A 52044-nucleotide genomic window follows, 5' to 3' on the forward strand; every position below is an offset into this window, starting at 1 on the left:
TTTTCCGTGAGTTGCCCAACGCCGTGACTCAACTGCCCTACCCCGGCTGGACGCCCGGGCACTATCAAATCATTCCCGCCCCCCTGACCCGGCAAGTGGATGAAGGTGACGTGATTGACCTGGGAGATCGGCAACTGCACGTGCTGCATTTACCCGGCCACTCCCACGGCTCCATCGCCCTGCTGGAGCAGGAGCACGGCATTCTGTTCAGCGGCGACGTGATCTATCGCGGCGGGCTGGTGGATGACCTGCCGTGCTCGGACAAGGTGATTTATCGCCGGTCCATGGAGCGCCTGTTGAACCTGGAAATCCGCGTGGGCCATGGCGGGCACGGGCCGAGTATGGATCAGGCGCAGATGCACGAAATTGCCCGGGGGTATCTGCAGGGTTCAGTGGCCATGGCGACCGCCGGGTAGGTCGCGACGCCGTTGGAGCCGGGCTTGCCCGCGAATGGCTCGACGCGGTATGCCTGTTGCCGCGTGGTGTCCGGTTCGCGGGCCAGCCTCGCCCCAACGAAGACTTATGGCGTTATATCTGCAAAAACCCAGACGCCCGTTTCCACCACGGCCGATGCCGTTCCAGGCTCTGACGGGTCTCATGCAGCAGCACATTGGGCATATCGCGCAAGCGAATCCAGGGTTCGTTCTGCCAGTGCAGCAGGCTCAGGGAGGCGCCGGCCCAGTCCAGCAGGCCCTGGGTCGGGCGCTCGCTATGGCCCAGGTGGTTAGCGTCGCGCAGGGTGGGCGCGACGTTCTGAGTCAGCCATTCGCGCACCTGCCGGGTATGGACACCGGCGTGATAGACCAGCAGCGCATAGGCGCCGGACTCGCTGACCATCAGGGTATCGCCCAGCTTGTCCAGGGGCAGGACGCGGTGCTGGTCCGGGTCGAGCTTGCGCAGTCCGCGCTCGTCCAGGGAATAGCCCATCAATCGGCCCAGATCATAGGCGCGCAGCCAGACTTCGTTTTCCAGCAAGAGCGCGTAAAGGCGGCGGTGGTTGTGGGTGAATACGGTGGGCGTATGGCAAGGATCGTCAATGAATCCGGTCGTTATTGTCTTGTTCATGAATGAAACCGATAAAATTGAAATCAGCCACTCACTTGTCGCCAAACAAATAGGGTGGCAGCTATGCGCAGGTTGGCGAACCGGTACCAGTCAACCCGGTAGACCCGAAGGTCTCCCGCGCATAGCCACCATAAACCGGGTAATACATAATTATGCACCCGTTACGATGGTAAGTTGACTGGTCCGGATCGCCAAATCCAGAGCTGAATATTCAGCAGGCCGGGAGGTTAATTGTCGATTTTTCATGAGGCAAGCGGGGAAATGTAACCTCGTGACACTGATGGATTGGCTGGGGCCGGCTCCTACAGGGGGAACGCATTCCAACTCACGCCGTTGCGTCGTATACCGGCACATCCCCAAGAATCGTCGCCCGATGCATCACCCGACGCTGCGGCCGATAGTCATCCACCGCATAGTGCTGGGTAATGCGGTTATCCCAGAACGCCACATCGTTGGTCTGCCACTGCCAGCGGACGGTGAATTCAGGGCGACTGATATGGTTGAACAGCAGCGCCAGGATCGTCTCGCTTTCCCGTGGGCTCAGTTCGTTAATGCGGGTAGTGAAACCCTCGTTGACGAACAGCCCCTTGCGCCCGCTGACCGGGTGGGTGCGGATCACCGGATGGGACAGCGGCGGATGATCGGCCTTGGCCTTTTCATAGCGCAGCACCTCTTCCGGGGTGCTGGCAAAGCGGTCGATGGGGAACGACTTGACCAGTTCATGGGTCGCCGTCAGCCCTTGCAGCAGACTCTGCATGGCCGGGGACAGCGCCTCGAAAGCCGCCGAACTGCTCGACCACAAGGTATCGCCACCATAGGCCGGGACGACTTTCGCCGCCAGGATGCTGCCCATGGCCGGGGCCGCGAGGAAGGTCACGTCAGTGTGCCAGATGGCGTTGTCGCGCAGGTCGGTCAGGGCAGTGTCGATCAGCAGCAGATCCGGCGCCTGCTCGACACTCGGGTAGATCGGATGCCGGTGCAGGCCACCGAAGCACGAAGCGAAGCCCACGTGCTCGGCGGGGGTCAGGTTCTGATTACGGAAGAACAGCACCTGATGGGCCAGCAAGGCCTGTTCGATCGTCTGCTGATCGTGATCGCTCAAGGGCTGGGTCAAGTCGATGCCAGTAATCTGGGCACCGAGCGCCGGGCTGACCGGCAGGACGCTTACAGTCATGCTTACTCCCCGATGAACTTGTCGCTGACGTAGGACGAATAGTCCGGCAGTACGCTTTCGATCTTGCCCTGTTCCTTGAGGAATTCTGAGGTATTGGCAATGGCCGTAACCGTACCGCCGCCCAAGAGCGCTGGGGATTTCTGCTCGGCTGCGGTAGGAAAATGCGAACCGTCCAGCAGCTCAGGGACATCGGCGGCGTTGGCACCGGTAAAGCGCGCGATGGTTTTCACTGGTGCGGAATCTGCGGTCCATTCACTGCGGTGGGCGGTGTAGTCGGCGATAGCGGCGAGGCTGACCTTGGCGAACCTGGCCACTACTTCAGGGTGTTTCTCGGCGAAGTCCTTGCGCGCGACCCACACTTCGAACGTCGGCGAACCCCAGTCGGACACCTGCCCGGCGTCGGTCAGAATCTTGCCGCTCTTGCGAATTTCGCCCAGGGCGGGCGACCAGGTGAAGGCGCCGTCGATATCACCACGCTTCCAGGCGGCGGTGATCTGCAGCGGCGTCAGGTTGACGATATTGACCTTGCGCGGGTCGATATTCCAATGCTTGAGCGCGCCGAGCAGGCTGTAGTGAGAGGTGGAAACAAAAGGCACGGCGATCTTCTTGCCGATCAGGTCCTGAGGATTGACGATGCCGCTGCCATCACGCACCACCAGGGCTTCGGAACTACGGATCTGCGAGGTGACGATAAAGGCCACCAAGGGCATCTTGCGCGACGCCGCTGCCGCCAGGGGGCTGGAACCGAGGTTGCCGATCTGCACATCACCCGATGCCATGGCCGCCAGGACCGCCGGACCTGCATCGAACTGACGCCAGTCGATTTTCGTACCAATGGCCTTTTCGTACTCGCCATCGGCAATAGCGCGTTTGACCGGGTCGATACCGGTGATATAGCCGATAGTCAAATCGGCGGCCTGCCCGACCAGGGAAAAAGCAATAAAACCCAATGCGACGCTAACCTGTGCAATCCAGTTCTTTTTAGTCATTTTCAAGAGATGCCTTGGCAGTCAATACACGGCGAATCGAAGTCGAGCCACGCCGGAAAGCCAAGCATAAAGTTCTATTAATTCGATTTTAAATACCGTTTAGGAATTAGCTTAGGCTGCGCCGCACACTAGTCACCGGCCATCGGAGTGGGCGATGATAGCCACCCTTTTGCGCCTGAATGGTCGGGTGGGCAATCGTCAATCGGCAGACAGGCCGAACTCAAAGCATCCCCCCGCGGTCCAGGATCCATAGAGCAGACAACGAGGTTCACCCCATGAGCAACGCCCCCTATGTCCCGCCCAAGGTCTGGAAGAACGAGGCGCCGTCCGGAGGTTCCTTCGCCAGTATCAACCGCCCGGTCGCCGGTCCTACCCATGACAAGGTCCTGCCGGTCGGCAAGCAGCCCTTTCAGCTGTACTCCCTGGCCACGCCCAACGGCATCAAGGTCACCATTTTGCTGGAAGAACTGCTGGCACTGGGTCACAGCGCAGCCGAGTACGATGCCTGGCTGATCCGCATCGGTGAGGGCGATCAATTCTCCAGCGGCTTTGTCGAGATCAACCCCAACTCGAAGATCCCGGCCTTGCTGGACCGCAGCGTAGAGCCACCGGTGCGTGTATTCGAATCCGGTTCGATCCTGCTGTACCTCGCGGAAAAATTCGGCGAATTCCTGCCCGCCGACCCGGCCGGGCGCACCGAGACCCTGAACTGGCTGTTCTGGCAGATGGGCGCGGCACCTTATCTGGGCGGTGGCTTCGGGCATTTCTATGCCTATGCGCCGGAAAAGATCGAGTACGCGATCAACCGTTTTGCCATGGAAGCCAAGCGCCAACTGGACGTGTTGGAGCGTCGCCTTGGTGAAAGCAAGTACCTGGCTGGCGACAGCTACACCATCGCGGATATAGCGGTCTGGTCGTGGTATGGCCAACTGGCCCTGGGCACCCTGTACTCGGCGGCCGAGTTCCTCGCTGTCGACGAATACACCCACGTGCAGCGCTGGGCGAAAGACATCGCCGAGCGTCCGGCAGTGATTCGCGGCAAGCGGGTCAACCGGACCTGGGGTGATGAAGCAACCCAGGTACCGGAGCGGCATTCGGCGGCTGATCTGGACTGAAGCTCTCCAGCTGAGCAGGGTCTCGTGGGAGCGAATTCATTCGCGAAAGCGGTAGTTCAGACGATAAAAATGCGTTGGATGTACTGGCCTATTCGCGAATGAATTCGCTCCCACAGATCCACCTCCCAGTCTGATGATTGCTTTGCACCGAATCTCAATGCGAATCCCCATCCCACCACCAGCCCCAGAAGCCCGGTAACTCCACGGCCTGGGCGCTGTTCTGTACCGTTCGTGCCATGGCCGCGCGCAGCAGCGCGTCAGTGTCGTCGTAAAACGGTTTGTCGGCGGTCTTGACCCCGGTCTCACGGGCACTGTCCATGAGGATCTGCAGATACTCCTGCATATGCCGGGCACTGTAGCGATTGAGATCGTGAAAGGTCACCACCACCGGAATCACGCCATCGACCACCGGCATCTCCCCCGCCGCTATTCGCTCGCGAACTTCAGCCAGGTGCTTGAGCAGATTGGCCCGTCGTTGCGGGCTGCCGTTAAAGCCCCAGATCTTGCCGTCATTGGCGCTCAGGTCGGTCAACAGCACATGCATGCCATGACGCTGGTACGCCGCGAACGTGGCCTTGTCGTAGTTCCAGAACGGCGGACGCAACAGCACCGGCAGCGCCCCGGTGATGGCCGCAATATCGCCGCTGCCATCAACCAGCGACTGCTCCAGCACTTCAGGGCTCAGGGAGCGGTGATTGGTGTGCCAGGGCGTAGCGGTATGGAAGCCGAGGATGTGGCCTTCGGCATGCTCACGACGCATGACCCCGCGACCAATATCGCTATCTCCGGCCCTGGGCGCACGGGTCTGCACGAAGAATACTGCCTTGATCCCCGGTTCTATCGGGTTGTGGGCCAGGTCATCAAGCACCGACAGCGACGGGTTCCAGAAGCTGGAAGCACTGGGACCATCGTCAAAGGTCAGCAGAAAGCGAATCGGCGGCTGCGTCTGCAAGCGTTGCGCAGTCTGCGGCGTCAGCGCCAGCGGTGGCCCGATACAACCGCTCAGGCTCGCGGCAAGGGCGAGTCCGGATAAAAAAGTCAGGATGGCTTTCAAGGGTCTGGATAAGTCTGAAGGGGCAAAACAGGACCAAGATGAATTCATGTCGCCGGGCAGCAGGCAGGCATTGAGTCAGCATCTCATCAATGGAGTGGCACTTGCTCCTTGCCCCTGCCGTTCAGCCGGGGACCACTGCGGCGGGGAATGTAACAGAAAATTTCAATGAATTCCCCCGCTTGCACAGCAGCTGCCGATGGCTGTGCAAGCGCTGTATCCGTCGGCCCCATCGGCAACGCCTGCAAACCTCGGGCAATTTGAAAAACCACGTTAATTCGGAGGAGGCTTGGTGTTAAATACACGCCTCAGACGACAAGACCAGGCTCTGTCGCATCATTGCCGTGCAACGAGAATTGCCATGAACCGCCATCTCAACAACAGTGACGCCCTCCTCTGGCTCAAAGGGGCAAACGCATGATCGAAGTCACCGAGGTATCCATTGCCCAACTGCGGGCCGCACTGGAATCCGGCCAGGCCACGGCGGTCGAGCTGGTGCAGGCCTATCAGGCGCGGATCGCCGCCTACGATGGCGCAGACAGCACTACAGCGCTGAATGCGCTGGTCGTGCACAATCCCGAGGCCTTGAACGAAGCCCGCGCCTCCGATGCCCGCCGGGCAAAAGGCGAAACGCTGGGCCCCCTCGATGGCATTCCCTATACGGCCAAGGACAGTTATCTGGTCAAGGGCCTGACCGCCGCCTCGGGCAGCCCGGCCTTTGCCAACCTGATCGCTTATCGCGATGCTTTCACTATCGAGCGCCTGCGCGCTGCCGGAGCCATCTGCCTGGGCAAGACCAATATGCCGCCCATGGCCAACGGCGGCATGCAGCGCGGGGTCTATGGTCGCGCCGAAAGCCCGTATAACGCCGATTACCTCACCGCGCCTTTCGCTTCGGGTTCGTCCAATGGTGCGGGCACGGCGACAGCGGCCAGTTTCGCCGCCTTCGGCCTGGCCGAGGAAACCTGGTCCAGCGGCCGCGGCCCCGCGTCGAACAACGGCCTGTGCGCCTACACTCCCTCGCGCGGGGTGATCTCGGTGCGTGGGAACTGGCCCCTGACCCCGACCATGGACGTGGTGGTGCCCTTTGCCCGGACCATGGCCGACCTGCTGGAAGTGCTCGATATTGTCGTTGCCGAAGACCCGGACACCCGTGGCGATCTGTGGCGCATGCAGCCCTGGGTGCCCATCCCGAGCGTCGCCTCGGTGCGCCCGGAGTCCTATGCAGCCCTTGCGTCGGGCGCAGGGTCATTGGCTGGCAAACGCCTGGGCGTGCCACGCATGTATATCAATGCCGACCCTGATGCGGGCACCTCCGACAGCCCCGGCATTGGCGGCCCGACCGGTCAGCGCATCAATACCCGGCCATCGGTGATCGAGCTCTGGAAAGCCGCGCGCCAGGCCCTGGAAGCTGCCGGTGCCGAAGTGATTGAAGTGGACTTCCCCCTGGTCTCCAACTGCGAAGGCGATCGCCCTGGCGCGCCGACGGTGTTCAATCGCGGCCTGGTGTCCAAGGAGTTCCTGCACCATGAGCTGTGGGACCTGACCGCCTGGGCCTTTGATGATTTCCTTCAGGCCAATGGCGACCCGGCCTTGAATCGCCTGGTCGACGTCGACGGCCCGCTGATCTTCCCCCACGACCCCGGCACCCTGCCCAACCGCGAGGGTGATCTGGCGGCGGGTATGGACGAATACGTACGCATGGCCGAGCGCGGCATTACCCCTTGGGATCAGATCAGCACAGTGCCCGACGGCCTGCGCGGCCTGGAGCAGACCCGGCGTCTCGATCTGGAAGAGTGGATGGACAGGCTGGGGCTCGACGCGGTGCTGTTCCCTACCGTCGCCGACGTCGGACCGGCCAATGCCGATATCGACCCGCAGTCGGCGGATATCGCCTGGAGCAACGGTGTCTGGGTGGCCAACGGCAACCTTGCCATCCGTCATCTGGGTGTGCCCACCGTCACCGTGCCCATGGGCGTGATGGCCGATATCGGCATGCCGGTGGGCCTGACCTTTGCCGGTCGCGCCTACGACGACTCGACGTTGCTGCGCCTGGCTTCAGCCTTCGAAGCGACCGGATCCAGGCGCATGATTCCGCCGCGTACCCCGCCGTTGGTGTAACGCAGAACTTTTTCGACCACAATGACCTGAATTGAAATGATTTTCTGTAGGAGCTGCCGAAGGCTGCGATAGCGGTGTAACAGGTAGAACCATTCGCAGCCTTCGGCAGCTCCTACAGGATCGTATTCCAATCCAGACAATCAGGTTGCTTAACCGCGCTTAAGCCAACGCATCCAGCTCAGCCAACAACGCCGGCGCAATCACCAACTCGCTGGCACTGAGGTTCTCCTGCAAATGCGCCACAGAAGACGTCCCCGGAATCAGCAGGATATTGGGTGCCCGCTGCAGCAGCCAGGCCAGCGCCACACGTAGCGGTGAAGCGCCCAGGCGCGCTGCGACACTGGACAGCACGTCCGATTGCAATGGCGTAAATCCACCCAACGGAAAGAACGGTACATAAGCGATGCCCTGCCGCCCAAGGTCGGCGATCAGCGCTTCGTCAACCCGATGGGACAGGTTGTAGTGGTTCTGCACGCAGACAATCTCAGCGATGCCCTGGGCTTCCTTGACCTGGGCGGCGGTGACGTTACTCACCCCCAGATGCCGGATCAGACCCTGGCGCTGCAATTCGGCCAGGTGGCTGAAAGGCGCTTCGATGGACTCTTCGCCCGGCGAATGCATATTGCCCCACGCCCGGAAATTCACCACTTCCAGCACATCCAGGCCGAGATTGCGAAGGTTGTCGTGTACGGCGGCGGTCAGCTCGGCCTGGCTTAGTGCCGGGCTCCACGAAGCGTCGGCGCCGCGTTTGGCGCCGATCTTGGTCACAATCAGCAAATCGTCGCTGTAAGGATGCAGGGCTTCACGGATCAACTGATTGGTGACATGGGGGCCGTAAAAGTCGGACGTGTCGATATGATTGACGCCATTGGCCACCGCCTCACGCAGTACGGCAAGGGCAGCCTTGGGGTCTTTCGGCGGCCCGAATACGCCGGGGCCAGCCAGCTGCATGGCACCGTAGCCCATGCGGTTGACGCTGCGCTCGCCCAGTTGAAAAGTACCTGCCTGACTGGCATTGCTCATCTCGTATCCCTCATCAAATATGTGTGGACCCACTATAGGTCTTGACCATTGCCTTGATAATCAAGTGCAATCGGCACAGGTCGTACGGGATAGCGAACAATGGCGACAGATATTCAGGATTTGCTGGCCTTCGTGGCCGTGGTCAATGCCGGTGGTTTTCGCGAAGGCTCACGGGTGAGCGGCAAATCGGCATCCAGTCTCAGTGACGCCGTGCGGCGCATGGAAGCGCGCCTGGGCGTACGGCTGCTTAACCGCACCACCCGCAGCGTTGCTCCGACGCAAGCCGGGGCGCGGCTGATGGAGCGTATCGTGCCGGCCTTGGGTGAAGTCGAGGCTGCACTGGATGTGGTCAACGACTTTCGGGATCGGCCCTCGGGCACCCTGAGGCTGAATGTGCCGGTCAGCGCCGCACGCCTGGTACTGCCATCGATCATCACACCGTTCCTTAACACCTACCCTGATATCCGCCTGGAAATTGTTACCGAGGAGAGCTTCGTCGATATGCTCGCCGCCGGTTGCGATGCCGGTATCCGTTACGACGAACGCCTTGAGCAGGACATGATTGCCGTCCCTATAGGCCCGAGAACGCAACGCTTTACCACCGCCGCCTCCCCCGCCTACCTCAACGCCCGGGGTCGCCCCGAGCATCCTCGCGATCTGCTCCAGCACGCCTGCCTGCGCGGCAAGTTTCCCAGCGGTTCCACCCCGTTGTGGGAATATGAGCGTGACGGCGAGACGGTCAAGGTCGACCCGGGCGGCCCCCTGACCGTGCGCATCGGTGGAGCCATGGACCTGGCGGTGCAGGCGGCAGTGGATGGCCTGGGGATTGTCTTTCTGTTCGAAGACTGGTTGCAGCCATACCTGGACAGCGGCGCCCTGGAAGCCGTGCTGCAACCCTGGCAACTGAGCTTCAGCGGGCCGTTTCTCTACTATCCGGGCCGCCGCTACCTGCCATCGCCGTTGCGGGCGTTTATTGATTTCATCAAGGCCAATGAGAACAATACTCCCTCTGAATGACTCTGTTTTGTGGAAGATTCTATGTTTGCTGTAAAGCCAGAGCAGCCCCTTCGCGGATGAATTCGCTCCCAAGCCATTCAGGTGGTGCTTCACCATCAGGCATGCCCAGGCTCGACAACCGGCCCATGCACCGCCATCAACCCGGCGATCCACTCAATAAACACCCGCAGCTTGAGGCTGATATGCCGATTGGGCGGGAACGCCACGTACAGCGGCATCGACTCCAGCTGCCAATCCTCGAACAACGCCACCAACTCACCCCGTGCCAGATGCTCCCGGGCCATGTAGTCCGGCAGCCAAAGCACGCCCATCCCGGCCAGCCCTGCCGCCAGATAGGCATTACCATCGTCCACCGCCAGTATGTGCCGCCCATGAATATTCAGGCTTTCGCCGTTGCGCTGCATGGCATAGGGCAGCGCCTTGCCGGTGCGGGCCCAGAGGTAGCCGACGATGCGGTGATGGGAGTCTTCCAGCTCGCGCGGATGCAGCGGCGTACCGGCCCGTTGCAGATAAGCGGGCGCTGCGTACACCCTCAGTTGCAGGTCACCGATACGCCGGGCCATCAGTGACTGATCGGTGATTTCACCGCCACGCACCACGCAATCGACGTTCTCGCCGATCAGATCGACCATGCGGTCGCTGACGCCCATATCCAGCTGGATATCCGGGTAGCGGGCATGAAACTCCGGCAACGCCGGCATCAGAATCATCCGCGCCAGGGGGCTGGGCACGTCTACCCGCAAACGGCCCCGGGGCAGTGCTGCGGCAGCGGACAGGCTGGTCTCGGCATCGTCCAGATCCGCCATCAAGCGCACCACACGCTCGTAGTAGACGGCACCATCGGCGGTGACATTGACCTTGCGTGTAGTGCGATTGAGCAGGCGCACCCGCAGGCGCGCTTCCAGTTGCTGGACCAGTTGCGTCACCGTGGTCTTGCTCATGTGCAGGGTGTCGGCGGCCTTGGTGAAACTGCCGGTTTCGACAACCCGGGCAAAGGCCTGCATTGCATCAAAACGATCCATTCCCGCCTCGATTGTTTGGGATTTACAAACAGTGATGGCTACAGTTGCTCGTTTATCCCGCCCAGGCAAGCCCCTACAGTCTCTCTATCGTTAATTGCGGGCCGCAACCGGCCTGCCAATGGAGGCAGCACATGACTCATCGCGACGTGGTTTTTCCACCGGGGCGCCAGGCCTTGTACGAGCGCAATCGCTATTCACCAGCCATCCGCAGCAATGGTTTTCTGTTTGTGTCCGGGCAAGTGGGCAGCCGCGAGGACGGCTCGCCGGAGCCGGACCTTGTGCAGCAGGTGCGCCGGGCATTTACCAATCTCAGCGCCATCCTCATCGAGGCTGACTGCACCTTCGACAACGTCATCGATGTCACGGTGTTTATTGTCGACCCACAGACCCGGTTCGAGCAGATCTGGAGCGTGGTGCAGGAATTCTGGGGCGAGGCACCACACCCCACCGTGACGGCGGTGGGCGTGACCTGGCTGTACGGCTTTGACTTCGAAATCAAGGTCATCGCCAAGCTGCCCGAGGCAGAGAAAGGCTGATCATCAGGGGCTGGCGAGAAACCGGCCCAGAGACTGCGCCAAAGCATCGAACACCAACGCGATACGTCGCACGCGGCGCACGTCCTGGTGCATGGCGATCCACACATCCACGGCAAAATCGACCTGGTCCGGCAACACCCGGACCAGACCGTGCTGCTGCGCCAACTGCCTGGAACATACGCCAATCCCCAGCCCTGCCCGCAGTGCGGCGAACTGGGCCAGGTGATCGTCGGTGCGGATCAGCGTCTGTGGTGACGCACAGGCGAAACCCTGCTGGCCAAGAAACTCTATCTCCTTGAGATTGCGGTCGGGTCCGATCAATGGATATCGGCGCAGGTCCTCGGCCCCGCTCGGCGCGCCAAATTGCTCAAGCAAATCCCCGCTGGCGTACAGGCCCACCTGCAAATCGCCAACGTGACGCGTCACCACGGCGGCTTCGGTGGGTCGACGAATGCGTATCGCCACATCAGCCTCCTGCAACGCCAGCGCCTCAAGACGATTTGAAACACTGAGTTCAAGGGCCAGTTGTGGGTGCTGGCTGCGGATCCCGCGCAACATCGACGGCAACACTTCGATCCCCATCAAGCGGCCGCAGGTGATGCGCACGGTGCCTGCCGACAATCCGGACTCGGCGGATGCCGCACGGGTAAAAGCCTCGGCGGCCAGGGCCATGGACTCGACATGGCCGATCAATTCCCGGGCCATATCAGTGGGCAGCAAGCCGGCTGGCGAACGAATGAACAGACTGACCCCGACACTCTGCTCCAGCGCCTCGATACGCCTGCGGGCCGTGGCCTGGGCAATACCGAGCAGGCGCGCCGCTCCGGAAAGGCTGCCAGTACGCAGTACGGCGAGGAAAGCCCGCTGGGTCTCCCATTGCAATTGAGGGGGGTTCATACATTTCCTATGAGCCGGTGGGTTGTTTCAGGCAATTTTAATCCAACCGAAACTGTCCCATGCTTTGCCGCACTTGCACAGCCATCCAGGAACCCTCGCCATGACATTGACCGGCAAATGCCGTTGCGCCGCCATCACCTACAGCCTGGCCAGCGACGTCCCCATCGCGGTATATGCCTGCCACTGCCGCGACTGCCAGACCTGGAGCGGCAGCAGTTTCGCCCTGCACAGCCTGCTGCCCGAGGGCGCCCTGTATCTCAGCGGCCCGCTGGTTGAATATGCCTACGAAGAGAATGGCCAGCATGCCCGTCACTTCCTGTGCGGCACCTGCCATACGCGGATCTACAACACCACCTCGGCAGCGCCGGGTCTGTGGGTGGTGCGTGCAGCAACTCTGGACAACAGCCCGCAGCTGACGCCCATTGCGCATATCTGGACCCGGCACAAACAACCCTGGCTGGACCTGCCCCAAGGCGTACCCATCTGGCCCGAAAGCCCGACGCCCGAGGCATTCATGCAGGCCTTGGCCGCCGCTCGTTGAAATGAGGTGTTTATGAACAACGTATTTACCACGCAAGGGGCCTGCCGCTGCGGTCAGGTGACCTTCGCCCTCAACGCCCGGCCGGTGGTTACCATGGCCTGTCATTGCGTCGGCTGCCAGAAAATGTCCGCCAGCGCCTTCTCCCTGAGTGCGCTCTTCCCGGCCGAGAGCTTCAGGGTGACCCAAGGTGATCCGGTGGTCGGCGGCCTGCAGGGTGAGACCCGTCACTATTTCTGCCGGCACTGCATGAGCTGGCTGTTTACCCGGCCCGCTGGTGTCGATGCCTTCGTCAATGTGCGCAGCACCCTGCTGGATAATCCCGAACAGTACTCACCGCTGATGGAGACCTGGACCGTAGAGAAGCTGTCTTGGGTGACGACCGGAGCGACCCGCAGCTATCAACGCTTGCCTGATCCGCAGGATTATCCGGCGTTGATGGAGGAGTTTGCGCGGCGCTGCTGAAGCCAGGTATCGCGACGCAACTCCCAGGTTTCCTTGTCGAAGCGTCCGCCGACAAAATCACCAGCAGACGTGCCGATCAAGCGCATACCTTCGCGCTCTGAAATTCGTCGTGAGGCGCTGTTGCCCACCGCCTTGGGCACCTGCATGACGTCACGATCCAGGGTCACAAACCAGTAATGATTGATCACCTCGCACGCTTCTCGCATGTAACCCTGTCCCTGCCACTGCGGGGCCAGCCAGAAGCCGCGATGGTTGCCGGGCTGGTCGTACAGACAGATGCTGCCGATGCGCTGCTCGGGCACGGACGCCAGACTGATCATCCAGTGCCACTCCTTGCCTTGTGCTATGGCTGGCAGGGCCTGATCCCGCAAATAACGCATCGCACCATCTTCCGGATAGGGCCAGGGCACACGACTGTCGAGATAGCGCACGATGTCCCATTGAGGAAAGAGCTTCTGGATTGCGGGCGCATCCGACGCCTCCAACGGAGTGAGCAACAGGCGCGCAGTGGTGAAGGCAGGGATGCCGGTTGCCGTTTCAGCATCGGACAGGCGCTGCCTGCTGAATAGCTGCTCCAGTTGCGCCCGCTCCCACACGCTCAGAAAGCTGACCGGATCGGTGCCAAAACGCGGCCAGGCATCTATCTGGGTTGCCACTCGCCCGTCCTCGGCCCGGCATTTGGTGCAGTGATCGAGGCCCTGACCATCAAGCCCCAGCAGCAACTGCCAGCCATCGATATCGACGCTCAATGCACCGTCGACAGTTGTGCTGACAGCTCGCAGCTGGCGTACGCCCAGGGCGAGGTCCTTGAGTAACTGATAGACCTCGCGGGCGGTCAGATCCGGTTGTGGTTGAGTCATGGGGAGCGGCTTTCCTGTGGGACCGGCTTCAGCCGGGAAGACAATATGCCAGGCGATGGAAATACATCGATCATACATGAGCCTTCCGGGCTAAAACCGGTCCCGCAACAGGCAGAGATCACCCCAACTTCACATTCATGGTAATCCGCGCCGTAAATATCTTAACCCCGCCCTCATCGAAGATATCCACCGGCACCAGCTTGTCGCCACCGCTGGCCCAGTCAATCGCACTACCGTCGGCCACGGCGCGGATGCTGCTCTTGGCCTTGGCCAGATATTCCACGGTCATGCCCTTGGGAATCCATTTGCCCCCGGCCGGGATCGACACGTCGGTCATCACTCCGCCCGCCAGCTCGGCCGCGTTACACAGGGCAATCGCATGGACCGATGCCAGATGGTTGGTGATTTCCTTGCGAAACGGCACGAGCACTACCGCATGCCCGGGGGTCAGCTCGCTGACCTCGGGGTTGATGGTGCTGAAATACGGCGCCACCTGGCAGGCCATCTTGCTGAATGCTGTGGGACCGACGCTATTGAACAGCTCAAGAAACTGACTCATGGGAATGTCCTTTTGTGTGGGTTGGCCGAATACAGAATATTATTCTGTAACGGAACAATATTCTTTATTTGAAAAAACTGTCAAGCTGCCCTGCCAAGGTTTTTCCTCAACCGGTAAGCTTTCCATTTTTTGGCCAACGCCCATGCCCTCGTCCGACCTGCTTGAACGTACCTACCCTGGAAGACGCAGCGAGCTCAAACGCAGCATCCTGCGCACCGCACTGTCCTGCTTCAATGCAGTCGGCATCGAAGCGACGACCATTGAGGCGATTCGCGCCGAATGCGAAACCAGCGTAGGTGCTATCTATCACCACTTCGGCAACAAGGAAGGCCTGGTCGCTGCCTTGTTCTTCGCGGCGCTGGACGATCAGGCCGCGCTGCGCGACAGCTACCTGGAGCAGGCCACCACCGCCGAAACCGGGGTGCTGGCCCTGGTGCATAGCTATGTCGATTGGGTTGACGGGCAACCAGAATGGGCACGGTTTGTCCTGCAGGGACGTTTCGCCGTCGCCAGCGGGCCGTTCAAGGAAGAACTGAGTGAACGCAACAAACAGCGCAACAAGACACTGTTCGACTGGATGCGGGCAGAGGGGCGCAGCGAACAGTTCAGCCATATTCCTGCCGAACTGCTGCTGTCGCTGATCATTGGCCAAGCGGAAAACTACTCGCGGGCGTGGCTCTCCCAGCGGGTCAGGAACAGCCCTGCGCACTATCGGGAGATGTTGGGTAATGCAGCGTGGCGTTCGGTCAGCATGGCATGAGGGCACTTATCAAACCCAACATGACCAGCCGAATAAATGACAGGTTTGTGGGAGCGAACTGATTCGCGAAAACAGTATTTCAATCGATACACATGCGTCGGATGTACCGGTCTGTTCGCGAATGAATTCACTCCCGCAATGAGTTCCCATCCCGCCAAGGGTTAACTGCGCGCCAACTCTGAGTTTCGCCAGTAACCTTTACGCCTTACATCAACGGAATTGTATAGCTCACAATCAGGCGATTCTGGTCCTGGTCGCGGGCGATATCACTTCGCGACATCCCGTTGCGCCAGCCAAAACCGACGTTCTTCAACGCACCGCTCTGGATCACATAGTCCAGCGAGATATCGCGCTCCCATTCGCCTGCGTCCTTGCCGCTGGCAGTCTTGATATTGTCGCCCTTGAGGTACATCACCGAGGCCTTCAAGCCTGGAACACCCAGGGCCGCGAAATCGTAGGCATACTGCGCGAATGCGGTCCGCTCACCCGCCTGGATGAAGGTCTGAATGGTACGGTCGGTGTAAAGATAGAGACTGGCACCCGCCTCGCCTTTGCCGACCAGCCCACCCTGATTGAGTTGCGCAAAGTTGCTGTCATCGGAAACGCTTTGATAACCAGCGGTAATGGCATGACCGCCCAGCGAATAAATGAACGCAGCGCTCCAGGTATCGTTGTCGATTTCACCACTACCGCCTTTGGTGTACCCGCCGAACTTGTAACCATCGGCGCGACCGGCGGCACTGCTGTTCTTGCCATCGGACGTGGTCTTGAAATAACGCAGATCGGTTTTCAACGAACCGTATTCAGCGAGCGGCAACACATGCAGCAAACCGGCGAAGTGCTGCTGATAATAGTCTTCGAGATTGGCGTAGTAATACTGAACGGTCAGGTCCTTGGTCAGTTTGTAATCGCCACCGGCAAAGGTAAATTTATTGCTTTCCCGAGTGCCGCCCGCAACGGCCAGACCTGCGCTATCGGTGGAAGCACGTCCGGTAGCATGTTCAAGCTGGCCGCCAGTGATGGTCAGGTTATCGATTTCATTACTGGTGACTTGCCCGCCCTCGAAAGTTTGAGGTAACAGACGACCATCATTGGAGATCAGAATCGGCAACTTCGGTTGTAAGGTCCCATAACGCAGCTCTGTCTTCGAAAAGCGCATCTTGGCAGTCGCCCCCACACGAGCCGATTGGTCCGCAGCCTTGTCACCGTCATTGGGGAACATCGAACTGCCGACATGACGACCCGCGCCGCTGTCGAGCTTCAAACCCAGCAGGCCAATAGCATCCAGGCCGAATCCTACGGTGCCGTCGGTAAACCCGGATTGATAATTGAGCATAAAGGCCTGCCCCCACTCTTCGGTCTTCGAAGGCGCGGCAGCCCCATCACGGTTATCATTATTGAAGTAGAAGTTGCGCAAATTCAAATTGGCTTTGCTGTCATTAAGGAAATCAGCAGAGGCCAATGGACTCATGGCAATACTCAGACTACCGGTCAAAAAACTTAATGCGTTAAACGTGGCTTTCATCAGGACGAACTCCAGCGCGGAACCTATGTTCCGGGCACATGAAAAAGGCAGCAGGAAGCACTCGGCCAATCAGACGATTGACCAAGGCATTAACGAATATTCAATAAAACCTTCAACGCTATGCAGAGAATGCTATGGGTTAAAACCTCCGAAGTACTTCGTCAAACGTCTCGAAAAGTCCCTGTGCCGTCAGTCGATCAAGCCATGAGCATCGTAAAACGGATAGGGTCCGGGATACTCGCCAAACACGGCGTTATGGGTCACCATCCCCTGCTGCACTTGCCAGCGATGCAGCAGATACCCGGCCGGTTCCAGATTGAAATGCGCCGGGGCGGTTTGTTGCAGATCCAGCACGATTTGATGAGAGGTACCGGGGCAGACGCAACTCAAGCTGCCGCCGAAACGGCGCTGCATCGGTCGGTGCAAATGCCCGCACAGCAAGCGTTCCACCTGGGGATGGCGGGCAATGACCTGTTCCAGCGCCGATGCATTGATGAACGACTCGCGGTCCATATGACCAATACCGCTGATAAACGGCGGGTGATGCAGAACCAATAACGTCGGCACATCGGGACGATGCGCCAGTTGCTTATCGAGCCACAGCAATTGGCTGTCCAGCAACTGACCGCCGTGGGCGCCGGGGATCGTCGTGTCCAGACCGATCAGGCGCACCGGATGCTCCTCGACCACCCAATCCAGCGGTGCGTTCGCCGATATCGGCAGGTAGACATGATCGGCAAATGCCGCCAGTAAATGTTCGCGATTGTCGTGGTTGCCGGGCACGAGGTAATAAGGCATGTGCAGACGCGCCAGCTCGGGATGCAGCACGGCATATTCATCAGGACGACCGAAGTCCACCAGGTCGCCGCTGATTACCACGACGTCAGGGCGCGGATGGCTGGCATTCAAATGATCGACAGCACGTCGCAACGCGCCAAGGGTGTCGACGACGCCGTAAGTCAGTCTTTCACCGGCTTTAAGGTGCAGATCGCTGATCTGCGCAATGAGAAACGGAAGGTCCAAAATAAAGTCTCTGAAAACAAAAGCATCACGAATGTAGGGTGAACAGCACTTGCGGCGCGATGGCCAGGGCAATCAGCGCGCCAGGCGCGTGAATGATGCCATCGGCGCTGTCTACCAACAGCGGCTGTTCGGCGCCGACATCCACCAACAGGCGACTTTGGGCGCCCTGAAAAAATTGCCCTACCAGACGCCCGCGCAGATGTCCCTGGTTGTCCATCACCCGCAGATGCTCAGGGCGGCAATACACTGTGGCGGGCAGATCGGCGCCACTCCAGGGTAATTCGCCGCCACTGACTTTCAAACCATGGGGCGTGCGCTCGATCACCGGAAAAGCATTGAGATTGCCTACGAAACCGGCGACGAAAGCGTTGGCCGGCTGCTGATAGATTTCCCGCGGGCTGGCCAGTTGCGCGACCCGGCCGTGCTCCAGGACCAGGATACGATCCCCCAGTGCCATGGCTTCGCCCTGATCGTGGGTGACGAACACGGCGGTGATTCCCAAACCACGCAGCAATTGATCCAGCTCGCTGCGCAAGCGTTCACGCAGCTGAGCATCCAGCGCCGCCAAGGGTTCGTCGAGCAACAACACCCTGGGTCGAGGGGCCAGCGCACGAGCCAGTGCGACCCGCTGGCGCTGACCGCCGGACAACTCGTGAATACTGCGCTTGCCGTGCTCCTGCAGGCCGACCAGCTCCAACAACTCTGAGCAACGCTTGTTGCGTTCGGCGGGTGAAAGACCACGAATCTTCAGGCCGTAAACGATGTTGCCGGCCACATCCAGATTCGGAAACAACGCGTAGTTCTGAAAGACCATGCCCACGTCGCGACGCTCAATGGGTAGGCGTGTGACGTCACTGTCACCAAAGAATATCCGCCCGGCATCCGGGCGCTCCAGGCCGGCGATCAGGCGCAAGGTGGTGGTTTTACCGCAACCGGACGGGCCGAGAATCGCCAGGGTTTCCCCGGCCTCGATGGTCAGGTTCAGATCATGTACAGCGACGGTGCCGTCAGAGAACGCCTTGCGGCAACCCTCAAGGCGGATGGTGGTTCCGGTCATCGACTCTCTCCACGGGAAAGACGGGCGCTGATGGCCTGCAACGCAATGAGCAGTGGCACGATCATCAACAGGAATATGAGGGTGTAGGCGCTGGCGACCTCCAGCCTGGCCGAGGCATAACTGTCGGCCAGGCCCACCGGCAATGTCTTGGTCATCGGGGTGTGGAGCATCCAGGTCAGGTTGAACTCACCCAACGACAGCGTGACGACCATCAACACCCCGGCGAGAATCCCTGCCCGGCAGTTGGGCACTACCACACTGAAGAAACGCCGGATCGGCCCGGCGCCAAGGCTGGCCGCCGCCTCCTCCAGTGTCGGCAGGTGCTGACGTTGCATCACTGCCATCACCGGGCGCACCAGAAATGGCAGCGTGAACAGCACATGACCGACGAGGATGAATAACCAGCTGCTGCGAAACCCACCGAACTGACCATACGTGAGCAGCAACGCCAAAGCGCTGGCCAGGCCTGGCATCGCCACGGGCAACACCATCAGTTCTTCAAACGCGCGGCTGAAGCGATTGTTCATCCGCACCAACGCGTAAGCCGCCGGTACGCCAATCACGCAGACACATAACGCACAAGCTGCGGCCAGTTGCAGGGACAGCCAGACGGTTGGCGAATAAGCCTGCCAAACCTGTATCAGCCAGTCGAATGTGAGCCCGCTGGACAGGCCTGCGAAGTAATTGCGCGTCAGCCCGGCCAGCAACGACATCACCACGGGCACCAACATGAAGGCGCAAATCAGCAAGGTAAAAACCAGTTGCCCGACAAACAGCGTTGAGCGCTTCACAAGACAGTCCCCGATTGTTTGACCAGCCGCCGCGCCAATAACAGCATGGCCCAGGTCACCGCCCCCAACACCACCGAAAGCGCAGCGGCCACGGCGAAGTTGGCGTAGTTGGTGAACACGTTGTAGATGGCCACCGGGGTCACATTCAAACGGGTGCCCAAGGTGAAGGCCGTACCGAATGCGCCCATGGATGTGGCGAAACAGATCGCCCCGCATGAGACCAATGCCGGCGCCAGGCCAGGCACGATGACATCGCAGACCACTCGCCAATGACCCGCCCCCAGCGAGTGGGCGGCCTCTTCCAGGCTAACGTCCAGGCTTTCGCAAGCGGCCATCACGGTGAGGATCACCCGCGGAATCGAGAAGTACAGATAGCCAATGAACAATCCCGTCAGCGAGTAGGCAAAAACCCAGCGCTCCCCCGTCAGAGCAAGGCCAAGCGGGACGAACAAGCCCTGGCGACCGGCCAGCAGAATCACCAGAAAGCCGACCACCACACCGGGAAACGCCAGCGGGAAGGTTAACAAGGCGACCAGTGCCGAGCGCCCGAAGAAGCGTTGACGAGCCAGAAACACGCCACTGATGCCGCCCACCAGCAGTGCTGCAAGGGTCACCACCAGAGCGAGAACGCAGGTCTGCGCCAGACTGCCCAGGTATTGGGCGCTGCCAAGCACCTGCCAATAACCGCTGTCGCTGCCGTCACGGCCTTGCCCACCCAGCACGATCAGGTGCGCCAGCGGCAATAACCAGAATGCGAACAGCACCGCTGCTGCCGGCGCCAGCGCCCAGGCAGCAGTCGGGCGCAAGCGCGGTACGATCGCCCGCCACGACCGGGATTGCCGAGCGTTTACTACCGAGGCCGTCACTTACTTGACCTCACTCAGATAACGCGCGGAGAAGGCTTCCTGCACCGCTGCCATATGTTCGTAATTGACCACCCCGGCCCTGGCATAGTCACTGTCCGGCAGGAACTGCGCGGCGACGTCAGCGGGCATCTTCATCGCCCGCACGGGGCGCAGGTACGCCTTGGCCCACAACGCCTGGCCTTGATCGGACAAAACGAAATCCAGCACCTTCTCGGCGTTGGCGCGATGCGGGGCGTTGCCGACCATGCTCATCACGTAAGGCACGCTGATACTGCCCTCCCGGGGAATCACGAACGCGACGTTAGCCTGGTCCTTGTAACGCGCCCTATAGGCGTTGAAGTCGTAATCGACCAGAATCGGCAACTCTCCGGACAGTACCCGTGCATAAGCCGTCTGCTTGGGCACGATGGGCGAGTTTTTCGCCAGTTTCTGGAAGTAATTGATGGCGGGCGAGAAGTTGTCCAGAGTGCCGCCCATTGCCTGATTGATGGCCACCGCAGAGACGTACCCCACGAAAGCGCTGGACGGATCAAGATAACCCACCATGCCTTTATATTCGGGCTTGAGCAGGTCGGCCCAGCTTTGCGGAATCGGCAAACCACCCAGCGCGTCGACGTTAACCATGATGCCAAGGGTGCCGGAGTGAATCGCAAACCAGTGACCTTCAGGGTCCTTCAAACCAGCTGGAATCTGGTCCCAGCCTTTGGGTTTATAAGTGCCGACCACCCCGGCTTTTTGCGCCTGCAAACCAAACGTCACGCCGTAATACACCACATCAGCCACTGGCGCGGCCTGCTCGGCTACCAACTGCGCCAATGACTGGCCGGAATTCTTGTTGTCCAGCGGGACCTGCACACCAGTGGTGTCGGCAATCGCCTTGAGCTGCGCGCCCCAGTCCGCCCACTCCGGCGGGCAGTTGTAGCAAATCGCCGTTTCGGCGGCCTGTGCCAGGCTGGCCAGGCCGCATAGCAGAAACGCCGCCAGGGTTTTACTGAAGCGGATCATCAAGCATCTCCTCGTAGGGTTGGGTACTTTCGCCCGGCCGGATATGGCAAGGCAGAGAATGGGAAGCCGGTGCGGCGCCAGCGATCTGCGCCAGCAGTTGATCGATCAAGGTGCAAGCCAGCGCCGCGATAGGCTGAACGACACTGCACAGCGTCGGGTGCATCTGGGTACCGAGGGTGATGCCGTCAAAGCCAATGATCGAGATTTGCCGGGGCACGTCCCAGCCATTGCGCCGCAGTTCCGCGATCAGACTGATCGCCAGCAAGTCGTTGGAGCAGACCAGCGCACTGGGCGCCTGTGGGCCGTGCAATAACGGCTCGATTGCGGCGAAGTCCGCCTGGGTGTGGGCGGGCATTTCGATCACCGGCAGGCTGTCGAGGCCGGCCTCACGCATAGCATCGCAATAACCGGCGTAACGCAGTCGGGAGCGGTCTGACTGCAAGGCCGGGCCGGCAACCATGCCGATCCGCACATGGCCCGCGTCCAGCAGATAACGGGTGGCGAGGGCCATACCTGCGCGATTATCCACCGACACGGCGCTATAGCTCGGGTTGTCAGGCTGGTGATAAGCCAGCACAAAAGGGGTGTCTTCATTGGCCAGGCTTTGCAGCACATGACTGCTCTGGGCATCAGTCACGGTAAGGACCAGGCCATCAACCCTCTGGCGCAGCAACTCTTCGACCACCGCACTTTCGCGCTGGCTGCTGTAATCGGTGGTTGCCAACAACAGGTTGTAACCGTGCAAGCGTGCAGCCTGCTCCATCGCCTGGAATTGCTCGGCGAACACCGGGTTGAGCAGATTGGGCACCACCACACCGATCAGGTTGGTGGTTTGCAAGCGCAGCTGGCGGCCGAGGCGATTAGGCCGAAAACCGAGCTGACGCGCAGCGGCGAATACTTGCTCCCGGGTGGCCGGACGCACCACTTCGGGGGAAGCAAAGGTTCGTGCGGCGGTCGCCCGCGAAACACCTGCCAGCCGCGCAACCTCTTTCAAATCAGTCATGTTCACTCGCTTGAGATCGATCTCATTGGCGAGCACATTACTCAGCAGGCATGGCATTTACGCGATGAACAGATGACGTTTTGATGTCAGAAACGACGCTCATGCACTGAGCAGTATGATGGTGCCCGAATTTCGCCAACCACTGCCGCGGGACACGCCACTTGGCCTGCACGCCCCCGAACAGGTGGCCGAAGAACTGACCCTGTTGATGGAAGGCGCCCAGGTGGTGGCGCAGAACAAGGGTATCGAACAGGTCGGCGAACGCTTGACGCGCATGGTCCGGCAACGCCTTGATCCCGCCACCTGAGCGCTATTTGCGTCGAGGCCTCGGGCGTATGCCCGTAGACCACTGGCGCACACTGGCCCAGCCCTGATGCAAGGCCTGGCGCAGGGCTACGGCATCCTCGGCCAATACCCGCAGGCCTACCCCGGCGTCATTGGGCAAGGCGCTGACACCGAGGTAGCAGCCGTTCAGCCCGGATGTGTCGGTACGCAGCAGTGTCACGATCGCCTCGACTGGCATTCCCTGGCCGATCAGCATCAGGTTGCCCCAGGCCCGATAAGGTCCCGAGACACCGAGCTGCCCCGCCTGCCACTGCCCGCCTTCGGCACACAGGCGATCGGCGACCAGCACCTCGCCGTCCGACGTCTGCACCCGGACATCACTGCGGTACTCGCTGAATACCCCTTCGCGCCCGCCGGGAGCATGACTGCAAAAGGCATCGCATAGCAGCAGGCGACCGCCTTCCTGCAAGGTCACATTGACCCGGTTATGCAGCCGCGCCCGGGGAAACAGAATGGTCGCCATGGGCAGGTATTCGAGCCAGGCGCCACTCCCTACGGCAAGACTGACCCGCTGCTGCGCCGGGGCCTCGTCCATGCTGTGGGCCACCGTGGCCGCACCATTGGCGACGTGGGCCATGCAACCTGGCCCGGCACTGATGCTCAGGTGCAGGCATTCCCCGGCAAATATTCCGCCTGAACAGGATTGCAGATACGCCGCCGCCATCTCTGGCGGGTCGTCCGGCAAACGCAGCTGGCGCCCCAGGTGAAAGGGATAACCGACCTGCTGCCGGGCGATATAACTGCACCCGTCCGGCGCCCGCTGGAACGCCAGCAGGGCCTGGGGCCTGTCATTGAGGATCGCTGAGTGAATCGGGGCGATGGCGTTCATGAGCGGTCGAACAACACGGCCTGGCTGATGGCATCGACCACTGCGTCGACGCCCTCCCCCGTGGCGCAATTGGTGAACAGCACCGGGCGACAGCCACGGGCCAGGGCCGACTCCTCGCGCATGCGCGCCAGGTCGACGCCGACATGGGGCGCCAGGTCGTACTTGTTGATCACCAGCAGGTCGCAACCGAGCACACCAGGCCCCCGTTTGCGCGGGATATCATCGCCCCCCGCCACGTCGATCACGAAAATCCAGTAGTCCACCAGGTCCAGGGAAAAGGTCGAGGCCAGGTTATCGCCGCCGGATTCGATCAGCACCAGGTCAAGGCGCTCGAAGCGGCTTTCCAGTTCGTCGGCCATTTGCAGGTTCAGGGTCGGGTCTTCGCGAATCGCCGTATGAGGGCAGGCGCCGGTTTCCACGGCTCGCACCCGCTGTGGATCGATCAGGCCGCTGCGCTGGATGCGCTCGGCGTCCTCGCGGGTGGCCAGGTCATTGGTGATCACCGCCAGTTCGGTGCCCCGGGCGATAAAGCGTGGGATCAGTTGTTCCAGCAGGCGGGTCTTGCCCGAGCCCACCGGGCCGCCGATGCCGACCCGGGCGGCGCCCGGATGTACATCGGATGCAGGGGTTGCCAATGCGATTGCAGTCATGTCCGGTTCTCCGAAATGGGGGATCAGCGCAGCATGTAGCGCTGGGCCAGGGGCACTTCGCTGACCGGCTCGCAGGTCAGCAGCTCGCCGTCGGCGTAGACATCGAAGGTCTGGGCATCGACGCGGATATGCGGGCAGGCATCGTTATGCAGCATGTCCGACTTGCGCAGGCTGCGGGTGCCGAAGGCCGGCAGCAGCGGTTTGTGCAGACCCAGGGTGGTGCCGGTATCAGCTTCCACGGCCAGGCGATTGACGAAGTTCACCGACAACGCTTGAGGCGCGCGGCCGAACGAGCCCCACTGCGGGCGCATTACCAGTGGTTCGCAGGTGTACAGCGAGGCGGCGGAATCGCCCATGGCGCCATGCACGATAAAACCACCCTTGATCACCAGCTCCGGCTTGATGCCGAAGAAGGCCGGGCGCCACAGCACCAGGTCGGCCAGTTTGCCGGGCTCGATGGAGCCGATATAGCTGTCGATGCCGAACACCCGGGCGGCATTGATGGTGTATTTGGCGATATAGCGCTTGATCCGTTCGTTGTCGCCCAGTGCCGTGGTTTCTTCCGGCAGACGACCGCGCTGGTCCTTCATCTTCGACGCCAATTGCCAGGTGCGGGCAATCACCTCGTTGATGCGGCCCATGCCCTGGCTGTCCGAGCCGAGAATGGAGATCGCCCCGGTGTCGTGGAGAATATCTTCGGCGGCGATGGTCTGGGGCCTGACCCGTGATTCGGCGAACGCCACATCCTCCGGCACGGCCGGGTTGAGGTGGTGGCAGGTCATGATCATGTCCAGGTGTTCGTCGAAGGTGTTGACCGTGTAGGGGTTGGTCGGGTTGGTCGACGACGGGATGCAGTTGGCCTTGCCTGCCACGCTGATAATGTCCGGGGCATGGCCGCCGCCTGCACCTTCGGTGTGGTACATATGAATGGTGCGGTCGCCGATGGCGGCCAGGGTGTCTTCGAGAAAACCCGACTCATTGAGGGTGTCGGTGTGCAACTGGACCTGGAAGTCGTACTCGTCCGCTACCTTTAGGCAGGCATCGATCACCGCAGGCATGGCGCCCCAGTCCTCATGGATCTTGAGGCCCAGGCAGCCGCCGCGTAGTTGGCCGATCATTGAATCCGGCTTGCTGGTATTGCCCCGGCCGAGAAAGCCGAAGTTGATCGGCCAAGCCTCGGATGCCTGAAGCATCTTGCCGACGTTCCACTCGCCGCCGCAGTCGATGCCCACGGTGATCGGCCCGAGGGAGCCGCCAATCAAGGTGGTCAGGCCCGCCGCCAGGGCGTGCTCGCACAGCTGCGCGGAGTCGAAATGCACATGCACATCGATGCCGCCGGGGGTGACGATCATGCCCTCGGCATCGCGTACCGTAGTGGCAACGCCACAGATCAGTTGCGGGTGCACACCATCCATGACTTCGGGATTGCCAGCCTTGCCGACGGCGACGATCTTGCCGTCCTTGATCCCGATATCGCCCTTGATAATGCCGATTACCGGATCGATGATCAGCGCGTTGCAGATCAGCATGTCCAGGGCGCCGTCGGCGCTGTCATGACCCGGCATCAGGCCCATGCCGTCACGCAGGGTCTTGCCGCCGCCATGCAAGCATTCGTCGCCGGGCACGGCATGGTCGAACTCGACTTCGGCCAGCAGCGACGTATCGCCGAGCCTGACCGCATCGCCCACCGTGGGGCCGAACATGGCCGCATAGTCTTGTCGCGTCATCGTCGCCATGTTCAGGCTCCCTTGAAGTGTTGGGCACGCGCACGTTCCAGCGCCCTGTTCTTGCAGGCCGGATCATGCAGGTTGCCATTGGTCAAACCGCTGAAGCCATGGATGTCACCGCTGCCGCCGAACTGCACCAGGACGACTTCGCGCATCTCCCCCGGTTCAAAGCGCACGGCCGTCCCGGCGGGGATATCCAGGTGCATGCCAAAGGCGATTTCCCGGGGGAATTCCAGGGCCTTGTTGACCTCGAAAAAGTGGTAGTGACTGCCTACCTGAATCGGCCGGTCGCCAGTATTTACCGCGCGCACAGTAGCCACCGGGCGTCCGGCATTAAGGGCGATATCCCCTGCCGGGCTGATGATTTCCCCCGGCGTCGGCATTGGCATCAAGGGCTGGCTGCCGGGGCGGATCGGCTGATGTACGGTGATCAGCTTGGTGCCATCGGGGAAGGTGCCCTCGACCTGCAGGATCGGCAGCAGATCGGCGACCCCGGGCATCACATCGTCGGTGTTAAGCAAGGTCGAGCCGTAGCCGATCAGTTCGGCGACACTGCGGCCTTCCCGGGCGCCTTCGAGCAATTCATCGGCGATCAAGGCACAGGCTTCCGGGTGGTTCAGCCGCAGCCCCTTGGCCCGGCGCTTGCGCGACAGCTCGGCGGCGGTAAAGAGCGTCAGGCGCTCCAGTTCAGTGGGGGTCAACAGCATGGGCGATGTCCTCTGATACGGGGAGCCGGTTCAGTTGGCGAACAGGCGCAAATCCTGGCTTTCGTGACGCATGACGGCGATCTCGGCCATGGGGATGAAACTGGCGGCCTGCTCCGGTTCGGGCGCCTCGGCGGCGAGCACTTCGCTCAACACCGATTGCAGCCCGGCCAGCACGCGCTGGGCATCGACATGGCCGAGCACGCCAAGGCGCAGGGCGGCACTGACCAGGCCGGTGCACAGGCCATGCAGAGAGGCCGCTTCGGCGTGTTGCAGGGGCAACCCCAGATGGCGCCAGACCAGCCCCTGAATCACCGGCACATGGGCGGCTGCCTGCCCGGCGTTGACCCGGGCCAGATAGTCCCCGGCAGCGGCAGTGCCCAGAGCGGCGTGCACACCAAGCAAGGCTTGACCGATCCGCCGCGAGCCCTGGCGCGCCTCTGTAGCCAGGGTCAGGGCCTCGACTTCACGATCCAGTTGGTTGACGTGGTCGAGATCGTCAGCGGCCACCCAGCAAGCGCGCAGGAAGGCCCTGTCGAAACTGGCCCAGCGATAACGCACCTGGCCTTCTATAAAGGCCCGGACCTCGTCGCCACGCCCCTCCCTGACGCGTTCGCGACGCCGTCCACTGGCTGCCTGGGTGCCCAGTGCCGACTCATTGACCAGGGTCTCCAGCCCCCAGGACCAGGCCACCGCGCCACTGGGGAAAAAGCTGTCGGCCTGCTGCAGGGCCAGTAGTGTCGCGGCCAGGCTCATGATTCGCTCCGCCGTACCCGACCGTCCGACAGCATCGGCGTCAACCGTTCCAGATAATCCTGCTCCGGGCCGTGCAACTGGACCTGCAATTCATCTCCGGCAAAGCGCACTTTCCAGTGCATATTGCCAGCGAAGTAACCCAGCTCCAGGGCGGCGGCACTGTCTCGGGGCAGCAGTGGCAGCCAGGCCTGCTCCTGCATCTGCACGACCACCGCACGATGGGCATCGAGCATCAGCACCGCGCCATTGCGCAACTGCTCGTGGCGCTCCAGGCGTATGGCATAGTCGGTGCCGTGATCACCCCGCACCCGCAGGCGGTGGCGCTGCATATCGGCGCTGTCGAGGGTGACGGTTTCGACGCTGCCTTCATGTTCGAGGCTGTGCAGCTGTTCGTGGATAGCCGGGTCGCTGGCCAGGCCGAGGATACGTTCGAGAATCAACATGGCGCACGCTCCTCAGATGGTCAGGTAACGCAGGATGCGTTCGCGATCGACGGTTTCCCGCACCTCGCTATGGACGAATTCGCCCTTCTCGATGATCAGGTAGCGGTCGGCCACGGCCATGGCAAACGACAGCACCTGCTCGGAAACGATCAGGGAAAACCCCCGTTCTTTCTTCAGCCTGTTCAGGGCCTGGGCAATGTCCTTGATGATCGATGGCTGGATACCTTCGGTGGGCTCATCGAGGATCAGCACCTTGGGGTTGGAGACCAGTGCCCGGGCGATGGCCAGCTGTTGCTGCTGGCCGCCGGAGAGGTTGCCGCCCTTGCGCCGACGCATCTCGAACAGCACCGGAAAGTACTCGAAGATGTAGTCGGGAATATTTGGCTCGGGGGTATTTTCCATGCCGGTGCGGATATTTTCTTCTACCGTCAGCAACGGAAAGATCATCCGCCCCTGGGGCACGAAGCCGATCCCGGCGGCGACCCGCTGATAGCTCTTGCGACCCAGCAGTTCCTCCCCCGCCAGCTGGATGCTGCCGCTGCGCGCCGGGAGCATGCCGACCAGGCTCTTGAGCAAGGTGGTCTTGCCCATACCGTTGCGGCCCATGATTGCCAGGGACTCGGCAGGCGCCAGGTGCAGCGAAAGGTTGCGCAGCACATGGCTCTGCCCGTAGTACACGTTGAGTTCGTTGACGTTCAGCATGTTCAGTGCCCCAGGTAGACGTCGATGACTTGCGGATCGTTCTGCACCTGATCCATGGAGCCGTAGGCCAGGGTCTTGCCCTGATGCAGCACAGTGACCTTGTCGGCCACGGCCTTCACGAATTCCATGTCGTGCTCGATGATCACCATGGCCCGGCCCTGGGCGATGCGCTTGAGCAGGCCGGCGGTCTTCTCGCGCTCCCCGGCGCTCATGCCCGCCACCGGTTCGTCGAGCAACAGCAGCTCGGGGCGCTGCATCAACAGCATGCCGATCTCCAGCCATTGCTTCTGGCCGTGAGACAACAACCCGGCCTTGAGCCCCAGTTGCTCCTTGAGGAAGATCAGTTCGGCGGTACGCTCCACCTCTTGCTCCAGGGCCTTGTCCCGTCGGGAGAACAGGCAGGTAAACAGGCCGCGCTTGTCCGGCGAGGAAATGTCCAGGTTCTCCCGCACCGTCAGGTCTTCGTAGACCGAGGGGTTCTGGAACTTGCGCCCCACCCCGGCGCGGGTGATCTGGTACTCGATCATCTGCGCCAGCTCCATGTCCTTGAAGCGGATGCTGCCGGCGCTGGGCCGGGTCTTGCCGCAGATCATATCGAGCAGCGTGGTCTTGCCCGCCCCGTTGGGGCCGATTACCACATGCACCTGATTTTCCTCGACATAGAAGTTCAGGCTGTCCACCGCCTTGAAGCCGTCGAACGATACCGTCAGGTCTTCGACCGCCAGTAGAATCGCACTCATGACCGCTCTCCCCGCTTGCTCAGGCGTTCCAGCAGGCCCGCCAGGCCGGTCGGCAGAAACAGCACCACGCCCATGAACAGACCGCCCATGAAGTACTGCCAGAAATTGACGAAGTTTTCCGAGAGGTAGCTCTTGGCGACGCCGATCAACAGCGTGCCGTAGATGGCGCCGACCAGGGACAGGCGGCCGCCCAGCGCGGCATAAATCACGATCTCTGTCGACGGAATGATCCCCACCAGGGACGGCGAAGCCAGACCTACCTGCAAGGTGAACATCACTCCACCCAGAGCCGAGATCAGCGCCGCCACGGCAAAGATGAAAGCCTTGAACAGCGCAGTGTTGTAGCCGGAAAAACGCACCCGGTCCTCGCGGTCACGGATGGCGACAATCACCTTGCCCACGCGGCCATGGATCACGAACTTGCACAACAGCACACAGAGCAGTAACAGCACCGTGGTGATCAGATACAGCACCATGGCGGCGGTCTGGCTTTGCAGGTCGAGGCCGAACACCGTCTTGAAGTCGGTCAGCCCGTTGACCCCGCCGGTATAACCCTGCTGGCCGATGATGGTGATGGACATGATCGCTGCCAGGGACAGGGTGATGATCGAGAAATACACCCCGCCCACGCGCTTCTTGAAGTAGGCATAGCTGAAACCGAACGCCAGCAGCGCAGGCAGCAGCAGAATCGCCAGCACGGTGAAAGTCGGTGACTGGAACGGTTTCCACCACCAGGGCAACGACTCGATGCTGTTCCAGATCATGAAATCCGGCAGGTTCGAGCCATAGAACGCCGCCAGGGCGCTGGCTGCTTCGTCACTGGCCGTGGCTTCGAGCTTGAGGTACATGGCCATCATGTAACTGCCCAGGCCGAAGAAGATCCCCTGCCCCAGGCTGAGGATGCCGCCATAGCCCCAGATCAGCACCATACCCAGGGCACAGAACGCCAGGCTCAGGTATTTGCCCGCCAGGCCCAGACGAAATGCGCCTAGACACAGCGGCAGGACCACCAGCAACAGCACGGACAACCAGATCAGGCTATGCCGTTCAACAAAGTACAGAATGCCCTGCCAGCGCCGCCGGTTGGGGTCGAACAGGGAGTCGGAGAGACTCAGGGTCTTGTCAGTCATATCAGCGTCTCACTTTCGCGGCGAACAGGCCGTTGGGACGGAAGAACAGCAACACGATGACCACCAGCAGGGTGATGGCCTTGGCCATGGAACCGGTGGTCAGGTACTCCAGGGACACCTGGGTCTGGCCGATGCCGAAGGCGGACAGGAAGGTGCCCAGCAGGCTCTCGACGCCACCGAAGACGACCACGATGAAGGTGTCCACCAGGTACTGCTGGCCGGTGACCGGCCCGGTCGAGGCGAGCATGGTGAATGAGCTGCCGGCGACCCCGGCCAGACCGCAGCCCAGGGCAAAAGTCACGGCATCGACCCGCGCCGTATCGATGCCTGCGGCCCCGGCCATGGCGCGGTTCTGGGTCACGGCACGGATGCGCAGGCCCCAACGGCTGCGGTAGAGAAACAGGAACACCGCCCCGGCAATCAGGAAGGTCAGGGCGATGATGAAAATGCGGTTCAGCGGCAGGGACAGACCCTCGGAAATCTTCCAGGCGCCTTGCAGCCACTGCACCGTGGGCACGCTGACTTCCTTGGGGCCGAACACCTGGCGGTAGACCTGCTGCAGCACCAGCGACAGGCCCCAGGTGGCCAACAGTGTGTCCAGTGGCCGGTTGTACATGAAGCGGATGAAGCAGCGCTCCAGCAGATAACCGAAGGCAAAGGTCACGGCGAACGCGACAAAGATGCCGACGATGAAATAGGCGCCCATCAATCCCGGCAACCAGCGTTCGAATACCAGTGCGGTGAGGTAGGTCATGTAGGCGCCCAGGGCCATCAGCTCGCCGTGGGCCATATTGATCACGCCCATCAGGCCGAAGACGATGGTCAGGCCGATGGCCATGAGCACCAGCACGGAGAACAGCGAGAAACCGCTGAACACCTGCATTATCAGAATATCGAAAGTCATAGCGCTACCTGTGATGGCTTGGCTGTCGTCGCTTGGCAAACCGGGCCCGCTGCCGGGCCCGGCAGACCATTACAGTTTCGGGAACGGGTTGGGCTCGATGGGCGCGGACTCGTAGATCACGTCGACCTGGCCCTGGGCGTTGATGCTGCCGATGCGCGCCTGCTTCCACAGGTGATGGTTGTCCTTGTGGATTTTCACAGGACCTTCAGGGGCGTCCCAGGTCAGTTCCGAAGATGCGGCGATGACCTTCGGCACGTCGAAGCTGCCGGCTTTTTCAGCCGCCGCCTTCCACAGGTAGACGCCGGTGTAGGCCGCTTCCATCGGATCGCCGATTACCCGGTTCTGCCCATAGCGCGCCTTGAACGCGGCGACAAACTTGTCGTTCTGCGGGTTCTTCAGGCTCTGGAAATAGCTCATGCAGGTGAGAAATCCGGTGAGGTTTTCCGCGCCGATGCCGGTGACTTCCTCCTCAGTGACGGCCAGGGCCATCAGGGTCTGGTTGGAGCTGTCGATACCGGCCGCCTTGAGCTGCTTGTAGAAGGCCACGTTGGAGCCACCGACGATGGTGGACAGGATAATGTCGGGCTTGGCCGCCTTGATCTTGTTGATCACCGAGGAGAACTCGATGTGACCCAGGGGCAGGTAATCTTCTCCGACTATCGAGCCGCCCTTCTTGCTGATCGAAGCCCGGGCCAGCTTGTTGGTGGTACGCGGCCAGATATAGTCGGAGCCCACCAGATAGACGCTCTTGCCCTTGTTCTGCATCAGCCAGTCGACTGCGGCCAAGGTCTGCTGCGAAGCTTCCTGGCCGGTGTACATGATGTTCGGCGACTTCTCCAGGCCCTCATAGAAGGTCGGGTAATACAGCAATCCCTTGTCCCGTTCGAACACCGGCAACACTGCCTTGCGCGAGGCCGAGGTATAAGCACCGAACACCGTGGCGACGTGGTCCTGCTCCAGCAGCTTGCGGGCTTTTTCGGCGAAGGTCGGCCAGTCACTGGCACCGTCCTCGACAATCGGCTCGATGGTCTTGCCCAACACCCCACCCGAGGCATTGATCTCATCGATGGCCAGCTTCTCAGCATCCACCACCGAGGCCTCGCTCATGGCCATGGTCCCGGTCAACGAATGAATAATGCCGACCTTGACCGTGTCCGCACTGGCATAGCTGGCCATGGCCAACGGCATCAGGGTCATTGCACTGAACAACAGGGCGCGCTTCAACAAACTGCGTGGATCATCGCTCATTACTTTTCTCCAGAAATAAAAAAAGCCCGACCGCCCGTGATTTATAAAAAACGGGGTGTCAGGCTTCTTGTGCCGAATCTGGCGGGACAACTTTGTCCGATCCAGTCATTCGCCGGGGCATTCCCTACTTGCCAAGTGGGCGTAGGGCAATGGTGCGGCGTTCGAGTGTTGCGCGAAGGTACTTAGCAAGGGCAGTGCCAAGTGCGAGCGAGTCATGTTGGCGCAGTGATTAAAGCAAGTTGTCCGAGGGGACAGATATGCACTCGAGGGTTTGTCCTGAATGGCGGTATATCGAGGTGTTGCTGGAGTTTTTGGTCTACCTGGCAACTAATCCGGAGACGTCATCGGGCGTGTTCTCTGCTTTAGTTGCCATATTCTTTTTGGCCTGACTATCAGGTCTGATTCGCCGCCCAGGTCGGAATGAGTACTTGCACCATTGCGAGGCTCAATGCACCGAAGCCGGGCAGGTATTTCTGTTGAAGCGCAGCGTGCCCGCGAAAGCCTCGACGCGGTATGCTTTAAACACCGCGTCAACCTTTTCGCGGGCAAGCCTCGCTCCTACGGGGACCAAGTCAATCAGCACAGGGTTATTCGGGCCTCAGCCGTCTGGGGCACAGACGCCACTTGGCCCGCAAAATGCTTCCACTGCTGGCATATCCCCGCAGGATGTCTTGCCCTACGCCCTTCTCCGGCAGGTAGGGAAGATCCTCGCAAGACTGGCCGCGACAGCGTTGTCGTTCCAGACCAGGCGCAAACAGCCTCGATTGCCCTCGACCCGACGGCATGGCCCCATCCATTACTCCCGACCTGCGACACAGCGGCGCCTGCCTGCGGTGCGTGGAACGGTGTTGGCGACAGCGCGAGGCGCGGTTCAGCCGATTTGCATAAGGCTCAAGGTATGGCTAATCAAGCAATCAGAATTGGTGGACTGTTTTCCGACTCCGGTATTACCGCCGCCTCGGAACGCTCCATGTTACGCGGAACGCAATTTGCCATTGAGCAGGTGAATGCCGAGGGCGGCGTCAATGGTCGGCCATTTGAATTGATCGTGCGTAACACTGAATCCACGCCTGCGCTCTATGCCATGCATGTCGAATCATTGATTCGCGAACAAGGCCTGAAGTTTTTCCTCGGCTGCTATACCTCCAGTACCCGCAAGGCGGCGATTCCGGTATTGGAGCGCTATGACGCCCTATTGTTATATCCGGTGTTCTACGAAGGCTTTGAATATTCGCGCAATGTGATTTATACCGGCGGCACACAGAACCATAACACCGTGCCACTGGCCCGTTACATGCTCGAACATTATGGCAACCGGGTGCTGATGATCGGCTCGGAATATGTCTACCCCTATGAAACCAACCGCCTGATGAGCGACCTGCTGTATGAGCATGGCGGCACCAAGCTGGGCGAGTATTACCTGCCCCTGAGCGCCGGTCCCCATGACTTCGACAAGCTGATCGAAAAGGCCCGGCAGCTGCAACCTTCGTTCATTTTCGCCACCGTGGTCGGGCGCAGCATGAACCATCTCTACCGCGCCTATGCCGAGGCCGACCTGGACCCGGCACGCATGCCCATTGCAAGCCTCGTCACTACGGAAACCGATATCCAGGAGATGGGCCCGGAGCTGGCCATGGGGCATATTTCCGCCGCCAGCTATTTCCAGTCAGTGGACACCCCGCTCAACCGCCGCGTTATCGCTCAGTACCGCGAGCGTTTCGGCCAGCATCAGGTCACCGACCGCTGCTGGGAGTCAGCCTATTTTCAGGTACACCTTTTGGCCAAGGCCCTGCGCCAGGCCGAAGGCGAGGATGTCGAAGACGTTCTGCAGGCCATGCGCGGGCTTGAGCTGGATGCGCCGCAAGGGCGCGTGCGGGTCGATCCGGACAATCATCACACCGCGCTGTTTTCCCGCATTGGCCGGGTCAATCGCGACGGTCAGTTCGACCTGTTGCGCGAAAGCCGCCAGGCCATCAAGCCCGACCCTTATGCCATCGCCCCTGGCCTGAACGACTGGTCCAGCGCGCCGGAGAGCCAGCCATGACCCTGCGTGCCGCGAAGAAACGCTATCGTCCTGAGAGCAGCGGCGGCATCAAGGACCTGCGCGAGATGAGTGTGCTGGTCCTGCACCCCGACGACGAAGACGGGCGCAACCTGATCGCCCAGCTCAAGCGCATCGGTTGCCAGGTGCGCGTGCAATGGCCAATTCCGGAGCGTCTGCCCGGCGAGGCCGAGGTGATTGTCCTGGCGGTATCACCGGAAAGCCTGGCGACCAACACCCCCTGGCTGTTCCAGAATGGTACGCCGCCGATCATCCCGGTGATCGCCTATGAAAACCCGATCATTGTCGAAGCCCTGCTGCAGCTCAATGCCAGTGCGGTGATCCCCTCGCCAGTCAAGTCGTTTGGCCTGCTGGCAGCCCTGGCGATTACCCTGAACCAGTCGCGCAAGGCCCGGGAACGGGAGAAACACGTCAAGCGTCTGGAGGGGCGGATGGCCGTAATGCGCACGGTGCAGCAGGCAAAAATCATCCTGATCGAAACCAAGGGCATGTCCGAGATCGACGCTTATAACGCCCTGCGTGACCAGGCCATGGCCAAGCGCGAACCGGTGGAGAAAATCGCCGAAGCCCTGGTCAAGGCCCATGAACTGTTCCAGCAAACCAGTTAACGACAGCCTGTGCGCTGTCGCCAGCGGGCGGCAGCCTTTCTGCGCGGAAGTTGCCATACGCCCGTCTTCGGCAGGTATGGAGCACCGCGTAGCGACCGGCGTGGACAACGGCGTCCTCCGGAAAACGACAACGCCCTCCCCTTTATCGGGCGCCCGTCATCATTTTCTAACGGAGAAACACCATGTCCATTCCACGTCCCGTCAAAACCGACATCCTGCTGGCAGCCCAGGACCATGGCTACACCCTGGATGATACTCAGGTCGAAGCTTTCCTGCGCCTGTCCGACGGTGCCTTGAACAGCTATGAAAGCGTTGATGCGCTGTACCAGAGCCATATCGCCAAAGCTGCTCCGCAACGCGAGTTTTCCCGCCCCGAGGCCAAGGACAATAGCCACCGCGCCTGGTACGTGCAGACCCGGATCAAAGGCAGCGGCGAGGGCCCCCTGGCGGGCAAGACTGTGGTCATCAAAGACAACGTTTCAGTAGCAGGCGTGCCCATGGCCAACGGTTCCCTGAGCATCGACGGCTATGTGCCCAGTGAAGACGCCACGGTGGTCAAGCGCCTGCTGGCGGCGGGTGCGACCATCGTCGGCAAATCCGTGTGCGAAGACCTGTGCTTCTCCGGCGCCAGCTTTACCTCGGCCTCCGGCGCAGTACTCAACCCCTGGGACAAGACCCGCAATGCCGGCGGTTCGTCCAGCGGCAGCGCCGTGCTGGTGGCCACGGGCGAGGCTGACCTGGCCATCGGTGGTGACCAGGGCGGCTCAATCCGCATGCCGTCGGCCTGGAGCGGCATTGTCGGGCACAAACCGACCTACAGCCTGGTGCCCTACACCGGCGGCTTTCCCATCGAACGCACCATCGATCACCTCGGGCCCATGGGCCGCAGCGTGAAAGAAGTCGCAGTGATGCTCGACGTCCTGGCCGGTGCCGATGGCCTGGACCCTCGGCAGAAAAAAGTCCCTGAACACACCGACACCGTCTCGACTCTGCATCTGGGCGTTGCCGGCCTGAAGATCGGCCTGCTCAAGGAAGGCTTCAACGTGCCCGGCGTCTCCCAGGAAGCGGTGGACGCACTGGTCAAGGCCGGAGCGGCCAAACTGGAAAGCCTGGGTGCCAGTGTCGGCGAAGCCAGCGCGCCCTGGCACAGCGGCGTGGCCATGGACCTGTGGAATGTCATCGCCACCGACGGCGCTGCCTACCAGATGCTGCAAGGCAACGGCTACGGCATGAACTTCGACGGCTACTACGATCCGGACATCATGGCCTGGTTCGGCAAGCACCGGATCGAACACGCCAACCAGCTCTCCGCCACCGTGCGCTCGGTGGCCCTGACCGGTCACTACAGCCTGAAAAACCTCTACGGCGCCTACTACGCCAAGGCACGCATGCTGGTAGCCGAACTGACTCGGCAGTACGACGAAGCGCTCAAGCAATACGACGTGCTGATCATGCCGACCATCCCCTTCGTCGCCACCCCCCTGACCGCCGCCTATGCGCCCATCGAAGAGTATTTCGCCAGCGCCCTGGACATGCTCAGCAATACAGCGCCGTTCGACCTGTCCGGCCACCCGGCGACATCGGTGCCTGCGGGCCTGGCCGACGGCCTGCCGGTGGGGCTGATGATCGTCGCACCGCGCTTCAACGATGCCCTGGGCCTGCGCGTTGCAGCGGCCTTTGAGGAAGTACGTGGCCCATTTGGTTTGCCCGGATAAGGCTGATTGAATGGTGGGGCATCGACGGGATGTCCCACTTCCCCACACCATTGAGGGAGTACCCGAATGCAACAAAGACTCTGGAAAGCCGGCCTGAGCGCCACGCTGTGCATACTGCCGGGCCTTGCCCTGGCTCACCCCGGGCATGATGAATCAGGCCTGTTTGCGGGCATCGGCCACCCGGTGAGCGGCCTCGATCATCTGCTGGCGATGGTTGCCGTCGGCCTGTGGGCGGCGCAGCAACAGGGTGCCCGCCGCTGGCAACTGCCGCTGACGTTTCTCGGCAGCATGCTGCTGGGTGGGCTGCTGGGATTTGCCGGATGGTCGTTGCCTTTGGTCGAGTCCGGCATTGCCACATCGGTCCTGGCATTCGGCCTGATCGTGATGATAGGCGCGCGCCTGCCCGCTCTGCTGGCCTTGGGCACTACCGCAGTATTCGGTATGTGCCATGGCATCGCCCATGGTATGGAATTGCCTGAGATGAACAGCCCGTGGGCCTACGCCGCAGGCTTTCTGTTGGCAACTGCGGCCCTGCATGGCGCCGGCTATGCCCTGCTGCGCCTGTTGCCGCAAAGCAGCGTGCAGATCGCCCGCTGGGCTGGTGGAGTCTGTGCACTGTTCGGGGTGGGGTTGCTGGTGGGTTGAGGCGGTGAACTCTTTGGGAGATCCCGCCCCGTCTTCGACGTCGCTCTGTCGCGCAGCAAACACAGGGCCTATAGGAGCCGGCTTGTCGGATCGCCGCACCGTGGCGATCAAGTGCGAAGCGCTCGCGCGGCGTCAGTGACTGACGTCATCGCCAGCAAGTCGGCACCTACAAATCTCATTTAAATTCAGATACTTGCGTCGTGCTTGATGAGAGCGAATTCAGTCGCGAAGACGGCATTCAAGGCAATGAAAATATGCTGACTGTACCAGCCCCTTCGCGGATGAGTCCGCTCCCACAACAACCGGCAGCTCATTTCAGATCCTGCACCAGGGTATTGGCCAGTTCCTCTTCCACCGGCAAGGCAAACCGAAAGGTCGCGCCCTGCCCCTCAACATCCAGCAGCTCAATCTTGAGCCCGTGCAGTTGCAGAATACGGTGGCAGATACGCAAACCCAGCCCGCCATCGCGACGGGCTCCGCCGATATTGAATGGGCGCAGGAATACGCTTTCGCGCAGTTGCGGGGCGATTCCGGGGCCACTGTCGCTGACCGTGACTTCAACGTAACGCCCCTGGGGCGCCAGGGCCACGCGCACGTCACCGCCCATCGGGGTGTGACGCAGGGCGTTGTCGAGCAGGTTGGTCAGCACACGCTCGATCAAGCCGAGGTCGGCAAACACCCCCGGCACCGACGGCGCGAACAGTGGGGTCAGACTGATGGAACGGGCCTCGGCGGTCAGTTCGAATTTCTGGAACACGTCCTGGACCAGATCGGTGAGGAAAAACCGCTCCAGTACGGGCTCGACGAAACCATGCTCAAGGCGCACCAGTTCCAGCAGCGACTGGGCCAGGCCGCCGACCTTGCGGCTCTGGTCCAGGGCAATGCCCAGGTAGCGGCGACGCTCTTCGGCGCTCAACGCGGCATCCTTGACCGACAGCACTTCCAGATAACCATGCAGCGAGGCCAGAGGCGTGCGCAGGTCGTGGGAGATATTGGCCACCAGTTCACGACGCTCCTGATCCTGTCGGGTCAGGCTGCGCCATTGCTCGTTGAGGCGCTCCTGCATCTGCCGGAAGGCGCTGTCGAGCACGGTGATTTCATCCTGGCCAGCCTCCTTGCCCAAAGGCTCCGGGCGACTCGCCGACAAGGCCGGAGCAGGTGCGGGAACGCCGTCGATATCGAAGGCGGCGACCGATTCGGTCAAGCGCCGCAATGGCCGGGTGATCAGCCGAAAGGCCGTAAGACCGGCGACCAGACACAGCAGGGCAATCAAGGCGATGGCCCACAGCGCCGTATTCAGCGCCTCACTGGTGGCACCGCGCTCGGCCAGGCGATCATGGGCCTCACCGAGCAGCACCACATAGAGAAAGCCCGCCGGTTGCCCGGCAACCATCAACGGCGCGGCGCTGAACACCTTGCGCGCCGTGGCGCTGCGCGGGTCATCACCAAGGATCGGCAATGGCTCATCGGCGAACAAGCGGCGCAGAGGCGCCAGATCGACACGGTCGCGGAGCAGATGATCCTTGGGCGCCGCATCACCGACGATGCGTCCCTCCTTATCGAGCAGATACACCTCGACACTGGGATTGACCAACATCAATTGGCTGAACAGCTCGCGCACGGCATCGGGCTTCAGGCCGTTGGCGTCCATCAGCTGAGTGTCCCGGGCGATATGCCGGGCCAGGTCGCGAGACAGCCCCTGCACCACTTCCAGCTCATGCATGCGGCTGGAGCGGACTTGCAACCATACCGAGGTGCCGCAGCACACCAGCAGCAACAGGGCGAAGACCACCGACAGACGCTGGCTCAGGGTCAGGCTCACGAGGTCTCTCCCGCCATGGCGAACTTATAGCCCCGACCCCAGACCGTAAGGATACGCATCGGTTGCGCGGGGTCGGCCTCGATCTTGGCGCGCAGGCGATTGATATGGGTATTAACCGTATGCTCATACCCTTCGTGGTTGTAGCCCCAGACCGAGTTGAGCAGGTCCAGGCGCGAGAACACCTTGCCCGGTTCACGGGCGAAGAAGTACAGCAGGTCGAACTCCCTGGGCGTCAATTCAAGCAGACGGCCGTCGAGTTTGACTTCCCGGGTCACCGGGTTGATGAACAATCCGTCGTGGGACAAGCTGCCGTTGTCCAGATGCAGGTTGCGACTCATGGCGTCGACCCGACGCAGCAAGGCCTTGACCCGCGCCACCAATTCCATCATCGAGAAGGGTTTGGCCAGGTAATCGTCCGCCCCCAGTTCCAGGCCGAGGATCCGGTGCATTTCACTGGAACGGGCACTGGTGATGATGATCGGCGTGTAGCGAGTCATGGCCCTGGCCCGGCGACAGATTTCCAGACCGTCGACACCGGGCAACATCAAGTCGAGGATCAGCGCATCCCAGCCGCCCTGCTCCAGCAGGCGCAGGCCTTCGTTGCCATCGGCGCTGTGCACCACATCAAAATGCTCATCGCGCAGATGCAGCACAATCAGGTCGGCGATATGCCGGTCGTCTTCGACGACGAGGACGCGCTTGGGGGAATCCATTTATTGTCTGCCCTTTAAATGACGAAGGTCGCTTTCATCAAAAACAATATAACCCGCCGAGATGAAGCACTTATGTGGGAGATTCTATGTTTGCTGTAAAGCCAGAGCAGCCCCTTTCAGCGGATGAATCCGCCCACAGATCCGACGATATGCACGCGCTACTGTGGGAGCGAATTCATTCGCGAAAGCTTTATTTCGGACGCCGCCAATGTGTTGGATGCATTGGCCCCTTCGCGGATGAATCCGCTCCCACAGATTCGATGATAATTGCGTATGCCGGCCATTGTGGGGCTTTTCCCCGGTCGGAGTTATCACGAATTGTTTAACTCTGCGTGAGGATTTGACGATCAGCCGCCCCTTAACCTGCCCTTACTGAAGTTGAGCAGGCAAAGCGGAGGTTGGCATGCTTTCACGTAGACAATTTATCTGGATTGGCGGCAGCGTTGGTGTTACGGCGCTGGCGGGCAGTCTGCTGCCGTCCCTGGCCAACAGCGCCAGCCAGGTACCGGAAGATTCTGCCGTGGGTACCTTCGAGGTCAGCCATACCGACGCCGAATGGCGTGGGCTGCTCAGCGCTGATCAATATCAAGTGTTGCGTCATGAAAATACCGAGCGCCCCTACAGCAGCCCGCTGAATGACGAACACCGTGACGGCACCTTCACCTGCGCCGGTTGCCAGCTTCAGCTGTTTTCCTCCGCGACCAAATTCGACAGCCATACCGGCTGGCCGAGCTTCTGGCAGCCGCTGGATCAGGCCGTCGCGGTACGCACCGACACCTCCTTTGGCGTGCTGCGCAAGGAGGTCCATTGCCGTCGTTGCGGCGGGCATCTGGGCCATGTGTTCACCGACGGACCAAAACCCACTGGCCTGCGCTACTGCATGAACGGTGTGTCCATGAACTTTGACCCGGCGGCCTGATCGCCGTCCCGTACCCCTCTTCCAGGACGAGTCCTATGTTGCTGCTGATCCTTGCTTATCTGGGCGGTGTGCTGACCATCGTCAGCCCCTGCATCCTGCCGGTCCTGCCGTTTGTCTTTGCGCGCACCGGCCAGCCCTTCGTGCGCAGCGGCCTGCCATTGCTGGCAGGCATGGCACTGACCTTTGCGTTGGTCGCCACCCTGGCGGCGGTGGGCGGTGGCTGGGTGGTGCAGCTCAATCAATACGGCCGCGGCCTGGCCCTGGTGTTCGTCGCCCTGTTCGGCCTGACCCTGTTGCTGCCGAAACTGGCCGAGCGTCTGACCCGGCCTTTGGTCGCGGCAGGCAGTCGTCTGTCAGAAGCGGCGGGCAACGATGCCCGGCCACGTCCCGGTACCTCGTTCCTCATTGGTGTCGCCACGGGTCTGTTGTGGGCACCGTGCGCCGGGCCGATTCTTGGCCTGGTGCTGACCGGCGCGGCCCTGCAGGGTGCCAGCATTGGCACCACCCTGTTGCTGCTGGCCTATGCTGCAGGTGCCGCGACATCCCTGGCGGTGGCCCTGCTACTGGGCGGCAAGGTCTTCGCGGCGATGAAGCGCTCCATCGGTGCCGGTGAATGGGTGCGCCGAGCGCTCGGCGGCGCCATGCTCGCCGGGGTCGCAGCGATTGCCCTGGGTCTGGATACCGGCATTCTGGCGCGTTTTTCCAGTGGTTCCACGGGCAGTCTGGAGCAGGTGCTGGTCGGCAAACTGGCCGGGGACAAAAGTGGCGGCGCAATGATGGCGCAGAACAGCGAAGCCATGCAGGCTCGGGACAATGGCTCCGGCGCGATGATGGCGTCGTCGGCCATGATGATGAAAGCCGTGGACAAACAACCGGCGAGTCTGCCCGTTGAAGGTCAATTGCCCTCGCTCGATGGCGCCGTGCAATGGCTCAATTCAGCGCCCCTGAGCGCCGCCCAGCTCAAGGGCAAAGTGGTTCTGGTGGATTTCTGGACCTACTCCTGCATCAACTGCCTGCGCACCCTGCCCTACGTCAAGGCCTGGGCCGAGAAATACCACGATCAGGGTCTGGTGGTGATTGGTGTACACGCGCCGGAATTTGCCTTCGAGCGTGACGTCAACAATGTCACCAAGGCCATGCGTGACTTGGGCATCAACTACCCGGTGGCCCTGGACAACGACTACAAGATCTGGCGCTCCTTCGATAACCAGTACTGGCCCGCTCACTACTTCGCCGATGCCCAGGGCCGCATTCGTTATCACCATTTCGGTGAAGGTGCCTATGCCGAGTCCGAACAGGTCATCCAGCAACTGCTGCGTGAAGCCGGTGCGGGCAAGGTGGCCAGTGATGTGATCGACGTTAACGCCAACGGCGTGCAACAGGCCGCCGACCTGCGCGATGTGCGTTCGCCGGAAACCTATGTTGGCTACGAGCGCGCCGCACAATTCGCTTCTCCTGGCGGCGCCCGGCCGGATCAGTCGGCCCAATATCGTCTGCCGGGCAATCCGGCGCTCAATGACTGGGGTCTGGAAGGCCAATGGAATATCGGCTCGGAACAGGCGTCTCTCAATAGCGCGAACGGCAAGATCGCCTACCGCTTCCATGCCCGTGACCTGCACCTGGTGCTGGGCCCGGGCGCGGATGGCAATCCGGTGCGCTTCAGTGTGACCGTCGATGGCAAGGCACCCGGCGCCGCCCACGGTATGGATGTGGCGCCGGACGGCAGCGGCCAGGTCAAGGAACAAAGGCTGTATCAACTGGTGCGGCAACCCGGCGACGTCGCGGATCACACTTTCACCATCGAATTCCTCGATGCCGGTGTAGCGGCCTACGCCTTTACTTTCGGCTGACCGAAGCCAATCATCGGTACCTGAAAGACGGGTGCCGCTTTGCAGATTCAGGAGACTTACATGAACCATGACAAGACTGTTTCCCCCTTCAACTGGCGCCGCAGCCTGCTGAGCATCGGCACCGGCCTGCTATTGCTGCAAACCGCCGCCTGCTCTTTCGCCGGCTCCGAAGATGCCGTGGTCATCGCGCCACCGGTGCAGGATGAAGTGGTCAGCAGCGGCGGCGAAGAGACTGCGGTGTTTGCCGGTGGCTGCTTCTGGGGGGTGCAGGGTGTGTTCCAGCACGTCAAGGGCGTGAAGAACGCAGTATCAGGCTATGCCGGGGGCGCGGCCACGACCGCGCAATACGAGCAGGTCGGCGACGGCAATACCGGTCATGCGGAATCCGTACAGGTGACCTTCGACCCGAGTCAGGTCAGCTATGGCAAGCTGTTGCAGATCTTCTTTTCGGTAGCGCACAACCCCACCGAACTGAATCGCCAGGGCCCGGACAGCGGCACGCAATACCGCTCGGCACTGTTCCCGCAAAGCCCGGCCCAGGAAAAAGTCGCCCAGGCCTATATCGCCCAGCTCGATGCGGCCCACTCGTTCAGCCAGCCCATCGTGACCAAAGTGGAAACCGGCAAGAGCTTCTACCCGGCCGAGTCCTACCACCAGAACTTTCTGACCCTGCACCCGAGCCATCCCTACATCGTGGTCAACGACCTGCCCAAGGTCGATCAGTTGCACAAACTGTTCGACGGGCAGTACAGCAATGAGCCGGTGCTGGTGAAGAACACGCTGTAAACAATGAACGCCGCTGTTCGGTGGGACCGGCTTGAGCCGGAAAGACGATATTCGAGGTCATAGATATGCACCGAATATACTGACCACTTCCCGGCTAAAGCCGGTCCCACGTTAACCCTGTGTTTGCCACCCGATTTACGGTAGTTACACCAACAGATTTTCGTAGAAACCCCCGCAAACCAAGGCCGGATGAGTCAACTGGACCTCCAGAGTCCACAAACCGGCATTGAAGCTGACTTCGAGTTCGCCGAGGTCGACGCCGCAATGAGTCGCGTGGAGATTCATTGCCGGATTGCCATATGCACGCGCTCGTCAAAACCCTGAGCCTTGTTGAGCATCGCGATATTGTCGTCCAGAGCCGCCTGGCGCCGGGCGATTTCCGCCCGCGCCGCTTCGATACGCAGGCGGCCATGTGCGATGGCCTGCTCCCGTGAGGCGAACAGGCAATCGGGCAGATACCACTTGCCCTTGGCGGTACGCTCGTGCTGCCCGGAGCCCGTTGTGCCCACCAACTCCACTTCGATCACGGCGAAAGTTCGGGTCAGCAACCAGGCGGTATAGGGGTAGATACGTCCTGACATATCGGGCCTCCCCGTTGTTGTGTGAACAGTCGGCGACCGTTGCCAACGACGCCGTCGAGATCCCCATGATAACTTTCGCTATATACAAAACAATACAGCGATAAGCAAAAGATGCTCTGGCCCGCTGTTCGGGCCAGAGGTGAGTCAAAAAATGAGCTAGTTAATCCAGAAGAACAGCAACGCCAGGTTCGCCGCCGAAATCAGCCCGAACAGGCTCCAGGCCAGGATCCGCACCCAGGCGCTATTGACGAATGGCCCCATCAATTCGCGGTCGCTGGTAAAGCGGATCAACGGCCAGAGGGCGAACGGCAGTTGCAGGCTGAGCACTACCTGACTGAGGACCAGCATCTTGCCCACCGCACCATCGCCAAGCCAGATCACCCCGATCAGCGCCGGAATCAGGGCCAGAGCGCGGGTAATCAGACGCCGTTGCCAGCAGGGGATCTTGGCGTGGAGAAAGCCTTCGAGGACCACCTGCCCGGCGATGGTGCCGGTAAAGGTCGAGCTTTGCCCCGCCGCCAGCAACGCCACGCCGAACAGTACGCTGGCCAGGGTTCCGCCTACCAGTGGGTCGAGCAGATGGTAGGCATCTTCGATTTCCACCACATCGGCATGCCCACTGTGATGGAAGGCGGCCGCCGCGAGGATCAGGATTGCGGCATTGATCAGCAGGGCGATGCTCAGGGAACCAAGGGTGTCCAGACGGGCGAAGCGGATGGCGCTGGCCTTGCTCGACTGATCGCTGCCATTGACGCGGGTCTGCACCACCGATGAATGCAGATACAGGTTATGGGGCATCACCGTCGCGCCAAGGATGCCGATGGCGATATACAGCGGCTCCTGCTGGCTAAGCACATCCCAGCTGGGTTTCAGGCCCGCGGCAACATCAGGCCAGAAAGGTTTGATCAGGATCAGTTCCACCGTGAAACACGACGCGATGGTGGCGATCAGACCGAGAATAATGGCTTCCAGGCGACGGAAATTAGCACCCTGCAAGGCCAGCACGATCACCGTATCAAAGGCGGTCAGGGCGACACCCACGGGAATGGACACCCCCAGCAACAAGTGAAAGGCCAGCGCCGCGCCGAGGACTTCGGCAAGGTCGGTAGCGAGGATCGACAGCTCGGCCAGAAGCCATTGCCCCTTGGCGACGCGAGGGCTGTAGCGCGACGCCGACAGCTGCGCCAGGTCCCTCCCGGTGGCAATACCCAGGCGCGAGCATAGATTCTGTAACACCATGCCCGACAGGCTGGCCAGTACCACCACGAACAGCAATGAGTAACCGAAACGCGAACCGGCTTCGATGGCCGTCGCCCAGTTTCCGGGGTCCATATAGCCAATCGAAACCATCAGGCCGGGGCCGACAAACAGCAGCATTTTGCGCAATAACGAAGCGTTGGCCGGGATGGCAATGCTGTCGGTGACGGCGGAAGGGCAGAACGGGGCGGTAGCAGTGGTGGGCAGTTTGTACTTCACGGGAACCCGGCGGGCAAAGGACTAAAGGAGGCATCTTAAAGATTCGTGACATGCCTTGATACATCATTGACGTGGATCGCTCGGTGGTGTGGGAGCCGCCTTGGTGGCGATCGAGTGCGCAGCTCGCAAGGGCATCAGTGGCTAATACAGCGCCATCGCCAGCAAGCCGGCTCCTGCAAAGTCGCGGCTGCCGCACTCCAGGACTGCTACAGCAGATAATTTCCATTAATTATTTTTTAGCGCAAGAAATCATCGAGATTTCCATCACAATCGCTCGATTCAGCAATTGCGACAAAATGTAAAAAAGCTACCATAGAGCCATACCCACGGTTTTGGAACATCTCCCCATGGTTTCGCTTTCCCCCGCTGCCGACGGCATCGACCTCTCGCGTGCTGCCCAGGTTTCGGCGCGCATCGACCGCCTGCCTGCGGTCGCGACCCTGTGGCGCCTGGTGGCGCTGTTGTCCATTGGCGGCTTTTTCGAGCTGTATGACCTGTTCCAGACCGCCTATATCAGCCCGGGGCTGATCCGCGACGGGATCTTTGCCACCGGTAATCTCGGCGTGTTCGGCTTTTCCGATCAAGCTGCCTTCGCGTCAGCCACTTTTCTTGGCCTGTTTCTTGGCGCAAGCCTGCTCAGCCCGATTGCCGACCGCTTCGGCCGTCGGGCGATCTTTACCTTTGCGCTGATCTGGTACACCGTCGCCACGGTATTGATGGGCGTACAAAGCTCGGCGTTGGGCATTATCTGCATGCGTTTTCTAGTGGGCATCGGCCTGGGCATCGAGTTGGTGACCATCGACACTTATCTGTCTGAACTGGTGCCCAAGCGCATGCGCAGCTCGGCTTTCGCCTTTGCCTTTTTCGTGCAGTTTCTATCGGTACCTGCTGTTGCCCTGATGTCCTGGTGGCTGGTGCCCCAGGCACCGTTCGGTTATTCGGGCTGGCGCTGGGTGGTGATCGCCAGTGCAGTATTCGCCCTGTTCATCTGGTGGCTGCGTGCTCGCCTGCCGGAATCGCCGCGCTGGCTGGCGCAACAAGGGCGCTTCGCCGAAGCCGAAGGCATTCTCGACCGACTTGAAGCGCGTTGCGTCAAGGAACATGGCCAGGCCCTGGAAACGCCAGTGCCGCAAGCCATCAGTGTCGACGGTCATGGCCGCTTCGCCGATATCTGGCAAGCGCCCTATCGTCGTCGTGCCTTGATGCTGATTGTGTTCCATGTGTTCCAGGCCATCGGCTTTTTCGGTTTCGGTAACTGGCTGCCCGCCCTCCTCTCGGGTCAGGGCGTCAGCGTCACCCACAGCCTGGGCTATGCCTTTGTAATTACCCTGGCTTATCCGTTGGGGCCTTTGCTGTTCGTGCGTTATGCCAACCGCTTCGAGAACAAGTGGCAGATCGTTGGCTCGGCCCTGGGCACTATGATCTTCGGCAGTCTGTTTGCTTTTCAGACCACCGCCACGGGCCTGATTGTCTGCGGGGTAATGATCACTTTCTGCAACGCCTGGTTGAGCTTCGCTTATCACTCGTACCAGAGCGAGCTGTTCCCGACCAATATCCGTGCCCGTGCGGTGGGTTTCTGCTACTCGTTCAGTCGCCTTTCAACCGTGTTCAGCAGTTTGCTGATCGGCTTTTTCCTCGACCATTTCGGCACGCCGGGTGTCTTGACGTTTATCGTCTGCAGCATGTTGATCGTGATGATCACCATTGGCCGCTTCGGTCCCCGCACACGTAATCTGGCTCTGGAAAATATCGCTCATTAGTCCTCAGGCCTGAGTCCATTCAACATTGGTTATGCCGAAATGTTCGGCATAAGGTTTGGTCACACGAGGTACTTTCTCGGTGCGGTACTTGGGTATGCGGCCCAGTCCCGCATCGATACTGGCGTGATGCCATGCCTCACTGTTATCCATATGTTGAGCACTGATATAGAACGACTTGAACGCACCGTTTAATAAGTAATCGATGCGGTAGTGTTTGCTCTGGGACATCTGCGTTGCGCGTCCATTAGTGGCATCCTTGGAATTACAACGGACCGGCGTGCAATTAAAAAAATTCAGTCTTTTTTAAAGTTGGCAGACCAGTAGCATCTGCCGACTTGAATAACCTGTTGGCGCTGTCCTGGATAACCGTGCTCAGCGAATCCCCAGGCGCTTGGCCAGCCGGCTGAGATTGGCCCGGTCCACCCCCAACTCCCGGGCAACCTCCGCCCATTTACCCTGATGCCGGACCAAAGCGTCATCGATGAGGATCTTCTGGTAGCTATCCACAGCCGTCTTCAGGCTTTCACCCTGGCTGACTGGAGCTGGCTTACCCTGCCGGGTTTCTGGCTCGCCAGTCGATTGTTCATGGGCAAGATCCAGAGCGTCGGCTTCAATGGTGAGGATGCGCGGGCGATCACCGTGTTGGGCCAGTGACTTGAGTACGGCGCGACTGATCAAGTGCTCCAGCTCACGGACATTGCCGGGCCATGAGTAGCCGACCAGTAGTTTCTGCGCCTCGGGGTTGAGCCGCAGGCTGCGCAGGCCCATACGTGCACGGTTCTCTTCAAGGAAGAAACCGGCCAGCAGCAGAACATCGCGGCCCCGCTCACGCAACGGCGGTACGCGCAGGGGGTACACACTCAAACGGTGATAAAGGTCGGCACGGAAACGCCCGGCGCGCACCTCCTCTGCCAGGTCGCGGTTCGTCGCGGCAATGATACGCACGTCGACATGGTGTTCCTGATCGGACCCCACCCGCTGTAGCTGACCACTTTGCAGCACCCGCAGCAGCTTGGCCTGTACCGGCAATGGCAATTCGCCAACCTCATCGAGAAACAGCGTGCCGCCAGCAGCGAGTTCAAATTTGCCGCTGCGCCCGCTGACCGCGCCGGAGAACGCACCTTTGACGTGGCCGAACAGCTCACTTTCCACCAACAGTTCTGGCAAGGCCGCGCAGTTAAGGCTAATCAGCGGTTTCTGCGCCCGTGGTGACTGGTGGTGAATGGCTTCGGCCACCAACTCCTTGCCGCAGCCGGTTTCGCCGGTAATCAATACGGTCAACGGACTGTTGCCCACCAATTGGATCTCTTCCTGCAAGCGCTTGTGCACCGGGCTCTGGCCGATCAACTCACGAGGGCTGCGGCCACCGGCAGCGCGTTTATAGATTTCGGCGAGCTGGCGTTGATCCTCGAAGTTGCGCGCCAGTTGCTGGATTCGTTCGCTGGCCATCACTGTGGCTGCGGCCAGGCTGGCAAAGGCTTGCAGGTTATCCAGGTCGACCTGGCCGAAACTGGTCGGATCCAGAGAGTCGAGGGTGATCACACCCCAGAGCTTGTCCTGCACGTAGAGTGGGCAGCCCAGGCAGTCGTGAACTTCAAGATGCCCCGCCAGGCCCTGGACAAGACCGTCGTAGGGATCGGGCAGGTCACAGTCGCTGGCAAAGCGCGTCGGCCCCAGGTTCTCCATGATGATCTTCAAGCGCGGATGCTCATCAACCTTGAAACGCCGCCCCAGGGTATCTGGACTCAGCCCCTCTACCGACAGCGGTACCAGCACGCGATCTTCCAGCTTGAGCAGGGCCACCGCATCACTGGGCAGCAACTGCCGCAGCGCACTCAGCAGACGTCGGTAGCGCTCGTCATCCGGCAGCTCGCGGGACAGATCGGCCACCAGAGGGACCAGGGCGGACAGCAACGGATGTGTCATTACGACTCCAGGCACCAACCAGGAAAGGGGGTCATTATGACCCCGATTACAGGCCGCGTGAATGGATAATCCGCCTGCAGACGAAGGGCTGTCGACTGCATATTGTTAATCAATTGAAACAGCCACAACGTCAACATTTCTGACGCCAGCTCGCTGACGAACAAGTTGCAGGGCTATTGATTTTATTGAGATGGAGAATTCGCAGTTACGTTACATAGTGCCCCCTGTCCCCCCCGGCCGGAGTGCTGATCAATGCCCAGAATTCAGGGAAGAGTTCTTGAAACTTACCCCCCCTTAGTTGTCGATCTCGACGGCACCTTATTGCGCTCGGACTTGTTGCTGGAAACAACCATGGCATTCGTCCGAAGCCATCCGTTGCAATTTTTCAAACTGTTCGGATGGTTGTTCCAGGGAAAGGCCGCGCTTAAACAAGGCCTGGCCCTGGCTACTGAACTCGATGTCACAGTGCTGCCCTACGACCCGGCAGTCATCGAACTGATCGAAGCCGAGCGTGCCGCTGGCCGCATGATCATCCTCGCAACGGCCGCCCACGACAGCCTGGCCCGGCGGATTGCCGAGCACCTGCAATTGTTCGATCTGGTCTGGGCCTCCGACGCCGAGCGCAATCTGTCGGCGGACAACAAGCGCGATGTGCTGGTGGCGCATTACGGTGAAGGCGGCTTCGACTATGTAGGTAATTCCCGGGATGATCTGAGCGTCTGGCAGGCGTCACGCAAAGCCATTGTGGTCAACCCCGAGGCCGGTGTGCAGAGCCGCGCCCAGGCCCAGGGCAATGTCGAGCAGGTCATCGAGTCAAACACGGCCAGCCTCAAGGACTGGCGCAAAGCCCTGCGCCTGCATCAGTGGATGAAGAACGCGCTGATTTTCGTGCCTCTGCTGGCGGCGCATCAACTCAATCAGCCGCTGCAGGTACTCCATGGCCTGCTGGCCTTCCTGTTTTTCGGCCTGTGCGCTTCCAGCGTATATATCCTCAACGACCTGCTGGACCTCACCGACGACCGTCATCATCAGAGCAAGCGCAACCGCCCGTTCGCCAGCGGGCGCCTGTCGATCAGGTCAGGGCTGGTGCTGGTGCCGCTTTTGCTGCTCGGTGCCTTCAGCGGCGCCGCGTTGCTCCTGCCCTGGCAATTCTGCGCCGTGCTGGGCGGCTACTACCTGCTGACCCTGGCCTACTCGCTGTCCCTGAAACGGTTGATGACCCTGGATGTCATTGTCCTGGCGATGCTCTATACCACGCGCATCCTGGCCGGTGCCGCCGCCTTCAACCTGCCCCTGACCTTCTGGATCCTGGCCTTTTCCATGTTCATGTTCCTCAGCCTGGCCTTGGTCAAGCGCTATGCGGAGCTGCGCGAAGCCAGGCTCAAGGATCTCAAGGACAAGACCCGCGGCCGCGGCTACTACCCCGCCGATCTGGACATGATCGCCTCTCTGGGTGCCACTTCCGGCCACCTGGCGGTGATGGTCCTGGCGCTGTACATCCACGAAGGTGCCACGGTGGTGCTCTATAGCCATCCCCATGTGATCTGGCTGGCTTGCCCGTTGCTGCTGTTCTGGATCACCCGGGTGTGGATGCTGACCCATCGTGGCCAGATGAATGACGATCCGGTGGTATTCGCCATTCGCGACCGGGTCAGCCAGTTGATCGGCGCATTGTTCGCCCTTGTGTTCTGGATTGCCGCATGAACACTGACCTGCATTCCTGGGGGCGCTACCCCCTGACCGAACAACATGGTCATACCTGCCCCTGGATCGACGACCTCACCCGCCATGTCAGCCAGGTGATCCGCGACCATGGCAGCAGCCTGCCCTACGGCAGTGGTCGCAGCTACGGTGACAGCTGCCTGGCGGCCAGCGATCAGGTGCTGCAGATGCGTACTCTCGACCGCTTTATCCGTGCCGACTGGTCAAGTGGCGCCATCCGGGTCGAGGCGGGCATCACCCTGGCCGAAGTCCTCGCGGCGGCCATTCCCCATGGCTGGTTCCTGCCGGTGACACCCGGTACACGTTTCGCCACCATTGGCGGGGCCATCGCCAACGATGTACACGGCAAAAACCACCACCGCCGCGGCACCTTCGGTCGGCATGTACAGCGCTTCGGTCTGCTGCGCCACGGCGAACCGGCCCGCATCTGTTCGGCACTGGAGAATCCGCAGTTGTTCGCCGCGACTATCGGCGGCCTGGGCCTGACCGGAGTGATCAACTGGGCCGACCTGCAACTGATGCCAATTCAGGCCAGCCAGATCGATACCCGAGTAGTGCGCTTTGCCAATCTGGCCGAGTTCTTCAACCTGTCCGCCGAACTGGATCAATTGCACGAGTACAGCGTGGCCTGGGTCGACTGTCTGGCCAGGGGCAGCGAAACCGGCCGAGGCGTGTTCATCGTCGGCGATCATGCCTGCTATGGCAGCCTTGATGTCAGCCACGAGCGCTCGTTGAGTGTGCCTTTTACTCCGCCGTTTTCCTTGATCAATCGCCTGTCATTGCAAACCTTCAATACCCTTTACTGGCATGCCCACCCGC

53 protein-coding genes (1 of these 53 cut by a window edge) are annotated in these 52044 nt (G+C 61.0%); 19 read left to right on the plus strand and 34 right to left on the minus strand.

Features of this window, described 5'->3' with window-relative positions; all coding sequences use genetic code 11:
- Positions 1 to 416, plus strand: the 3' portion of a protein-coding gene (locus ACCD02_RS23610; protein WP_413307277.1) for an MBL fold metallo-hydrolase. 328 nt of this gene lie to the left of the window's left edge; the window shows 416 of its 744 coding nt (coding positions 329-744); its start codon lies beyond the left edge, outside the window; its stop codon occupies positions 414 to 416.
- A gap of 112 nt (positions 417 to 528) precedes the next feature.
- Here ACCD02_RS23610 and ACCD02_RS23615 read toward each other — a convergent pair whose 3' ends face one another.
- From ACCD02_RS23615 to tauA, 3 genes are all read right to left on the minus strand, one after another.
- The gene (locus ACCD02_RS23615) at positions 529 to 1065 is read right to left on the minus strand and encodes a Bro-N domain-containing protein (protein WP_413307280.1); all 537 of its coding nucleotides are present in this window, start codon (positions 1063 to 1065) and stop codon (positions 529 to 531) included.
- Positions 1066 to 1390: 325 nt separating this feature from the next.
- Positions 1391 to 2239, minus strand: a complete 849-nt coding sequence (tauD, locus tag ACCD02_RS23620; RefSeq protein WP_413307283.1) for a taurine dioxygenase — start codon at positions 2237 to 2239, stop codon at positions 1391 to 1393.
- 2 nt (positions 2240 to 2241) lie between these two features.
- Positions 2242 to 3228, minus strand: coding sequence for a taurine ABC transporter substrate-binding protein (gene tauA, locus ACCD02_RS23625; protein ID WP_413307286.1), 987 nt, complete (start codon positions 3226 to 3228; stop codon positions 2242 to 2244).
- A gap of 275 nt (positions 3229 to 3503) precedes the next feature.
- Between tauA and yghU the strand changes: the two genes are divergently transcribed.
- Positions 3504 to 4343 carry a glutathione-dependent disulfide-bond oxidoreductase gene (gene yghU / locus ACCD02_RS23630; protein ID WP_413307288.1) on the plus strand — a complete coding sequence of 280 codons (840 nt, stop codon included), beginning with the start codon at positions 3504 to 3506 and terminating at the stop codon, positions 4341 to 4343.
- Positions 4344 to 4497: 154 nt separating this feature from the next.
- On the opposite strand, the gene ACCD02_RS23635 is transcribed toward yghU, so the two are convergent.
- Positions 4498 to 5397, minus strand: coding sequence for a polysaccharide deacetylase family protein (locus ACCD02_RS23635; protein WP_413307291.1), 900 nt, complete (start codon positions 5395 to 5397; stop codon positions 4498 to 4500).
- Positions 5398 to 5811: 414 nt separating this feature from the next.
- Between ACCD02_RS23635 and ACCD02_RS23640 the strand changes: the two genes are divergently transcribed.
- Complete coding sequence (locus ACCD02_RS23640) at positions 5812 to 7515, plus strand: amidase (RefSeq protein ID WP_413307294.1); 1704 nt, start codon at positions 5812 to 5814, stop codon at positions 7513 to 7515.
- Positions 7516 to 7674: 159 nt separating this feature from the next.
- On the opposite strand, the gene ACCD02_RS23645 is transcribed toward ACCD02_RS23640, so the two are convergent.
- The gene (locus ACCD02_RS23645; RefSeq protein WP_413307296.1) at positions 7675 to 8538 is read right to left on the minus strand and encodes an aldo/keto reductase family oxidoreductase; all 864 of its coding nucleotides are present in this window, start codon (positions 8536 to 8538) and stop codon (positions 7675 to 7677) included.
- A gap of 99 nt (positions 8539 to 8637) precedes the next feature.
- Between ACCD02_RS23645 and ACCD02_RS23650 the strand changes: the two genes are divergently transcribed.
- Positions 8638 to 9555, plus strand: a complete 918-nt coding sequence (locus tag ACCD02_RS23650) for a LysR family transcriptional regulator (protein WP_413307299.1) — start codon at positions 8638 to 8640, stop codon at positions 9553 to 9555.
- Between the two features lie 95 nt (positions 9556 to 9650).
- Here the strand turns inward: ACCD02_RS23650 and ACCD02_RS23655 are convergent, their stop codons facing one another.
- Positions 9651 to 10577: a LysR substrate-binding domain-containing protein gene (locus tag ACCD02_RS23655; protein WP_413307302.1), complete on the minus strand. Its 927-nt coding sequence runs from the start codon at positions 10575 to 10577 to the stop codon at positions 9651 to 9653.
- Positions 10578 to 10708: 131 nt separating this feature from the next.
- Here ACCD02_RS23655 and ACCD02_RS23660 point away from each other — a divergent pair, with 131 nt between their 5' ends.
- Positions 10709 to 11113: a RidA family protein gene (locus ACCD02_RS23660; RefSeq protein ID WP_413307305.1), complete on the plus strand. Its 405-nt coding sequence runs from the start codon at positions 10709 to 10711 to the stop codon at positions 11111 to 11113.
- Between the two features lie 3 nt (positions 11114 to 11116).
- Here ACCD02_RS23660 and ACCD02_RS23665 read toward each other — a convergent pair whose 3' ends face one another.
- Positions 11117 to 12010 carry a LysR family transcriptional regulator gene (locus ACCD02_RS23665; protein WP_413307308.1) on the minus strand — a complete coding sequence of 298 codons (894 nt, stop codon included), beginning with the start codon at positions 12008 to 12010 and terminating at the stop codon, positions 11117 to 11119.
- 100 nt (positions 12011 to 12110) lie between these two features.
- On the opposite strand from ACCD02_RS23665, the gene ACCD02_RS23670 reads away from it, so the two are divergent.
- Positions 12111 to 12551 carry a GFA family protein gene (locus tag ACCD02_RS23670; RefSeq protein ID WP_413307311.1) on the plus strand — a complete coding sequence of 147 codons (441 nt, stop codon included), beginning with the start codon at positions 12111 to 12113 and terminating at the stop codon, positions 12549 to 12551.
- Positions 12552 to 12563: 12 nt separating this feature from the next.
- Complete coding sequence (locus tag ACCD02_RS23675; RefSeq protein ID WP_413307314.1) at positions 12564 to 13013, plus strand: GFA family protein; 450 nt, start codon at positions 12564 to 12566, stop codon at positions 13011 to 13013.
- Here the strand turns inward: ACCD02_RS23675 and ACCD02_RS23680 are convergent.
- Positions 12974 to 13537 carry a GNAT family N-acetyltransferase gene (locus ACCD02_RS23680; RefSeq protein WP_413307428.1) on the minus strand — a complete coding sequence of 188 codons (564 nt, stop codon included), beginning with the start codon at positions 13535 to 13537 and terminating at the stop codon, positions 12974 to 12976. The genes ACCD02_RS23675 and ACCD02_RS23680 overlap by 40 nt on opposite strands.
- Before the next feature lie 454 nt (positions 13538 to 13991).
- Positions 13992 to 14432 carry a hotdog fold domain-containing protein gene (locus ACCD02_RS23685; protein WP_413307316.1) on the minus strand — a complete coding sequence of 147 codons (441 nt, stop codon included), beginning with the start codon at positions 14430 to 14432 and terminating at the stop codon, positions 13992 to 13994.
- A 142-nt stretch (positions 14433 to 14574) separates the two neighbouring features.
- Here ACCD02_RS23685 and ACCD02_RS23690 point away from each other — a divergent pair, with 142 nt between their 5' ends.
- Positions 14575 to 15192, plus strand: coding sequence for a TetR/AcrR family transcriptional regulator (locus ACCD02_RS23690; RefSeq protein ID WP_413307319.1), 618 nt, complete (start codon positions 14575 to 14577; stop codon positions 15190 to 15192).
- 205 nt (positions 15193 to 15397) lie between these two features.
- On the opposite strand, the gene ACCD02_RS23695 is transcribed toward ACCD02_RS23690, so the two are convergent.
- The 7 genes from ACCD02_RS23695 to ACCD02_RS23725 all read right to left on the minus strand — a co-directional run bounded on the left by ACCD02_RS23695 (position 15398) and on the right by ACCD02_RS23725 (position 22462).
- Entirely contained in the window at positions 15398 to 16717 is a 1320-nt protein-coding gene (locus ACCD02_RS23695) for an OprD family porin (RefSeq protein WP_413307322.1), read from the minus strand.
- A 189-nt stretch (positions 16718 to 16906) separates the two neighbouring features.
- Positions 16907 to 17740 (minus strand): phosphodiesterase, encoded by an 834-nt coding sequence (locus tag ACCD02_RS23700; RefSeq protein ID WP_413307323.1) that lies wholly within the window; start codon positions 17738 to 17740, stop codon positions 16907 to 16909.
- A 25-nt stretch (positions 17741 to 17765) separates the two neighbouring features.
- Positions 17766 to 18797, minus strand: a complete 1032-nt coding sequence (locus ACCD02_RS23705) for an ABC transporter ATP-binding protein (RefSeq protein WP_413307326.1) — start codon at positions 18795 to 18797, stop codon at positions 17766 to 17768.
- Positions 18794 to 19588, minus strand: a complete 795-nt coding sequence (locus ACCD02_RS23710) for an ABC transporter permease (RefSeq protein ID WP_413307329.1) — start codon at positions 19586 to 19588, stop codon at positions 18794 to 18796. Before ACCD02_RS23710 ends, ACCD02_RS23705 begins: the two co-directional genes overlap by 4 nt.
- Positions 19585 to 20454 carry an ABC transporter permease gene (locus ACCD02_RS23715; protein ID WP_413307331.1) on the minus strand — a complete coding sequence of 290 codons (870 nt, stop codon included), beginning with the start codon at positions 20452 to 20454 and terminating at the stop codon, positions 19585 to 19587. Before ACCD02_RS23715 ends, ACCD02_RS23710 begins: the two co-directional genes overlap by 4 nt.
- Positions 20455 to 21459 (minus strand): ABC transporter substrate-binding protein, encoded by a 1005-nt coding sequence (locus ACCD02_RS23720; RefSeq protein WP_413307333.1) that lies wholly within the window; start codon positions 21457 to 21459, stop codon positions 20455 to 20457.
- On the minus strand, positions 21443 to 22462 hold the full coding sequence (locus tag ACCD02_RS23725; protein WP_413307335.1) for a LacI family DNA-binding transcriptional regulator: 1020 nt from the start codon (positions 22460 to 22462) through the stop codon (positions 21443 to 21445). Before ACCD02_RS23725 ends, ACCD02_RS23720 begins: the two co-directional genes overlap by 17 nt.
- A gap of 115 nt (positions 22463 to 22577) precedes the next feature.
- Between ACCD02_RS23725 and ACCD02_RS23730 the strand changes: the two genes are divergently transcribed.
- Positions 22578 to 22769: a hypothetical protein gene (locus ACCD02_RS23730; protein ID WP_413307337.1), complete on the plus strand. Its 192-nt coding sequence runs from the start codon at positions 22578 to 22580 to the stop codon at positions 22767 to 22769.
- Between the two features lie 3 nt (positions 22770 to 22772).
- On the opposite strand, the gene ACCD02_RS23735 is transcribed toward ACCD02_RS23730, so the two are convergent.
- The 11 genes from ACCD02_RS23735 to urtA all read right to left on the minus strand — a co-directional run bounded on the left by ACCD02_RS23735 (position 22773) and on the right by urtA (position 32640).
- Positions 22773 to 23636: an urease accessory protein UreD gene (locus tag ACCD02_RS23735; RefSeq protein ID WP_413307339.1), complete on the minus strand. Its 864-nt coding sequence runs from the start codon at positions 23634 to 23636 to the stop codon at positions 22773 to 22775.
- Positions 23633 to 24286, minus strand: coding sequence for an urease accessory protein UreG (ureG, locus tag ACCD02_RS23740; RefSeq protein WP_413307342.1), 654 nt, complete (start codon positions 24284 to 24286; stop codon positions 23633 to 23635). The genes ACCD02_RS23735 and ureG overlap by 4 nt, the downstream gene beginning before the upstream one ends.
- Before the next feature lie 23 nt (positions 24287 to 24309).
- Positions 24310 to 26022 carry an urease subunit alpha gene (ureC, locus tag ACCD02_RS23745; protein ID WP_413307344.1) on the minus strand — a complete coding sequence of 571 codons (1713 nt, stop codon included), beginning with the start codon at positions 26020 to 26022 and terminating at the stop codon, positions 24310 to 24312.
- A gap of 2 nt (positions 26023 to 26024) precedes the next feature.
- Positions 26025 to 26720: an urease subunit beta gene (locus ACCD02_RS23750; RefSeq protein WP_413307347.1), complete on the minus strand. Its 696-nt coding sequence runs from the start codon at positions 26718 to 26720 to the stop codon at positions 26025 to 26027.
- A 30-nt stretch (positions 26721 to 26750) separates the two neighbouring features.
- Positions 26751 to 27476: an urease accessory protein UreF gene (locus tag ACCD02_RS23755; protein ID WP_413307430.1), complete on the minus strand. Its 726-nt coding sequence runs from the start codon at positions 27474 to 27476 to the stop codon at positions 26751 to 26753.
- Positions 27470 to 27916, minus strand: a complete 447-nt coding sequence (ureE, locus tag ACCD02_RS23760) for an urease accessory protein UreE (protein WP_413307349.1) — start codon at positions 27914 to 27916, stop codon at positions 27470 to 27472. The genes ACCD02_RS23755 and ureE overlap by 7 nt, the downstream gene beginning before the upstream one ends.
- Positions 27917 to 27928: 12 nt before the next feature.
- Complete coding sequence (gene urtE, locus ACCD02_RS23765; RefSeq protein ID WP_413307352.1) at positions 27929 to 28618, minus strand: urea ABC transporter ATP-binding subunit UrtE; 690 nt, start codon at positions 28616 to 28618, stop codon at positions 27929 to 27931.
- A gap of 2 nt (positions 28619 to 28620) precedes the next feature.
- The gene (urtD, locus tag ACCD02_RS23770; RefSeq protein WP_413307354.1) at positions 28621 to 29358 is read right to left on the minus strand and encodes an urea ABC transporter ATP-binding protein UrtD; all 738 of its coding nucleotides are present in this window, start codon (positions 29356 to 29358) and stop codon (positions 28621 to 28623) included.
- Entirely contained in the window at positions 29355 to 30488 is a 1134-nt protein-coding gene (gene urtC, locus ACCD02_RS23775) for an urea ABC transporter permease subunit UrtC (protein WP_413307357.1), read from the minus strand. The genes urtD and urtC overlap by 4 nt, the downstream gene beginning before the upstream one ends.
- 1 nt (position 30489) lies before the next feature.
- Positions 30490 to 31392 (minus strand): urea ABC transporter permease subunit UrtB, encoded by a 903-nt coding sequence (gene urtB / locus ACCD02_RS23780; RefSeq protein ID WP_413307359.1) that lies wholly within the window; start codon positions 31390 to 31392, stop codon positions 30490 to 30492.
- A 69-nt stretch (positions 31393 to 31461) separates the two neighbouring features.
- A complete protein-coding gene (urtA, locus tag ACCD02_RS23785; protein WP_259109000.1) occupies positions 31462 to 32640 on the minus strand; it encodes an urea ABC transporter substrate-binding protein in 1179 nt (392 codons plus the stop codon).
- Between the two features lie 898 nt (positions 32641 to 33538).
- On the opposite strand from urtA, the gene ACCD02_RS23790 reads away from it, so the two are divergent.
- From ACCD02_RS23790 to ACCD02_RS23805, 4 genes are all read left to right on the plus strand, one after another.
- The gene (locus ACCD02_RS23790; protein ID WP_413307362.1) at positions 33539 to 34684 is read left to right on the plus strand and encodes a transporter substrate-binding domain-containing protein; all 1146 of its coding nucleotides are present in this window, start codon (positions 33539 to 33541) and stop codon (positions 34682 to 34684) included.
- Positions 34681 to 35310: an ANTAR domain-containing response regulator gene (locus ACCD02_RS23795; RefSeq protein ID WP_413307365.1), complete on the plus strand. Its 630-nt coding sequence runs from the start codon at positions 34681 to 34683 to the stop codon at positions 35308 to 35310. The genes ACCD02_RS23790 and ACCD02_RS23795 overlap by 4 nt, the downstream gene beginning before the upstream one ends.
- A 182-nt stretch (positions 35311 to 35492) precedes the next feature.
- Positions 35493 to 37025, plus strand: coding sequence for an amidase (locus tag ACCD02_RS23800; RefSeq protein WP_413307367.1), 1533 nt, complete (start codon positions 35493 to 35495; stop codon positions 37023 to 37025).
- A gap of 66 nt (positions 37026 to 37091) precedes the next feature.
- Positions 37092 to 37670: a HupE/UreJ family protein gene (locus ACCD02_RS23805; RefSeq protein ID WP_413307370.1), complete on the plus strand. Its 579-nt coding sequence runs from the start codon at positions 37092 to 37094 to the stop codon at positions 37668 to 37670.
- Positions 37671 to 37980: 310 nt separating this feature from the next.
- Here the strand turns inward: ACCD02_RS23805 and ACCD02_RS23810 are convergent, their stop codons facing one another.
- Together ACCD02_RS23810 and ACCD02_RS23815 are read right to left on the minus strand one after the other, a co-directional pair.
- Positions 37981 to 39492: a sensor histidine kinase gene (locus ACCD02_RS23810; protein ID WP_413307373.1), complete on the minus strand. Its 1512-nt coding sequence runs from the start codon at positions 39490 to 39492 to the stop codon at positions 37981 to 37983.
- Positions 39489 to 40205, minus strand: a complete 717-nt coding sequence (locus ACCD02_RS23815; RefSeq protein WP_413307376.1) for a response regulator transcription factor — start codon at positions 40203 to 40205, stop codon at positions 39489 to 39491. The genes ACCD02_RS23810 and ACCD02_RS23815 overlap by 4 nt, the downstream gene beginning before the upstream one ends.
- Before the next feature lie 403 nt (positions 40206 to 40608).
- Here ACCD02_RS23815 and msrB point away from each other — a divergent pair, with 403 nt between their 5' ends.
- The 3 genes from msrB to msrA are packed head-to-tail and all read left to right on the plus strand — an operon-like array spanning position 40609 to position 43760.
- Positions 40609 to 41124, plus strand: coding sequence for a peptide-methionine (R)-S-oxide reductase MsrB (msrB, locus tag ACCD02_RS23820; RefSeq protein WP_413307379.1), 516 nt, complete (start codon positions 40609 to 40611; stop codon positions 41122 to 41124).
- Positions 41125 to 41159: 35 nt separating this feature from the next.
- Positions 41160 to 42974: a cytochrome c biogenesis protein DipZ gene (locus ACCD02_RS23825; RefSeq protein WP_413307382.1), complete on the plus strand. Its 1815-nt coding sequence runs from the start codon at positions 41160 to 41162 to the stop codon at positions 42972 to 42974.
- A 60-nt stretch (positions 42975 to 43034) separates the two neighbouring features.
- Positions 43035 to 43760, plus strand: a complete 726-nt coding sequence (msrA, locus tag ACCD02_RS23830; RefSeq protein WP_413307385.1) for a peptide-methionine (S)-S-oxide reductase MsrA — start codon at positions 43035 to 43037, stop codon at positions 43758 to 43760.
- Positions 43761 to 43904: 144 nt separating this feature from the next.
- Here the strand turns inward: msrA and ACCD02_RS23835 are convergent, their stop codons facing one another.
- From ACCD02_RS23835 to ACCD02_RS23845, 3 genes are all read right to left on the minus strand, one after another.
- Positions 43905 to 44045, minus strand: coding sequence for a hypothetical protein (locus tag ACCD02_RS23835; protein WP_413307388.1), 141 nt, complete (start codon positions 44043 to 44045; stop codon positions 43905 to 43907).
- Positions 44042 to 44341 carry a hypothetical protein gene (locus ACCD02_RS23840; protein ID WP_413307391.1) on the minus strand — a complete coding sequence of 100 codons (300 nt, stop codon included), beginning with the start codon at positions 44339 to 44341 and terminating at the stop codon, positions 44042 to 44044. The genes ACCD02_RS23835 and ACCD02_RS23840 overlap by 4 nt, the downstream gene beginning before the upstream one ends.
- A 156-nt stretch (positions 44342 to 44497) precedes the next feature.
- The gene (locus tag ACCD02_RS23845; RefSeq protein WP_413307433.1) at positions 44498 to 45805 is read right to left on the minus strand and encodes an Nramp family divalent metal transporter; all 1308 of its coding nucleotides are present in this window, start codon (positions 45803 to 45805) and stop codon (positions 44498 to 44500) included.
- Positions 45806 to 46164: 359 nt separating this feature from the next.
- On the opposite strand from ACCD02_RS23845, the gene ACCD02_RS23850 reads away from it, so the two are divergent.
- Positions 46165 to 47577, plus strand: coding sequence for an MFS transporter (locus tag ACCD02_RS23850; protein WP_413307394.1), 1413 nt, complete (start codon positions 46165 to 46167; stop codon positions 47575 to 47577).
- Positions 47578 to 47580: 3 nt separating this feature from the next.
- Here the strand turns inward: ACCD02_RS23850 and ACCD02_RS23855 are convergent, their stop codons facing one another.
- Positions 47581 to 47805 carry a DUF6555 family protein gene (locus ACCD02_RS23855; RefSeq protein ID WP_413307397.1) on the minus strand — a complete coding sequence of 75 codons (225 nt, stop codon included), beginning with the start codon at positions 47803 to 47805 and terminating at the stop codon, positions 47581 to 47583.
- Between the two features lie 144 nt (positions 47806 to 47949).
- On the minus strand, positions 47950 to 49503 hold the full coding sequence (norR, locus tag ACCD02_RS23860) for a nitric oxide reductase transcriptional regulator NorR (RefSeq protein WP_413307399.1): 1554 nt from the start codon (positions 49501 to 49503) through the stop codon (positions 47950 to 47952).
- 252 nt (positions 49504 to 49755) lie between these two features.
- Here norR and ACCD02_RS23865 point away from each other — a divergent pair, with 252 nt between their 5' ends.
- Entirely contained in the window at positions 49756 to 51207 is a 1452-nt protein-coding gene (locus ACCD02_RS23865; protein ID WP_413307402.1) for a UbiA family prenyltransferase, read from the plus strand.
- Positions 51204 to 52044 (plus strand): FAD-binding oxidoreductase (locus tag ACCD02_RS23870; protein ID WP_413307405.1); only part of this gene is annotated, 841 nt, incomplete at its 3' end. The genes ACCD02_RS23865 and ACCD02_RS23870, both read left to right, overlap by 4 nt.

Source organism: Pseudomonas sp. Pseusp88, from assembly GCF_047303955.1.
Lineage (GTDB): Bacteria > Pseudomonadota > Gammaproteobacteria > Pseudomonadales > Pseudomonadaceae > Aquipseudomonas.

Excerpts from the sequence above, each read along its gene's own strand:
- ACCD02_RS23615 (WP_413307280.1), bottom strand. The coding sequence starts at position 1,065 with ATGAACAAGACAATAACGACCGGATTCATTGACGATCCTTGCCATACG.
- tauD (WP_413307283.1), bottom strand. The coding sequence starts at position 2,239 with ATGACTGTAAGCGTCCTGCCGGTCAGCCCGGCGCTCGGTGCCCAGATT.
- tauA (WP_413307286.1), bottom strand. The coding sequence starts at position 3,228 with ATGACTAAAAAGAACTGGATTGCACAGGTTAGCGTCGCATTGGGTTTT.
- yghU (WP_413307288.1), top strand. The coding sequence starts at position 3,504 with ATGAGCAACGCCCCCTATGTCCCGCCCAAGGTCTGGAAGAACGAGGCG.
- ACCD02_RS23640 (WP_413307294.1), top strand. The coding sequence starts at position 5,812 with ATGATCGAAGTCACCGAGGTATCCATTGCCCAACTGCGGGCCGCACTG.
- ACCD02_RS23645 (WP_413307296.1), bottom strand. The coding sequence starts at position 8,538 with ATGAGCAATGCCAGTCAGGCAGGTACTTTTCAACTGGGCGAGCGCAGC.
- ACCD02_RS23650 (WP_413307299.1), top strand. The coding sequence starts at position 8,638 with ATGGCGACAGATATTCAGGATTTGCTGGCCTTCGTGGCCGTGGTCAAT.
- ACCD02_RS23655 (WP_413307302.1), bottom strand. The coding sequence starts at position 10,577 with ATGGATCGTTTTGATGCAATGCAGGCCTTTGCCCGGGTTGTCGAAACC.
- ACCD02_RS23660 (WP_413307305.1), top strand. The coding sequence starts at position 10,709 with ATGACTCATCGCGACGTGGTTTTTCCACCGGGGCGCCAGGCCTTGTAC.
- ACCD02_RS23665 (WP_413307308.1), bottom strand. The coding sequence starts at position 12,010 with ATGAACCCCCCTCAATTGCAATGGGAGACCCAGCGGGCTTTCCTCGCC.
- ACCD02_RS23670 (WP_413307311.1), top strand. The coding sequence starts at position 12,111 with ATGACATTGACCGGCAAATGCCGTTGCGCCGCCATCACCTACAGCCTG.
- ACCD02_RS23675 (WP_413307314.1), top strand. The coding sequence starts at position 12,564 with ATGAACAACGTATTTACCACGCAAGGGGCCTGCCGCTGCGGTCAGGTG.
- ACCD02_RS23685 (WP_413307316.1), bottom strand. The coding sequence starts at position 14,432 with ATGAGTCAGTTTCTTGAGCTGTTCAATAGCGTCGGTCCCACAGCATTC.
- ACCD02_RS23690 (WP_413307319.1), top strand. The coding sequence starts at position 14,575 with ATGCCCTCGTCCGACCTGCTTGAACGTACCTACCCTGGAAGACGCAGC.
- ACCD02_RS23695 (WP_413307322.1), bottom strand. The coding sequence starts at position 16,717 with ATGAAAGCCACGTTTAACGCATTAAGTTTTTTGACCGGTAGTCTGAGT.
- ACCD02_RS23705 (WP_413307326.1), bottom strand. The coding sequence starts at position 18,797 with ATGACCGGAACCACCATCCGCCTTGAGGGTTGCCGCAAGGCGTTCTCT.
- ACCD02_RS23720 (WP_413307333.1), bottom strand. The coding sequence starts at position 21,459 with ATGATCCGCTTCAGTAAAACCCTGGCGGCGTTTCTGCTATGCGGCCTG.
- ACCD02_RS23725 (WP_413307335.1), bottom strand. The coding sequence starts at position 22,462 with ATGACTGATTTGAAAGAGGTTGCGCGGCTGGCAGGTGTTTCGCGGGCG.
- ACCD02_RS23730 (WP_413307337.1), top strand. The coding sequence starts at position 22,578 with ATGATGGTGCCCGAATTTCGCCAACCACTGCCGCGGGACACGCCACTT.
- ACCD02_RS23735 (WP_413307339.1), bottom strand. The coding sequence starts at position 23,636 with ATGAACGCCATCGCCCCGATTCACTCAGCGATCCTCAATGACAGGCCC.
- ureG (WP_413307342.1), bottom strand. The coding sequence starts at position 24,286 with ATGACTGCAATCGCATTGGCAACCCCTGCATCCGATGTACATCCGGGC.
- ureC (WP_413307344.1), bottom strand. The coding sequence starts at position 26,022 with ATGGCGACGATGACGCGACAAGACTATGCGGCCATGTTCGGCCCCACG.
- ACCD02_RS23750 (WP_413307347.1), bottom strand. The coding sequence starts at position 26,720 with ATGCTGTTGACCCCCACTGAACTGGAGCGCCTGACGCTCTTTACCGCC.
- ureE (WP_413307349.1), bottom strand. The coding sequence starts at position 27,916 with ATGTTGATTCTCGAACGTATCCTCGGCCTGGCCAGCGACCCGGCTATC.
- urtE (WP_413307352.1), bottom strand. The coding sequence starts at position 28,618 with ATGCTGAACGTCAACGAACTCAACGTGTACTACGGGCAGAGCCATGTG.
- urtD (WP_413307354.1), bottom strand. The coding sequence starts at position 29,358 with ATGAGTGCGATTCTACTGGCGGTCGAAGACCTGACGGTATCGTTCGAC.
- urtC (WP_413307357.1), bottom strand. The coding sequence starts at position 30,488 with ATGACTGACAAGACCCTGAGTCTCTCCGACTCCCTGTTCGACCCCAAC.
- urtB (WP_413307359.1), bottom strand. The coding sequence starts at position 31,392 with ATGACTTTCGATATTCTGATAATGCAGGTGTTCAGCGGTTTCTCGCTG.
- urtA (WP_259109000.1), bottom strand. The coding sequence starts at position 32,640 with ATGAGCGATGATCCACGCAGTTTGTTGAAGCGCGCCCTGTTGTTCAGT.
- ACCD02_RS23790 (WP_413307362.1), top strand. The coding sequence starts at position 33,539 with ATGGCTAATCAAGCAATCAGAATTGGTGGACTGTTTTCCGACTCCGGT.
- ACCD02_RS23795 (WP_413307365.1), top strand. The coding sequence starts at position 34,681 with ATGACCCTGCGTGCCGCGAAGAAACGCTATCGTCCTGAGAGCAGCGGC.
- ACCD02_RS23800 (WP_413307367.1), top strand. The coding sequence starts at position 35,493 with ATGTCCATTCCACGTCCCGTCAAAACCGACATCCTGCTGGCAGCCCAG.
- ACCD02_RS23805 (WP_413307370.1), top strand. The coding sequence starts at position 37,092 with ATGCAACAAAGACTCTGGAAAGCCGGCCTGAGCGCCACGCTGTGCATA.
- ACCD02_RS23815 (WP_413307376.1), bottom strand. The coding sequence starts at position 40,205 with ATGGATTCCCCCAAGCGCGTCCTCGTCGTCGAAGACGACCGGCATATC.
- msrB (WP_413307379.1), top strand. The coding sequence starts at position 40,609 with ATGCTTTCACGTAGACAATTTATCTGGATTGGCGGCAGCGTTGGTGTT.
- ACCD02_RS23825 (WP_413307382.1), top strand. The coding sequence starts at position 41,160 with ATGTTGCTGCTGATCCTTGCTTATCTGGGCGGTGTGCTGACCATCGTC.
- msrA (WP_413307385.1), top strand. The coding sequence starts at position 43,035 with ATGAACCATGACAAGACTGTTTCCCCCTTCAACTGGCGCCGCAGCCTG.
- ACCD02_RS23835 (WP_413307388.1), bottom strand. The coding sequence starts at position 44,045 with ATGAATCTCCACGCGACTCATTGCGGCGTCGACCTCGGCGAACTCGAA.
- ACCD02_RS23840 (WP_413307391.1), bottom strand. The coding sequence starts at position 44,341 with ATGTCAGGACGTATCTACCCCTATACCGCCTGGTTGCTGACCCGAACT.
- ACCD02_RS23850 (WP_413307394.1), top strand. The coding sequence starts at position 46,165 with ATGGTTTCGCTTTCCCCCGCTGCCGACGGCATCGACCTCTCGCGTGCT.
- ACCD02_RS23855 (WP_413307397.1), bottom strand. The coding sequence starts at position 47,805 with ATGTCCCAGAGCAAACACTACCGCATCGATTACTTATTAAACGGTGCG.
- norR (WP_413307399.1), bottom strand. The coding sequence starts at position 49,503 with ATGACACATCCGTTGCTGTCCGCCCTGGTCCCTCTGGTGGCCGATCTG.
- ACCD02_RS23865 (WP_413307402.1), top strand. The coding sequence starts at position 49,756 with ATGCCCAGAATTCAGGGAAGAGTTCTTGAAACTTACCCCCCCTTAGTT.